We start from the raw sequence: 57,671 nt of genomic DNA, 5'->3' as shown, positions 1-57,671 counted from the left end.
TTCATGGGGGATTGAAACCTCCCTGTGCTTCTTATGAAGGACGATGAAGCGGGTATGGTTATAGGTCACATCATGGATATGATCGTGCAGGATCGCGAGGCCATAGTGCTCGGCGGCGAGCTCATTCCCGATCGCTGCCAGGAAGGATTCAGGGTGCTCACTGACAAACTTTGCACCGGCTGAAGTCGATGTGGACTGCTCAAGGGGCACTCCCTTATAGGTTCCGCGCAGGAACTTGTGACACTGTGCAAGGGCATGGGGATGGGACAAGATCTTCTCGGGTTGCCCGTGCTGATCCTTCCAATCAGGATGGACCATGAGATGCTGCTGAATCGCCGATGTCAGCTCCGCAACGATGGCCAAGTCGGCCTCATGGAACAGGTAATCGACGGTAATATGTACGGATCCTTCCAATGCATTTTCCAATGGGACGACTGCATAATCCACTTCCCCATCCATGACCGCTTCAATGCAGTCGGGGATCGTGGTGAACGGGATGGTTTCTTCTTCTGGGAATGCCTTCTTCACAGCAAGATCTGTGAATGATGACTGAGGGCCTAAATATGCGATTTTCACTGAACTCTTCCTCTCACCGGTAGATGGCCCATGTATGAGCCTTAAATTTATTGAACATTCTATCATGTTCCTGCAGAAAGAGAAAGGGGGCCGATCGATCGAAACATGACTGAAATCGCTTTCTTTCCAATCTCTTTGGTACTCAAGCTCTTTTCCCATTCTTTTATGGTCGGTAAGATAGAAATCGTTACACCATCGTTTTTTATGGTGGGATAAAAAAAGAAGTGTCAGGCTCCTGAGCCCAACACTTCTACTTTTTCGACAAATTCAAGCCGGCGCAGCTTTCCGAGGAAATCCTCGAGGCCGATGGACAGATCCGTCACATTCAGGGAAAGGGTCACATTGGCCCTGCCCTGAAGCGGAATCGTCTGGTGGATCGTCAGGATGTTACAGCCATGCTTGGCCGTTTCACCGAGAAGATGCGAAAGCGTCCCTGAACGATCCTCCAGCTGAAAGAATAAGGTGATGATCCGTTCCTTCACGATCGTGTGGAACGGGAAAACCGTGTCCCTGTACTTATAAAAGGCACTTCTGCTCAGGTCCACACGCTGGACGGCCTCCCAGACCGATTCAGCTTTTCCCCGTTCGATCAGTTCCTTGGCATCGAGCGTTTTCTTCATCGCTTCAGGAAGGACATCCTCCCTGACCAGATAAAATTTGCCTTCTTGAAATTTTTTCCCCAATGACAATTCCTCCTGTTATCCGGCTGAAGGGAAGCCCGAGGTCCAGCCGTCCCCTACAGGGACATCTGCTGGATCAGTCAACGAATTCAAATTCATATTTCATCAGTCGGATCGTATCACCGTTCTCTGCACCGCGCTCACGAAGGGCCTCATCCACACCGTATGAACGGAGCTGACGGGCGAAACGTCTTGTCGAGTCTTCCCTTGTGAAGTCGGTCATCTTGAAGAGACGTTCGATCTTCGCACCGCTCACGACGAATACACCATCCGGGTCGCGTGTGATCTCGAACTCTTTCTCTTCTTCTTCGTGCTTGTACATCACGCGGTGGATGCCTGTTTCCTCTTCTTCGACCTGAAGCGGGAACTCTGCTGTCGTCTCGAGCTTATCCGCAACGGCGAATAGAAGTTCCTTTAGCCCCTGTTGAGTGAAGGCGGAAATCGGGAAGACCGGATATTCATCGTCCAAACGTTCCTTGAACGCCTTCAGATTCTCTTCGGCTTCCGGCATATCCATTTTATTGGCTACGATGATCTGAGGGCGCTCAGTCAATCTGAGATTGTACTGCTTCAACTCTTCATTGATCGTCACGTAATCGTCGTATGGATCTCTTCCTTCCATCCCGCTCATGTCGATGACGTGAACGATGACACGCGTCCGCTCGATATGGCGGAGGAACTGATGTCCGAGTCCCACGCCTTCATGGGCGCCTTCGATCAGTCCCGGAAGGTCGGCCATGACGAACGTCCTTCCATCGCCTGTTTCAACCATACCGAGGTTCGGTACGATCGTCGTGAAATGATAGGAAGCAATCTTCGGTTTCGCTGCCGATACAACGGAAAGCAACGTCGATTTTCCGACGCTCGGGAATCCGACGAGGCCCACATCGGCGAGGAGTTTGAGCTCCATGACGATATAGCGCTCCTGACCGGGTTCCCCTTTCTCAGACAGCTCCGGAGCCGGGTTGGCAGGAGTCGCGAATCGCGTATTCCCTCTGCCACCGCGGCCGCCTTTTGTGATCACGGCGCGCTGACCGTGTTCCAGCAGGTCGGCGATCGTTTCACCGGTGTCATCATCCTTGACGACGGTACCAGGCGGAACCTTTACTATCATATCCTCTGCGTTCCGGCCATGCTGGTTCTTGCTCATGCCGTGCTCGCCCCTCGGTGCCTTGAAGTGGCGTTGGTAGCGGAAGTCCATCAACGTGCGCAGACCTTCATCCACTTCGAACACGACGTTCGCACCGTGTCCTCCGTCTCCACCAGCCGGTCCACCTTTTGGTACATATTTCTCACGGCGGAAAGCAACCATTCCGTTACCTCCATCTCCGCCTTTTGTGTATATCTTGACCTGATCGACAAACATTTTTTCTTCACTCCTTACGCTCTCATGCCCTTATAATGCAACATGAAAAACGAGAACTTCTTCTTCGATTTGTTCAATGCTGATGTTCGTGCCATTTCGGCGCTCATTCTCCAGCCATTCCTTCATGGCGCCTGCATGACTTAGTATACCTGTGAAATCGAATATAAAACGGGGGGCATCCTTGGTGATGTGCAGCAGGATTGACAATTGGTTTTCACCATTGCCGCTGACACACTGTACCAGCTCGTCCACAAAGCGAGTGCACCAGGAAACCAATCCTTGATCGTCAAGTCCATGATCAGCGGTGCAATCGAGTATTTCGAAATCCAGCTTGATCATCGACCCGGACCAATTATATGTTAAGATCCATTCTGTCAGTAATGGAAGTTTCAAATTCGATAGCTTAGATTCGTTTTGTGCTGCGAGGACCATTTCTTCGATGACTTGTTTTGCCCGGTCGATCCGATCGAGATCGAGATTCCCCTTGATCAGTTGCAAATCATTCATCCAGTCGTGGCGTGCATGCCGCAGTACCTCGACGACATCCCATTTTCGGCTCATAATCTAACTCCTATACTAAGTGCTTATCTGTTAGTATAACAAAGATAAGACCCCTCCGTATATCGTTTATGAAATTCGCACATAAATAAAACTCTAACCGAAAGTCGGTTAGAGTTTTCGTTAAAGATATGCGATTAAGCTTCATTCGCAACAGGGTATACGCTCACTTTTTTCTTGTCACGTCCCATGCGTTCGAAACGAACAATACCGTCAGTTTTAGCGAAAAGTGTATCGTCACCACCACGGCCTACGTTTAGTCCTGGATAAATCTTAGTACCGCGTTGACGGTATAGGATTGATCCACCACTTACCATTTGACCGTCTGCACGCTTAGCACCAAGACGCTTTGAGATAGAGTCACGACCGTTTTTAGTCGAACCTACCCCTTTCTTAGACGCGAAAAATTGAAGATCTAATCTTAACATCTGTTCCACCTCCTACTTTTTGAAGGTTATTTTAATAAAATCACTGTAAGTAGTTTCAATCGTCTGCAGGCTTACCACCATGCCATCTAATAGCAGCTGGACGTTCCTGTCAGTCTCTTCCGGCAGGTCATCAGGGATGACACAGACGAAATGTCCCCCATCGTTTTGCTCGATGTGAGGTTCAATCCCCGTCAACGCCATGATGGCATTGACGCTTCCGAATGAAACGGCAGAAGCTCCGGCACAAACAATATCCTGACCATACTCATCGAAATTCGCATGACCATCCATGGAGAAAGAACGAATCCTTCCCTTGGTTTTTTCTACCCGAATGTTGATCATAGGATCACGCCTTACGCGTTAATTGTGTCGATGACAACTTTAGTGTAAGGTTGACGGTGACCTTGCTTACGACGGTAGTTCTTTTTCGCTTTGTATTTGAATACTACAAGCTTCTTCGCGCGGCCTTGTTTTTCAACCTTCGCTGTTACAGTAGCACCAGCCACCAATGGGCTTCCTACTTTCACATCGTCGCCACCAACGAAAAGAACTTTGTCAAACGTAACCGTATCACCTTGCTCAGCGCTTAGCTTTTCGATGAAGATCTCTTGACCTTCCGTTACACGGATTTGCTTACCACCTGTTTCGATAATTGCGTACATAATCGCACCTCCTTAATAGACTCAGACTCGCCAATCACAGGTGACGGTCGCCCGTACTTCAAGACCTGTTATGAGCGGTTGTAGCACGGGTGCTACAATCAATAACAGTAGAATCCTATCACATTTCTGCGATGGATGTCAACACAATGAGAGAAAATCACTGGATCTTTGTGATTCGATAGAATGGATTCACTGCCTGGGTCTCAAGCCAGTCCACCTTCACCCCGAGACGGGCCTCGAGCTTGTCGATATGTCGCCCGCCGGGTCCGGAAAACGCCGCTCGTACATCAGGGGTCCCTTCGACGGAAACGCGGGCCGGGTGGTCCAGATCCCAGATTTCCCGTTCAAGGCTGAAGGCGAGGCTCTCGGGACTTTCGGTGCGTCCGGTTCCCCCGCAGGCATGACACGGCTCGGTCAGATACTCCTCGAGGGCCTGACGCGCCCGCTTCCTCGTCACCTCCAGGATGCCGAGCTTCGTGAAGCCCTCCACCTTCGTCCGCTGGCGATCAGAGCCGAGGGCCGCCCGGAATGCCTCTTCCACTTGCTCTCGGTCGCCGTCCCCCTTCATGCCGATGAAGTCGATGAGGATCATCCCTCCGATATTCCTCAACGCGAGCTGATGGGCCGTTTCTTCCGCTGCAAGGATATTGGTTTCAAGAGTTGTCTGTTCAAGGGTGGCACGCCCCGTGAATTTCCCTGAATTCACGTCCACCACCGTCATCGCCTCTGTCGTCTCGATCACGAGATAGGCGCCGTTCTTCAGCCAGACTACTTTCTTCAAAGCCCTGTCCCAGGCGCTGTCGACGCCGTGCCTGCTAAAGATATCGTCATGTCCCTGATCGAACTGTATGTCCCAGCCTTCATAGCGGGTAGCGAGGCTTTGAAGCTCATTGGAGAAGGCGTAATCATCCACGAGGATCCGTCCCTCTCCTCTTTTCATATGTTCCACAAGGTCGTCCTTCAGGGCATCCTGATTCTCAAGAAGCAGCGGGGCCTTTCCTTTAAGCGCACGCTTCCCGAGTTCCTCTGCCTTTTGCCTTAAGCGCACGATTTCTTCCTTGATCGCCTCTTCGGGTATTCCCGCACTGCTTGTCCTGAGCACGATCCCTTCCTCAGGGAGCTTCCAGCGGTGAGCCACGGCTTTGAGGTGATGGCGCTCTTTTTCATCGAGCTTCTTGGAGGCCGCCACGTAGACCCCTCTCGGCATATAGACGAGTAATTCCCCCTTCATCTCGATCACGGCGCTGAGCTTGGCTCCTTTTGACCCCGTGGGATCTTTCGTCACCTGCACGAGTAGTTTCTCCCCTTCATGCACGGCTTGATTGATGGGCAGGGCGTCGTCACCTCCATGAAAGGCTTTGATATTGGCAGGACAGTCCTTTGCATGCAGGTAACCGTTCTTGCCCTCACCGATATCGACAAACGCGGCATCAAGCCCTTTATGGATCCGGACGACCCTGCCGACATAGATATTCCCGGTAAGCGTGTCACCGACGGGCCGGTACACGCGCAGCCCCCTGACGGCTCCATCTGTTTTGGATACCCAGCGCTTTTCTCTCGTTTTTGCCTGGATGATGATTTCGTCCACTGCTGATCCCCCCTTATCATAAAGAATCGGGAAGGGGCAGCCCCTTCCCGGCATATGTCTTTACTTTACCCTTCTCCACCTTTAACAGTCAATAAAGATAGAGAAGATCCTTTGTTTTGGCCGAAGTCATTTTTTCAGCGAAGAACGCGTGGAGGAGCTCATTCTCATCCAGCTTCCCCACTTCCTGGCCATCCTTCATGACAACAAGGGGATGCTTGACCCCCCTGTGGAAGCGCTCCACGACCTCGAGGACAGAAGACTCGCTGTCGACAGGAAGTGGCTTCAGCTCTAAAAACTGACGATGATCGCCGTAGTACCGTTCCATCAGGAATTTCATGAAAACGTACCGCCTCTGCTTCCAGTCCTTCCATAAGGAGAAGTAGAGGAAGGTGAGGATCACCCAGAGGTTCAGATTCGCCGGTGATGCCAGGAGGACGAAGGCATGAAAGCACAGAAGGAGCCCGAACGACAGAAGGAGCGTGTATTCGTACGCCTTCAGATAGTTCCACTTCATGGCCAGGAGAAGGGATATGAGCTTCCCTCCGTCGAGTGGCCAGATCGGCAGGAGATTGAACAGGAGGACGGCCAGATTCAGATGCAGGAATAACAGGAATGTTCCGGGAGCGATAATGCCGAGTTGGGCGAGCCCCCACCCTGCACCGATCAGCCACACATGCTGGAGGGGACCCGCTGCCACGACCCAGAACTCCTCATCGAGTGACCGGTTCCCATGTTCATCCACTTCAGCGACGCCCCCAAAGGGCAAAAGGGCGATCCTCCTGACCCTCCATGAAAAATAGTGGGCCATGCAGGCGTGCCCGAGCTCATGGATGATGATGATGCCCAGGAGCATGATCAGCTCCGTGAAATGGGCCGTCATGACGGCCACAGCGATGACGACCCAAAGGAGGGGATGGATATAAAATTTTCGGAGCATGGCCAAAAGATTAGTCAAAGGAAATCACCTGGACCGGATCGACGAATTCCTCCCCCATCTTGATGGCGAAATAAAATTCCCCCGATGCCTCATCTTCTGCTGCCGATACCTTCCCGACGGCTCCCCCTTTTTCCACCTTTTCATATTGCTTCACGTCGATGGCTTCAAGATGCCCGTACCATGACTCTGATTGATCCGCATGCTGGATGACGACCGTATTGCCGAGGTCATCCTTTTTCCCTGCGAAGATGACGAGTCCCCCCTTCATGGCCCCGACCTCTTCTCCGAGACCTGTTTCAAGCATGATCCCCTGTCCGTTCGTCTTGAAATTCTCCACCACCTTACCCGTGGCGGGCATGGATAACGCTGTCTCTTCCTTCGCCTCCTGTTTCCCCGAATCAGGAAGCAGGGCCAGGGGTTTGCCGAACTGGTCCTCGTACCACGTCGAGACCGCGGCGAATTGGAAGTCGTTCTCCATCGTCTTATGCACCACCGCCCTCGCCTCTTCCAAGGCAGGGCTCGGACTCTTGAACATGATCGCCGTCAGGAGGACCATGACCCCGGAAGCGAGGACCTTCAACAAAAAGGTTTCTTTCTTAAAGAGGGGATGGCCTTCGGATGGCGGTCCCCCTTCGAAAGAGGATTGACCGACCCCATATTTCTCTTCATCCCCAACCAGTGGGACAACCGGGTACTCCCGGGACGCCCCGTCATTCATTTTTTTTCGCCTGGCGATCCGCTTCCTGATTTCATCGGCTCGATTGCCCATCATCATCCATCCTTTTCTTTGGCTGCATGGGGATTCCCCTGCACCTTGTCTTGCTTTCAATGTATGACTTGTCCGAAATGATTATGACCGGGGAGCACAAAAGCGCATAAGAAAAACCCGTGCATCCAGGCACGGGTTTCGTCAGGCTTTTACGCCGAATAAACGTTTGATTTTTGTAAAGACGCCCGGTTTGTCCTCTTCAAGGGATTGAAGGGGGACGGACTCACCAAGGATCCTTCTTGCAATATTGCGATACGAAATGGATGCCTTGCTCGTCGAATCGAGGGCGATCGGCTCTCCTTTATTCGAAGACCGGATCACATTCTCATCATCCGCTACGATTCCGATCAAATCGATGGAAAGATGGGTCGTGATCTCATTGACGTCGAGCATTTCCCCGCTTTTCATCATATGATTCCGGATCCGGTTGATCACAAGCTTCGGAGGCTCGATTTCTTCCTGTTCAAGAAGGCCGATGATGCGGTCGGCATCCCGGACCGCGGAAATCTCCGGCGTCGTGACGACGATGGCACGGTCGGCACCGGCCACGGCGTTTTTATATCCCTGCTCGATTCCGGCAGGGCAGTCGATGATGATATAATCATAGTCCTGCTTCAGATCCTGGATCAGTTTCTTCATCTGATCCGGATTGACAGCCGATTTATCGCTTGTCTGCGCAGCAGGTAAAAGATACAGTTTATCTTCGAAGCGTTTATCCTTCACAAGTGCCTGATGGACTTTGCAGCGGCCTTCCACCACATCCACCAGATCATAGATGATCCGATTTTCAAGGCCCATGACCACATCAAGATTCCTGAGGCCGATATCGGTATCGATCAAACACACTTTTTTGCCTTGTAGAGCTAATGCTGTACCAACATTGGCAGAAGTAGTCGTCTTGCCCACTCCGCCTTTTCCTGAAGTAACAACTATGGCTTCACCCACATTAGCGTCCTCCTTTGAAACTCGTAATATTTGGTCGCAGATGCCTCAATACCTGGAGGCGATCGACGACGATCTGCCCCTCGGCATCCACGAATGCACACTCCATATCATGCTCTTCGTCTTCCTCCATCCGGTCCGGCGCCCGGTTCAGGGCATCTGCGATCCGGAGCTGCGAAGGGAGCATCCTCGATGCGACGATCACGGCATCCTTCCTGCCATTGATGCCGGCATGGGCAATCCCTTTAAGTGTGCCCAATATGTATATATTCCCGCCGGCGTGGATCTTCCCGCCAGGATTGACATCACCGACGACAAGAATATCCCCGGATACTTCAATCACCTGACCCGATCGCACAACACCGGTCATGGTCTCGATATTCCGTTCATCCACGAGTCTCTCCGCTTCATCCTTGGTCACGACATTGCTCGAGAGCCCGTTGACCACAAGATTCCGCTTTTGTCTGACGATGTCCTTGAGCTCCTCGGACTGCTCATCGGTCACGTAGCGGTTCCCCGTCTGGATATGCACGGCCAGGGTATGGCCTTCGGTTTCACGGTGATGGGCTGACAGCTTTTCGGCAAGCTCCGCCTTCAGCTCGTGAAACGAGCATTGATCGTTCAAATGGAGGGTAAGCCCCTCTTTCGTTCCTTTAATCACAACATTCGGCCTTTTATTCATGTTCATGGCGTCATTTTTCACCTCAGTCGTCATATAATTCGACATAAGCAGTGCTGATTCCTTTTTGGAAGGTACAGATTTGAAACAATTTCGCCCCTGCCGCCTATAACGGAGGGGCAGGAGGAACAGGGAAGAACGGACCTCTAGGGAAGAGAAAGCCTGGCAGACTTTATTCGCCCAACCAAGCTTTTCTTCTGGATACTAAATAATGTTTGAATGGAATCGATACGATCAGATAGAAGACCACGTTCAGAACAAGCGTCGGCCATAATCTCCAGTCGACAAATTCCATGAACGTCAGATTCGTCCGCTTGAGGATTACATAAATATAATAGACGATCACTTCGAGGATCGATAGATTTACCAAAGCGATGATCCCAAGGACGATGATATTGTTGTGCAGCACCTTCATCATCTGCTGGGTCAGGACGACCATGAACGGGAACAAAATCAAATAGATTCCGTTGATCTCCGTGTAATAGATATCAAAAAAGAATCCGAAGATGAACGCGAACAACAGGGCCGTACGGTACCGGTAGAAGGCACAGATCAAAATCAGGGTGATGACGAGGAAATGGGGGACAATGACCTTGTCCCCGAACCACGATTCCGTCTGGAAGAGGTGGACGAAAAGGCTCTCACCATAAAACACCAAAAGGGTGATGAGAGGAAGGATGAAACGCCCGATCATTGTCCGTCACCCTCGTCTTCGCCGTCATCTTCAGGAGGCGGCATATCGCGGTCGATGACCATGACGTGCTCGAGGTGATAGAAGTCTGCCGACGGCTTCACATACGCCGTCTGGGTCAGTCCATACTGATCCGGCTGCACGTCTGTCACCTCGCCGACGACGAGGCCTTTCGGGAACACGCCTCCGAGTCCGGATGTAATGACCTTGGACCCTTTCTCAACCTTCACATCGTTGACGATCTTCTTGATGAGGATCTGCTTTTTCTCCGCATCGTACCCTTCGATCCATCCGTTCACGTCTTGCTTTTCTCCTTGCACGATGGTGGAGATGCGGTTTTTCGTGTTATTGGTGGAGATCAACTCAATCGTGGATGAAAATTTGTTTACGCTTTTCACTTTACCGATGAGTCCCTTGGAAGAAATGACGGCCATATCGGATTTGATGCCGTTCACTTCTCCTTTGTCGATGGTCAGGAGTTCCTGCCAGCGATCGGGGTTCCGGGCGATGACTGTCGCCTGGATCGGATTGTAATCTGTCAGACTCTCTTTCTTATCGAGGACGTCCCTAAGCTCATCATTATCCTGCTTGAGGTCCCTCACCTGCGTTTCAAGCTTCACGAGCTCGTCCAAACGAGTTTTCAGTTTTTCGTTTTCTTTGTATGTATTTTGAAGATCCTTCAGGTTATCAAATACTCCGCCGACATAGTTCACGGGTTTTGAAACCAGTGACTGTCCGAATCCTACCATATCTTTACCAAACTGCTCCGGCCAGCTGATGTTGTCCCGCTCACGGAGGGAAAACCCGATCAGCCCGACTAAAACGATGACGCTCACCAATAGGATGATCAATCGTTTATTCAGGAAGAATTGTGGCATGACGTACACCTCAATCATTATCAAATTCTATTTAACTATACCAAATTTCGCTAGGGATTGATATTATTCAGCAAAATATTCGCTGTTATGGATAAAAAAGATGGGGCCGGTCCAATGGCAGCAACCCATTGGAGAACGTCCCCTCTTCAAGACAAACTTATTTATTGTTTCCTTTGAATAAATGGATATGATCAAGGGCTTTACCCGTCCCGATGGCCACGCAGTCAAGGGGCTCTTCGGCGATCAATACAGGCATCTTCGTTTCTTCGCTGATGACCTTGTCCAGGTTGCGGAGAAGCGCTCCCCCACCGGTAAGGACGATTCCGCGGTCCATGATATCGGCCGCAAGCTCAGGAGGCGTTTTTTCCAATGTGCTCTTCACGGCATCGACGATCGTATAGACCGTATCACGCAGGGCCGCCCCGATTTCTTCAGCAGAGATCTCAAGCGTTTTCGGCAGTCCGGTCAATAGGTCGCGACCGCGGATTTCCATGGTTTCGACACCGTCCGTTGCTCCGGCTGATCCCACTTCCACTTTGATCGTTTCAGCTGTACGATCCCCGATCATGAGGTTGTACGTTTTGCGGATATAGTTGATGATCGCATCATCCATTTCATCCCCGGCTACGCGGATCGACTGGCTCGTCACGATACCGCCGAGGGAAATGATGGCCACTTCCGTCGTACCTCCACCAATATCGACGACCATGCTTCCTGTCGGTTCCCATACAGGCAGGTTGGCACCGATGGCGGCTGCGAACGGTTCTTCAATCGTGTAAGCATCCCTTGCTCCAGCTTGGCGCGTCGCATCGATGACCGCACGTTCTTCCACACCTGTGATGCCTGAAGGGACACACACCATCACATAAGGCTTACGAGAGAACGCACTCTTATTCTTGTTCGCTTGTTTGATGTAATATTTCATCATGGTGGCAGTCGTTTCGTAATCCGCGATGACACCGTCCTTCATCGGGCGGAGCGCCACGACGTTACCAGGTGTACGTCCGATCATATTCTTGGCGTCATTCCCGACTGCGACGATCTGTTTTGAGTCCGTTTGAAGGGCCACTACTGACGGCTCCCTCACGACAATTCCTTTTCCTTTTACATAGACGAGTGTGTTGGCGGTTCCTAAATCGATTCCTAAATCCTTTGATCCAAACATTTCCGGTATCTCCCTTTCTACTGCTGATTCCAATTGGCATGTATGTGTTTTTATAAAGAGAGCTGTCCGACTCTCTACACGTTGAATTTTCACAAGGTTCATTCGTTCATGCATAACGAAAAGACTCATTCTGGTGTGAATGACTCTTGATTCCTCATCCGTTACGTTTAAAAAGCATGCTTACATTGTTTGCAAAAATCATAAGCTTTATTATACCGCAACTGGAGAAAAAATCCTAGTGTCATAAATACCCTTTTTCCTTTAAACTGATGAATTTTTTCTCACCGATGATGAGGTGGTCGAGGACGTCTATTCCGATGATGCGACCGCATTCCACCAGCCGTTTAGTGACCTCGATATCCTCCCTGCTGGGGGTGGGATCTCCTGAAGGATGATTGTGGATGCATATGATGGAAGCGGCGGAGCGGCGAAAGGCTTCTTTGAAGACTTCCCGCGGGTGTACGATGGAGGCATTCAGGCTGCCGATGAAGATGGTCTGCTTGTGGAGGACCTGATTCTTGGTGTTAAGGTAGAGGCAAACGAAGTGTTCCTGAGAGAGGAACCGCATATCATTCATCACATAATTCGCCCCGTCTTCCGGGGACCGGATGCTGTAGCGATCATCGAATCCAAGGTTGCTGATGCGCCGGCCGAGTTCGACGGCGGCCATGATCTGGACGGCTTTGGCGAGGCCGATGCCGTTGATGGAAGTGATTTCTTCAAGGGAGGCATCCTTCAATAGATTGAGGCCCTCGAATGAGGCAAGAAGGCGGTTCGATACCTGAAGGACGGATTCGGATTTCGTCCCCGTCCTAAGGAGGATCGCGATGATTTCCTGATTGGACAGGCTTGCAGGTCCGCTCTGGATGAGTCGCTCCCTCGGGCGCTCATCCTGCGGGTAGTCACGGATCATGAGGGATGGGGTGGATTCAACTTTGACCATGTTTTCCTCCTTTTAATAAGGAGACGGCCTCAAGCTCGATAGCCCATATCCATGAGGGTCCTGTTCACCCTCGAGACGGGGAGGCCGACGACGGCATAATAATCCCCTTCGATCCCTTTGACAAACTTGGCGCCGATCCCCTGGATCCCGTAGGCCCCGGCTTTGTCGAAGGGCTCACCGGAAGCAATGTATCCGTCGATCTCACTTGGGGACAGCTCCCAGAATGTGACGGTGGTTCTTTCATAAAAACGGTTGACTTCACGGCCGTGGTGGATGGATACGCCCGTATAGACATCATGCACGGAGCCGGACAGCTCCGTCAGCATGGCACGGGCATCGTCTTGGTCCTTCGGTTTCCCCAGGATCTTCCCGTCTTTGGTCACGACGGTATCAGAGCCGATCACATAGGAATCCGGGTGCTCACCCGATACGGCTGCCGCCTTTTTATCAGCGAGATACATGACCACATCACCAGGCATCATGCCTTCTTCAAACGTTTCTTCTACTTGTGGACTTTGGGTGGTGAAGGAGAGTTGGATCTGTTTGAGGAGTTCTTTTCGGCGGGGAGATTGAGAAGCGAGAATGAGGCTTGACACACATACCAATTCCTTTCAGTGACAGTTTGGGAGATACAAGATTATACTACCAAAACCCCTCACCGTTCACAAGCACGAATAAAGGCATTCCCCGAGGGAAATGCCCGATTATTTCCTAGAAAATAGTCTCAACGCGTCGAACGGTCAGAGACCACCGTACTGTTCAACATATTTCAGCAGTTCCCCCTGGACCTCCCGGGCATCTTCCGCCGAAGAAATCGCGGCTGCTTTGGCAGAAGCATCCTTCAGTGCCTTCTTCATACTAGCAAAGCCCTCCTGCTCCACCTTGATCCCGTCCACTTCCTTGGCAGCAGACTCGATCGCCTTCAATGACTCGGCATCCATCTTACCCGAAACGACAGCAGCGCTGCTTGCCTTGGTAAGCTCTTGGAACAGGCTCCCTCCTTTTTCAAGGAAGGACTGCTCACCTTTTGTTGCATTGATGCCTTTTGCCGACAGTTCAAAATCCTTTGCATACACATCGACTCCGAGCTTTTTTACTTCTTTACCGAGGGCACGTGCACTCGTAAGATCATCCGAAACCCCGAGGATGAGGATCCACTGTCCGTCTTTCTCGATCTGAGCACCCGGGATCCCCTTTGTTGCAAGCGTCTCCTTCATGGAGACCAGCGCTTCCTCCTTGGAAAATACACCACCTTGCAGGATGGCCGTTTTGAGTCCGTCCACTTCGACTGCAGCGACTTTGGAGGAGGTGGTTTCCTCCTGGACGACCGGTTTTTCCTGAAGAGCGGCCGGGGCCGCATCGCTTTCCGTTGCCGTGATCACCTTCAGCGTCCCGAAGCCCAAAACGGCTCCGACGACGATTGCCCCTACAAGGGACATGAGGAGATTGATCGAATCCTGGAAAGGATTGCGGAAGGATTTCCGTTTTTTATTCTTGCCAGACACATAATTGATCTTTTTATACTCTTTCGGCGGCTGGAAGTCGCCATCCGGAAGCATCCATTCAAAATCCTTCTCGTCCACTTTTTCATCAGCGGAGGCGATTTCCTCTTCAGCCCCCTTCCAGTCATGCACGGGAAGATCTTCGTCGAACGTCTTTTTTTCACCATTGATCTTAATCGAAACCTTGGACTTTTTCGCCATCATCACCGCCCTCCCTCATCTAGTTTTTTCCATGCTATCATATCCAAATAAAAAAAGAACAAGACTTTTGTCGTCTTGTTCTAAGAGGTTTTCGCCAATTTACGGTGGGTTTCCCCCGTTTCTGCCATCTTACTCTCCTACAGTCGAATTCGGGAACTGCTGGAATGGATCATTCTTATGGGCGGAAGGCGGGGACCCTGACACTTTCGCATCATCTTCTGCCGTTCCCGCCTCAGGGAGGAAAAATGTCGAGAAGGTGACGCCGTATTCGATTTTCTGCACCTCATCTTCTACATTTTTCAATTCCGCTGGACCTTCCAGGGAGATTTCCTCGATTTCCACGATCCGCTGGGACCGTTCCAATTCTTTGATGAAGCCCTCGATCATGAAGTAATCATCGGCCTCTAGGGTGAGAACTGCGGTGAGCTTCTGAAGTCCGGCCGGTGTTTCGACAGCCTCCCCTTCCCCTGCAGCCTCCATGGGGGATTCAGTGAAGTCCATCTTGGTGATCAAGCCCCCAGATACGACTTCGGCTTTCTCGAGATCGATGAGGAGCTGATCCGTCATCGGTTTGACCGGGACCACCCGCTGAAGGGCTGCGGTCGTCTCCAAAGAACCGCCCTCCATGGCTGCCAGCCTTTCATCCAGGACCGAAGTAAGCTTTTCTTCATTGGAGATCTCGGTGGTGAGCCTCTCTTTTTCCTCGCGAACGGGAAGATAGAAGAACCAATAAACCACCCAGACGAGGAGGGCGAAAAATACAAATGCAAGGGTGATGATGCCCCAATCCTTCCGTGTCAGCTTCATTCTCCCTCCTCCTCTTCATCTGCTGTGCCTTTGACAGCTTCCCGGTCAAGGGTCAGGGCGTAGCGCGCCAAATAACGGGGCAGCACTCCGTCAGAAGCGTCCTCCCCGTCTTCCAGTGCCTCCGTCTCGACTCCAAGGAGCTTCACATCGCTCACAAGTTTGGTGGAAGAGATCCGTTCAAGATAATAGGCTGACTCCCGGCTCGAGTCGAACTGGATGCCAAGCTCTAGCGCCCCTGCACCTGTATAGGTGAATTCCTCGAGAAATCCCCTTTCCGGAAGGGCATCGACCACTTCACCAAGGACCGGCAGCATGGGCATGGGGTATCCCTCAGCCCACTTGACGGCCGCATCGAGATTGGCCCATGTATCCATTGATTCCAACTCTGCAATCTTTTCTTCCTTCTGTGCGCGGAGCTTCTGTTCCTGGGACAGCTGGGACGCCAGGGTATCCACAGCCTTTCCCTGGTAGTATCCAAGAATCACGAAGGCGAGGATAAGCACCAGCCCCAGGGCAGCGATGGCGATGACCGCCTTCAGCCAGGAACTCTGTTTTCGTTCATCATGGGGTAATAGATTGATATCTACAAGCATCATCACACCTCTTTCAGGCCCAAACCGACAGGGAGCAGGAACCGCGCCGGTACGGGCTCACCCGTATGGGCAGATTTCGCTTCACTCCCGATGTACAGGGAAGGGACCTCCAACCGGTCGGCCAGCATGGTGTGATAGGATTCCGAGAGCATATGCTCCCCGCCCACGAACAGCTTCGTGATCATCGTCCCGTCATCGTGCAGGGTGTAGCGGTAAAAGCTGATCACCTTTTCCACTTCCTTCAAGATTTCATCCGACTGGATGGGATCCATCACGTCACTGTCCCCGCTTAGGGAAATGTTCCGGAAAAAGACGGGCTGATGCCGATGGAACACGGAAACAGCGATGGCCCCTTCATGGAAGAAAAGGAGCATCTCATGATCGTTTCCATCGGTCAGCTTCAGTAAATGGAGATAGCGGTATAGGGCAAGGGGAGAAATATCCGCTGCCACCGGCTTAAGGGTAGAGAGCTCGAGAAGATCCTGATAGTCGAGGACGGTCTTTTCTTCGGCGGCAATGAGGATCACTTCCTTCTTCCCGTCCTTCATCCCCGCGACCACGGCATCATAAAGAGGATGCTCGAACGGGAGATGGATACTGGTCCCGAGCTCCATGAACAAATGGCTTTCCACCTCATCGTCCTGCACATCGGCCGGTATCAGCACACGCCTGACGATCATCTGGGTGTTCGGAACGAGGAACTGGACATGCTGCCTGGCAATGCCCCACTCCTCCACGCACTGCTCCATGAAGGAGCGGAGGACTCCGGGCTCAAGGATCTTGCCGTTTGAAATGGTTCCCTCGGGAAGGCGCTTCTCCCCGTGCCGTTGGATATAGAGGGGGGATGTGCTTTTAACCTCTGCATAGCGCACCCAGTCGTCGCTGATGACAAGGGAGATACGATTTTTCTTCTTCACGAACAAATTGGATAGCATGGCGATGACCCCTTTTAGATGAATAAAGACGAATACCAGAGCAGGACCTGACGGCCATAAAACACGCTCACCAGGGTGCCGACTACGATGTATGGACCGAATGCGATGGGCTTACCCTTCTTATAGAAGCCTGCGGCTAGGCCGATGATCCCGAATACCGCCCCGAACAAGGTGGCCAGGAAAAAGGCGAGGAGCATCCCCTTGGCGCCGATGACAAATCCGATGACGGCAAAGAGCTTGATATCTCCTCCGCCCATCCCTCCCCTGCTGACGACGGCGATGAACAGCAGGAGGGCAAAGCCGGCAGCCGCCCCAAGAAGGCTGTCCCACCAAGAGTTCAGGGGGATGAACAGACGTTCCAATATGAACATGAGAGCAAAAAATCCGAGGATTTTATCGGGGATGAGCATATACGCAAGATCGCTGACCGTAATGATCATGAATAGGGAAACAAGGGTGAGGGTGACAAGCAGCTCCGGCTGCCAGCCGTACAGATAATAAGCGAAGGCAAAGAGCGCACCCGTCGCAAATTCCATCAACGGATAAAGCGGAGAAATGCCCTCTTTGCACTGAGAGCACTTCCCCCTTTGAATGAGATACGATAGAACGGGGATCAATTCCCTGGCCGTCAGTCGGTGGCCGCAGGAGGGGCATGATGACCCTGGAGTGACGATGGACGTTTTCAACGGCACCCTGAGACCGACCACGTTGTAGAAGGATCCTAGGATGAGGCCGTATAGGAATAGTAGGTTAATCATGGTTGGTTAATTATCAAACGCTTTACGATTTAATTGATCTTGAGTTTTTGCGGTAAATCCTCTTTTACTACCTTTGAGGGTTACTGTATAAGAAAATTTATCAGTACCTACTGCAGTAATCGTTACTAATGAACTTGAACGTTTGTATCCTTTACCATTCTCAGAATCTCCGTCAGAACTGTCACCATCTGGATCCTTCAACGTATCAATATACCCATCATCTTCTAATTTTTGTAGTGTTACAGTTTTTGGTGTCCCTGCTACCGGTCTTAAGGTCTCATCCGCAGCCAAAGCCAACTTCGCCGAACTGATCATCTGCTTCGCATTTGCCACATGGGCATCTTTCTTCGAGTTGTCGATGAGGCCGCCGATGCTCGGGATCGCGATGGCTGCGATGATGCCGAGGATGACGACGACGGCGAGAAGCTCGATAAGGGTTAGGCCGCGCTCATTTTTCAAACGTTGACGCAATTTCTTTAACATGGGAATTCCTCCTGATATTTTCTGGATTGCCAGTCGGACAATCTAGGACTATTATACAACATTAATTGTCATAAAATTATATATTTTTACATTTTAATAGGTATTTTTTAATAGTTTTGCACACTGTTGAAGATTTCAAACATCGGAACCATAATCGCTATGACAATAGTCCCTACCACTCCGGCCAGTACGACGATCATGAGGGGTTCAATCAAGGATTTCAGGCGGTCCGTGGCACTTTCGACTTCTTTTTCATAAAAGTCGGCGACCTTATCAAGCATCGTATCGAGGGCCCCGGTCTCTTCGCCGATGGCAATCATCTGCGTGACGAGGGGAGGGAATGCCCAGTGGGCCTTCATGGGCTCTGTAAGGGATGACCCTTCTTCCAATGCCCTCCTCGATTGCGAGATGACCTTTGCCACCACTTCATTCTCGACGACCCGCTCAACGATCGATAGCGCCTGGAGTATGGGGACAGAGCTTGAGAATAGGGAGCTCAAGGTCCGTGTCATCCTGGCAAGGACGGCTTTTTGGAGCATCTTCCCGAATATGGGCAGCCTGAGGATCACGTAGTCGAGATGGTACTTCGTTTCCTTATTATTCTTCAAAAGGGCAAACCCCAGGATAAGAAGGAATATGAGACCGATCAGGATGTACCAGAACCGCTGCATGAACTCGCTGGCGGAGATGACAAATTTCGTGATGGCCGGCAGCTCTCCCCCGAAGTCGATGAACATGTCGACGAAGGTCGGGACGACGGATGTCAGGAGATAGATGACGACGCCCAGGGCAAGGACGGCGACGACGGCCGGATAGGTAAGCGCCGATACGATCTTCTGTCTCGTGGCATGCTGCTTCTCGTAGTGCGTGGCCAGTCCGTCCAGGGTTTCATCGAGGCTTCCCGACGCCTCCCCCGCCCTCACCATGTTGATGAGAAGGGGCTCAAAGATCCTCCCGTGCTTCCCGAGGGCTTCCGAGAGGGGATGCCCACCCCTGAGGTTCTCTTCCACCTCGCTTAAAGCCCTTGACAGGGGCTTGCTCTCCGTCTGGCGCGAAAGGATATGGGTGGCATCCACCACGGTCACTCCCGCCTGGAGCAAGGTCGCGAACTGCCTCAGGAAGATGAGGAGGTGGCGGAGCTTCACGGGATTTCCGATGGCCAGATCCTTCGTCAACAGGGTCTCCGGAAGCTCATCGATTCCGATCACCCTCACCTCGAGCTTTTTCAGCTGCAGGAGGGCCTCCCGCTTGTTCGACGCCGTGACGACGCCGTTCTTCGGACCCGAGCGGTCGCGGCCCGTATATTTGAACCTCGCCATCTACGCTCCCTCCCGGATATAGGGGAGGGCCATTTCCTTGGAGACGATCCCGGCCTCATACAGTCCCTGGACGCTGTCGCTCATGAGATGCATGCCCGAAGCCCGCGACGTCTGCATGACGTTTTGGATCTGATGCACTTTCTCCGAACGGATGAGGTTGGCCACTGCCGCATTATTCAATAGAAGCTCTGTGGCCGCACGGCGGCCTGTCCGGTCCACCGTCGGGAACAGGCGCTGCGAGAGGATGCCCGTCAGGACGGATGCCAGCTGGACGCGTATCTGGGCCTGTTGCTCTGGGGGGAATACATCCACGATACGTTCGATCGTCGCCGGCGCACTGGAGGTATGAAGGGTCGCCAGGACGAGGTGACCCGTCTCCGCGGCCGTGATGGCCGTATGGATCGTTTCGAGATCCCTCATCTCCCCCACCAGGATGATATCGGGATCCTGCCTCAGGGCGCTCCTCAGTCCCCTGGAAAATGAACCTGTATCGAATCCGACCTCCCGTTGATCGATGATGGAACTGCCGTGCCGATGGAGATACTCGATCGGGTCCTCCAGGGTGATGATGTGCTTCCTCATCGTCCGGTTCATATGATCGATGATGGACGCAAGGGTCGTCGATTTCCCGCTCCCCGTCGGTCCCGTCACGAGGAACAGACCCTGTGGCCGTCCGGCGATGCCTTTCAGCGCATGGGGAAGGAACAGATCCTCCATTGTCGGGATCGACGTCGGGATCACACGGATGGCCAGGGACACGCAGGAGCGCTGTCGGAAGGCATTGATCCTGAACCGGGATACCCCGGGGATGCCATAGGAAAAGTCAAGCTCGCCTGCGTCTTCAAAACCCGTGTACATGCTCGGGGCGATCAGCGCTTTGGCCATCCCTTCGGTGGTCTCAGGGGTCAGGGATTCTTTCCCGTATCGTTTCAGGTCCCCGTGGATCCGGAAGACCGGCGGCGCCCCAACGGTCAAATGGATGTCTGAGGCCCCGAGTTCGTACGCGCTTCTCAGGAGCGCATCTATTTTCTCTTTCATGTTTTCACCTACTCTGCTATGGAAACTCGTAACACTTCTTCCGTTGTTGTCAATCCCTGTTTCACCTTCAGGAGTCCGTCATCCACAAGGAATATGGTCTTGTTGCGGACGGCAAGCTCCCGGAGTTTGGAAATCGGTTCGTCGTTCAGGATGACTTTCTTCATGTCTTCATTCATCACGAGGATCTCATGGATCGCGATCCGTCCTTTGTACCCCGTCATATTGCAGGAGGAACAGCCTGTTCCACGGGTGATGGTCTCGATCTTCATGCCCCTTTTGGCAAAGATCCCGATTTCACGGGCAGTGGCCGGAACGACCTGCTTGCAGTCGCGGCACACCCTGCGGATCAGCCGCTGTGCAACGACCCCGCTCAGGGAAGAGGCGACAAGGAACGGCTCCACCCCCATGTCGAGAAGTCGGGTGATCGTGGAGATTGCATCATTCGTATGGAGGGTGCTCAGGACGAGATGCCCCGTCAGGGATGCACGGATCGATACTTCGACCGTTTCCTTGTCTCGGATCTCCCCCACCATGATCACATTGGGATCCTGGCGGAGGATGGCCCTGAGTCCCTTCGCAAACGTCAGGCCGACCTGTTGGTTCACAGAAATCTGATTGATGCCTTCAAGCTGGTACTCGACGGGATCTTCGACGGTGATGATATTCACTTCTTCACTGTTGAGATGATTCAGTGCGGCATAGAGCGTCGATGATTTCCCCGACCCCGTCGGTCCCGTGATGAGGACGATGCCTGTCGGCTGCTTGATCATATTCATGAACCGCTGGTGATTCACCTTATTGAAACCGAGCTTTTGAAGGTCATTGAGCTGCGAGCCGAGATCAAGGAGTCGGAGGACGATTTTTTCCCCGTACACGGTAGGGAGGGTGGAAACCCTGAGATCGATGGGATGAACATCGATATTTGCCTTCATCCTGCCGTCCTGAGGCACCCTGAACTCCGTGATATCGAGGTTTGCCATGATCTTCAGGCGGGCAAGGAGCATGCTCTGCATATGCTTGGGAAGATTCCGCTCTGTCCGGAGGATGCCGTCTACCCTGAAGCGGATCGCCACTTTCGTCTCCTGCGGGTCGATATGGATATCACTCGCCTTTTGGGTCACCGCATTCGAGAGGATCTGATTGACCAGGCGCACGATGGGCGATTCCGCATCCGTCACGGACGGCTCATCGACCTGGACCTGCTCCTCGCGGAAAAGCTCTTCGAATCCTTCTTCAAGATCATAATATTTATTGATGACCTTCAAGATATCATCCTTCGTTGCGATCGCCGGCTCGATCTTGAACCCCGTCGCAAGGCGCAGGTCTTCAATGGCATAGAAATCAAGGGGATCATTCATGGCCACAAACAGGCGGTCCCCCTCGGTCTTCAGCGGGATCATCAGCGTCCTTTTGGCCGTATCCTTCGGGATCAGGTGAAACAGGTTCGTCTCGAACGGGTAGCGATACAGGCTGACGTGCGGGATTCCGAGCTGAAACTCCAGCACTTCGATAAGCTGCTGCTCCGTGATGAAGCCCTTCTGAAGGAGGGCATCTCCCGTCTTTTGTCCCTTCACTTTGTCGGCAAGCGTTTCCTGAAGCTGCTCTTCGGAGATGATCCCCGCTTCCACAAGAAGATCTCCGAGCCTTTTCCGGGTTGTCGTCATGGATGACCCTCCTTCACTTTTCTGCCTCTTTCTTTTTTTGGACGGTTTTCACATCGGGTGAATCCTTCTTATCCGTTGTTACCCTTTTGTTGCCATCGTCTTCTTGCTTCCCATCCGTTGTGCCTTCTTCATCCACAGCGGGCGCGGTATCCCCTTCGATCTCGGGGGAATCTTCCCGGATGCCTTCCGTGCTGCTCTCCCCGTCCGATTCACCTGATGCATCTTCACCGGCTTCCTCAGAATTCTCGTCAGACAGGGTTACATCGGCTTCGCCGGCATTGAGCGGCCAGATTTCGACCCTGTTCGCCGGTGCATAAAAATCTTCACTGATCCGCTCTTCGTCAATGACGTCTCCTTCGGAAGAATGCTTATCCCTATAAACGGAGATCAGCTGTCCCTTCTTTCCTTCCTGTGTGGTCGCCAGGACTCCCTGGGGGATGAAGGCGCTGAACTGCTTCACAACGCGCGGAGGATATTCCTTCTTCCCGGTCATCCTCACCTTGTATTCATACGGCATCGCCATGCCGGAAATCTGTCCTTTAAGCGTATTGTCGTGGAGCGAAAAGGTCACGGTATACGCTGTATCGCGTGCGTTCATGAACACAAGATCTTGCCCTGTCACGGGATTCACCCTCGCTTCAAGGCCGAGCGTTGCATACGGCGGCAGCTCGGTGGAGATATTGCGCTCTGCCACCGCCAGATCCGTATGCAGAATCAGTTCATATAGTAAGGAAACAACCGGTCCGAGATCATCGGGAGAACTCACCGAGGAACCGCTTGCATCAAGGAACTCCAAGAACGAAAATCGTGCATTCGCAGGGATGTCGATCACAGGATTGCCTTGAATGAGCGCTGCTAGGCCGGGACTCACTTCGATCTCATCTAACTCCCCTGCGTAGAAGACGTTCTCTTCCCCCTCATAGAAATCATCCAGGTCAATCGTCTCGTCCACATTCAGCATGGACGTGGCATCCTTAATCTTTTTTTGAAGTCCCGGGAATTGATCCAGGTGGTAACCAGGGAATCGTTCCTCGATGTATCCGTTCAAAGCGGCTTCATCGACCGAAACGGCCAATGGGGAATTCCCCTGTTCCTTCAGGGCACTGATAGATTCCTTGAAATGGAATGCGATGATACCTGAATCCAGTAGGACGTCCCGGCCATCGAACGAGAGCATGATTTCCTGCTCTCCCTTCCACGACTCGACCTTCGTTTCAAGAAGCTTCATGGCCTGCTTCTTTGTTTTCCCCGACAGGTCGACCGATGCCGCTTCTGCGTTTTGTATGAACGAAACCGACGTGATTCTCTCATAGAGGAAAACACCAAGCTGCGATACACCGACGTATAACATGGTCATGATGAACATGGGTGCAAGCAATTGGATCAGGCGCCGATTTTTCATCTGATGCGCCCCCTTATCGGATATTCATGGTCAATTCAACAAAGACGGATGGACCCGCTTCCTTGACCGATTGGATATCCGCCCGGGTCAGCTCCGAACCCTTAGGTACGAGCAATTCACCTTCAAGACTGAATATATCTTCTGCCGTCTGTCTTCCGACCAGGAGTTCCATTTGTCTGGATTCGATGTCCTTCAGGCCGTCAGCCTGCGTGGCAGCTGCTTCCTGCATGACAACGGCTTCCTGTGGCGTCGGAACGTCATCCATTTCTACTTCCACGAGCGTTTCCCGGAAATACTCGGCGGCATCTTCCTTTACGATGACGATATCCTTTCCCCACGTCAGCACATGAGGGGAGTCGAGATAGTATGAGTCACTCTTGCTTTTCACTTCAAGCGTCCGGATCGCTCCGCTCTCATCGTCCACGTGGAACTCGACGATTTCACCGATCATCTGTCCTTTCCTCGTCATGAGGCGGGCATCGGCCACCCGGATCTTTTTGTTCACAAGGGAATTGGCAATGGGGATTTCATTCAGATCGATGACGGCATTCTCATGTTCCACGGTGACAGCGTATTCCCCGATCCCCACGACCTTCTTGAACGGGATGGCCCTCACACTGATCTGCCAGTCTTCATGCTCCACTGTAAGGAAGTCGACGGAGCCTTTTTCAGGGTTTACAACAAGGGAGCGGACCTTCCCGATTTCACTACCATCCGAAATGTTGATGATGGGAAGGGATTGGATTTCAGTACTCTTTTTCATTGGTATTCTCCTATTCTAGTTCATTTGATTTTGGGCATATTGCTTGATATGGGTAAGTTCTTCAGACAGGTATCCATAGGGACGGAACCGGTCTTCCATTTCTGTGATAAAGGTTGAGCATGCCTCATACTGAGCGTGCAAGAGATGATGATCGATCAAGATCTTGGCGAACGTGTAATAATCCCGGTCATGAAGGGCCGGATGCAGATAAGAATTCACCAGCTCCTGAAACTCTTCTTTTGGTAGGGACGTTTCTGAAAAGGCTATGATCTCAAGCATCGTCTTCATGATGGGCCCGTCAATGCGTGGACGCGATACCGTCTCCTCCAGAGAATCGCCCTTTCCTTCTTGAGAGGCCATGTGTTCGAGTGTTTCTTCGTCAAGGAGGAAATCCTCCTCATCCAGACCGCCTTCAAGAACATCGGCCGCCTTTTCCTCTTCTACACGGGACCCTTCTTCGGTCACCACGCTTGAGAGATCCTCGAGCTCGTGGAGCAATCCCGGCAGATGCCCCTCTGTTTCTCCCTCTTCACTGTTTCCTTCTTCTTCAAAGAGCTCGTCCATATAGGGAGTGAGTGCTTCGTCTTCCTGAATGGCTTGAAGGGGAGTCTCCTGATCCAGCGGCTGGATGAACATCCGTTCCAGGTCTTCTTCCAGACCCTCTTCCGGTTCAACCGTTTCAAACCATGAACCAAGCATGATCTCCTCTTCTTCCAATTCCAGTTCATCACTTACGGGGGAAGTAACTGGATCACTCCCTTCATGACCTGACTCGACGAACCATTCGCTTTCGTCATCTTCCGCTTCTGCAGGCTGTTCGGGTTCAACAGCTGGTGCAGTCCCGGCATCCGTTACCGTTTCCACAAACGTTTCTTCCTTCACGCTATGTATGACAGGCGCCGTCTTATCCGGTGCTTCCACATCGTTCAATATCCCCGCCATGGCCCCGTCTCCTGCCGGCACGACAGCACTAGCACTGAACAGGCCGGCGACCCGCTGGTCCATGAGATAGGCCATCAGACACAGGGTCATCACCAGCATAAGCAGGATCATCCATAGGGGATAGGTGGCAGACGCCGCCGCACCGACCATGGCAAGAAGAAAGGTACTTGAAGCGACAAGATGCTTCCCCTTCAACGATAACCCCACGGGAACCACATACAGGATGGGGATCAGTATGATGGCGGTGATCCCGATTAATAGATAAGCCACTTTCCTCACAACTCCTCTAAAAGTAAGTAAAAAGATTCATCCGATTCCAATATAATCCTAGTCTATCTCATCTATAGGTATTTTGGAATATGATAATAGGCTTATATGAAAAAAATATCAAAAAAACTCTTTTCTTGTAAAAAAAAGAAACGCGGCCGGTCAGCCGCGTTTCTTTTCACTTCACATATTGTGCCACCCGGTTCCTTCCGAGCTGCTTAGCCCCTGTGTACAGCGCCCGGTCTGCGTGCCGGATCAGTGCGAGGGGATCGTCCGCATCAACCGGCGCCGTCGCCACCCCGATGCTTGCTGTGATCCTGACCATCTTCCTCCTGTCCTGGCCATTCAGGGAATCATGCAGGAGGAATGGCGTGTCTGCTATCCGCTGACGGACTTTTTCCGCTACTTGGAGCGCCTGCCTATTCTCGATATCAGGCAGGAGGATCACGAATTCCTCACCACCGTAACGGGCGACGGTCCCGGCGGCACCGATCATGTCAACAAGACGGGTCGAAAGTCCCTTCAGGATTTCATTCCCTCCCTGATGTCCATACGTATCATTGATGGCCTTGAAGTGGTCCAGGTCCAGCATGATCAGGGACAGGCATCGGCGCTGTCCGCTCTCCAGATAATTGAACTCAAGAGCGAGGAGATCTTCGAAATAGCGATAATTGTAAAGGTCTGTCAGGGCACATCTTTCACTATTGTGCTTGGTCATTTCATGGTGACGCGCATTTTCCATGGCCACGCCGAAATAGGAGCAGAGAATGTCCACGATCATGAGCTGCATCTTTTCGTATGCCTTCTTCTTCGATGTGGCAAGGAGCAGGACCCCCCTCACTTTCTGATTCCTTACGATGGGGACGCACAGGACGCTTTCCACGTCGTCCGGCATGTAGCCCTCGGCGATATCCTCCCACTCTTTCTTGGACGTGAAGAGCATGGATTCTCCGCTTTCCCACACCCTGCCGCTGATGCCTTCCCCTTTCTTCAAGGGAGGCAGATCATTCGGCATGCGCCTTCCCTTCTCCACTCTTCTGAGGAGAACAAGATCCGGGTCGTAGCAATCTAGGATGTAGGCATACTCAACAGGGAGCGTAGTGGTGATTTTCTCGATGAAGATATCCAATACTTCGCTCACCTTCAACCTCTCTGTGAGCTGGTGTCCGATTTCTCCTGCTTTTTGCAGGTAAAGGTTGATCTTCTCAGATGAATTATATAGTTTCATGATGATCGACAAGCTGATGAACGGGACCCCGATCAGGATCGACGCAAAAACTCCCAGCTGGAAGGTGAGGTAGTAAAGAGAGAGGGCCAGCGGGAGCATGATCATGTTATAGATAAGGTCCCAGATGAAATCCTTACTGAAAAACCCAATCGGTTCTCCTACCATGAATCGCAAATAGGCATACAACAGGATCTGATTGATGAGGACCGATGCCACCTGATAAAACAGAATCGGCAGGATAAGGGTCCCGATTCCCTTCGATCCCACGATCCCGCCGAGTCCGAAGAATAGCAGTCCGCTGAAGAGGGAGACAAGGAAGAACATCATGGAATTGAGGGGAACGCGATGCCAATCCTGCTTTGCCACCCTCAATCTGAATACGAATGGAATGATGCTCAGCTGCATGAGTACGATCTCAACAAACAGGCCGTACTTGATGAAGGCTGCCAGGGTCACCCACTGAATGAGGAAGATGGCCGTCCCGTTGATGACAATGGGCATGAACAGGATGATGGCTGCGAACAAGATGAGGCTGATCAGCGTCCCTCCATTGCCGCTCACATTTTCAGGAGGATAATGAAGATATGTAAAATAGAGGCCTGCCGGTACAATAGCAAGCCACGCAAAAAGAATCGACAGTTTTTTACTCAACGAAAGCGGCATGGCCATCCCTCACAATATTCTGATCTCTTGCCCATCTAGTTAAATAGTCACGAGTTTACGAATATTTTATCAGAGTACCCTGTTAAAGTCACTTGTTAATTCTATTATTTTCTAATTTTTTTGATAAATATGGTTTTACTTCCGATAAGAAGTAGAGTGATCCGGTTATGAGGAGGACTTCCCCTTCCCTCATGGATGCTACATACTCATCCACATACGTCTTCCAATCGTCTGCTACTATCCCTCTCCCTGCAAGCTCGAGAAGTTCATTGCCCGATGCGGCCCTTGGGAAATCAAATTGGGTGAGGACAAGGGTATCGACAGCTCGACTCAGAGGCTCGATCATCGGTTTCAGATCCTTATCCTTGAGGGCAGCGAATACGCTGTTCACATGCCTTCCTTCGAATCGCTCTTGAATGGTTTTGACGAGTGCCGCCACACCTTCAGGATTATGGGCGCCATCGAGGAAGATCAATGGGGTATCCGACACCTTTTCCATCCTACCGGGCCAGTACGCCTTCATGAGTCCCCTTTTCACGTGCCCTGAATCAATCCGGAATCCATGATCTCCGAGTAGTACCGCTACTTTTATGGATACAGCGGCATTCCTCACCTGATGCATCCCGATCATGGTCACATCGAACGATTCTGAAGCACCATCTTCTTCGTAGCGGAAACGTTCTCCGTCAGGTAAATGGTCCGTGGCGACGGCTGTGAATCCTTCACCCAATACGTGGAGATGGCTCTGTTTCTGCCGTGCTTGGTCCGAAATGACCGCAGCGGCTTCAGGCTGTGAGACCCCCGATACGACCGGCACACCGGGTTTGATGATCCCCGCTTTTTCAAAGGCGATCTCCTCGAGTGAGTTCCCCAGGAACTGCATATGGTCCATCCCGATGCTCGTGATGACGGAAACGAGGGGGGTGATGACGTTGGTGGAATCAAGCCTTCCTCCAAGTCCGACTTCCTCGAGTACGATGTCGGGTGTTTCGTATTCGGCAAAATACAAGAAATTCATTGCCGTGATCACTTCGAACTCAGACGGTCCTCCCCATTCGGAATCTTCCATTTCCTCCGCGATCGGTTTGACACGTTCAACAAGCTTCGTTAAGGACTCGTCGGATATCGGCACCCCGTTCATGCTGATCCGCTCATTGAATCTCTCGAAATACGGTGAAGTGAACGTCCCCACGGTATAGCCTGCTTCCTCGAGTATATTCCGGAGGAAGGTGACCGTGGAGCCTTTCCCATTCGTCCCTCCGATATGGACGGTCCTGATGGATTGATGGGGGTTTCCAAGCTTCTCGAGCAGCTCCTCCATTCGCTGCAAGCCGGGTTTGATCCCCAGCCTCAAGCGGGAATGAATCCAATTTACCGCATCTTCATAATGCATCATACTGGTTGTCCTCCTTGATTTCGTAAAGAAAAAGAGGGCTGATCGGTCATCAGCCCTCTGATCTTTGCGGTGTGATTATACCGTCTTCAACTCTTCGATCCGGGCCTTAACCGTGGCCTGTTTCTCCAAGTAGTCCTGTTCTTTTGCTTTTTCTTCATCCACGACTTTCTGAGGTGCCTTGCTTACGAATCGTTCGTTGCTCAGCTTCCCTTGTACGCGTGACACTTCCTTCGTCCATTTATCCAGCTCTTTCTCCAGGCGGGCGATCTCTTCATCGATGTTGATGAGACCGGCAAGCGGAAGGAATAACTCAACTCCCGTCACGACCGCTGTCATCGCTTTTTCAGGTGCCGATGCATCGGTGGACAGTTCAAGTGATTCCGGATTACAGAAGCGCTCGATGTAGGCCGCGTTCTTCTGAAGAACCGCTAGCGTTTCTTCATCTTTCGCCTTCAGCATGAGTTTGATCTGCTTGCTCATCGGCGTGTTCACTTCGGCACGGATATTCCGAACCGCACGGATGATGTCCACGAGAAGCTTCATTTCTTCAGCAGCGGCATCATCCGTAAGGGATGAATCGACTTCCGGCCAGGCAGCCACGGTGATGGATTCGCCTTCATGCGGCAGGTTCTGCCATATTTCCTCGGTAATAAACGGCATGAACGGGTGAAGAAGTCTCATCGTGTTGTCGAGAACATAAGCGAGGATCGAACGCGTCGTCTTCTTCGCAGCTTCGTCTTCTCCGTATAGAGGCAGCTTCGCCATTTCAATATACCAGTCACAGAAATCATCCCAGATGAAGTTATAAAGGATGCGTCCCACTTCACCGAACTCATATTTGTCTGCTAGGCGTGTAACGGTTTCGATCGTCTCATTGAGGCGGGTGAGGATCCATTTGTCTGCAACCGACTTCTCACCTGAAAGATCGATTTCGTCATAGGTCATGCCGTCCATATTCATCAAGGCGAATCGAGATGCGTTCCAGATCTTGTTGGCAAAGTTCCAAACGGATTCCACCTTTTCGAATGAGAATCTCAGATCCTGACCAGGGGAGCTTCCTGTTGAGAGGAAGTAGCGCAGGGCATCAGCTCCGTATTTCTCGATGACATCCATGGGATCTACGCCGTTTCCAAGGGACTTACTCATCTTGCGGCCATCGGCATCGCGTACGAGACCGTGGATCAACACGTCTTTGAATGGGCGTTCATTCGTGAATTCCAGTCCCTGGAAGATCATGCGGGATACCCAGAATCCGATGATGTCATAGCCTGTCACGAGGGTATTGGTCGGGTAGTAGCGTTTGAAGTCTTCCGCTTCAAGATCAGGCCAGCCCATTGTGGAGAACGGCCATAGTGCCGAACTGAACCATGTATCCAGAACGTCCTCATCCTGCACCCAGTTTTCGCTATCTTCAGGTGCCTCATGGGCAACGTGGATCTCACCCGTTTCCTTGTGGTACCAAGCCGGGATGCGGTGACCCCACCATAGCTGACGGGAAATACACCAATCACGCGTATTCTCCATCCAGCGGAGGTAGCTCGTTTCGAAGCGATCCGGAACGAAATTCACTTTTTCTTCTCCGTCTTGAAGCGTCACGGCTTTCTGGGCAAGGGGATCCATTTTTACGAACCATTGAGTGGAAAGGTACGGTTCGACAACGGCACCGCTTCGTTCAGAATGGCCGACAGAGTGTAGATGCTCTTCGATTTTGAAGAGGACACCGTCTTCCTGAAGATCCTTCACGATCTGCTTGCGGCAGTCGAAGCGGTCCATACCGGAGTACTTGCCGGCTCTTTCGTTCATGGATCCGTCTTCATGCATCACGAGGATACGCTGCAAGTCATGACGATTGCCGATCTCGAAGTCATTCGGGTCATGGGCAGGCGTGATTTTCACCGCACCTGAACCGAATTCCATGTCCACATAGTCGTCACCGACGATCGGGATCTCACGGCCGGTGATCGGCAGGATCACGGTTTTCCCGATGAGATGCTTGTAGCGGTCGTCTTCCGGGTGAACGGCAACAGCCGTGTCACCGAGCATCGTCTCAGGACGCGTGGTGGCGATTTCGATATGACCGGAGCCGTCGCTCAATGGGTAGCGCATGTGGTAAAAGGCGCCTTGAACGTCCTGGTGGATAACCTCGATATCTGACAGGGCCGTTTTCGTTGCCGGGTCCCAGTTGATGATGTACTCACCGCGGTAAATGAGCCCTTTGTTGTAAAGGTCGACGAATACTTTGCGTACGGCATCGGATAATCCTTCATCAAGGGTGAAACGCTCACGGCTGTAATCGAGTCCGAGGCCGACCTTCGCCCACTGCTCACGGATGTGGGAAGCATATTCTTCCTTCCACTTCCATGTTTCTTCCACGAACTTTTCGCGGCCGAGGTCATAGCGTGAGATGCCCTGATTGCGCAGCTTCTCATCTACTTTTGCCTGCGTCGCGATCCCGGCGTGGTCCATGCCCGGAAGCCAGAGGACGTCGTAGCCCTGCATGCGCTTCATGCGCGTAAGGATGTCTTGAAGGGTCGTATCCCACGCGTGACCGAGGTGAAGCTTTCCGGTTACGTTCGGAGGCGGGATGACGATGCTGTATGGTTCCTTCCCTTCATCGGGTGTCGCTTCGAAGAACTTCCCATCGATCCACCACTTGTAGCGGCCATCCTCGATCGCCTTGGGATCATATTTTGTCGGCATTGATAACTCTTGATTTTCCATTGGTTTTCCTCCATTTCGTGCATGCATGTGGGCCCTGGGTACACATAAAAAGATCCCCCGTCCTATAAAAAGGACGAAGGATCTCTCATTCGCGGTACCACCTTAATTCCCGGGTTTCCCCAGGCTCTCAAAGACCCATAACGGCTTTTAACCGGTTCCCACTACTAAAAGTTCACGGGAACTGCTCTCAGGCGACATTCCATTGTCTTGGCATGGAAGACTCTCAGCATATGCCTCCCTCTCTGAATGCCAGGTTCAACGTACTCTTCCTGTTCATTGCATTTACATGTTATATAGTTATTTATTATAGTATAAGATTTGATTCAGGTTCGTCAATCATTATCGCCCATTTCCCCGCAAAATATTCACCGGAAAGCCCGTCTGACACCATTTCCCTCACCCTTCATAGGATACAGTAGTGAAATCACCCAGGAAAGAGAGTGACCGGTATGAAGAAATTCAGCTCCCATACCCAGCCCCCCTGGCTGAGGAACACCCGCGCCATATGCAAGCAATTCATCGTCCCCTTCACCATATTCCAAGGGATACGCACGATCCTGATCCCCTCCACGTTCGACGTCCTTTTGCTGACCCTCTTCCTTGCGATAGCCGCTGCCATCTATTTCGACTGGATATAAAAAAACAAAGCCCCGGATCCTGTCCGGGGCGCTTCTTATGAAGAGGATGCTTCTTCCGCTTCTTTTTTCTGCCGCTCCATTTCATCCAGCCGCATGACCACGTACTCCGTATTTTTCAGGAGCCAATAGTGACGCTGAAGCTTCTTCAGTGATTTTCGCTCATTGCGTTTATGCTTCGGGGTGTGGAAATATTTCTCCACCACGGCGATCACGGAGCTCGGATAGGCAAGATAGCTCATGAACAGCTGCCTCTCCTCATTCCGGACAGCAAAATGATGAAAATAGGTGTTGAGCCATTCCACGCATTCTTCATAGTACTTCGGATACGTCTTCAACGTCCTGGACAGGAACGGGAGGAGGTCATGGAAGGGGGAGGCGACCTTGGATTGCTCGAAGTTGTGAAAATACCCCATTCCCCTATCATCATACAGGAAGTGCTCGGAAGAAACCTTCCCGTGGGTGATGACCGTCCGTACTTTCTCGAGCTCCTTCGTTTCCTCATACCATTCATCGAGCATCTTCCTGGAAAACTTCAGCGCCTGCGACGCATCTTTATAATACATACAGTAATGGTACTGAAACGGCGACATATACGTGACCCGCTCACATGTATCAATATACTCATCGAGGAACTGCTGTTCTTTCTCCCATCGTGTGGTGAGCAATTCGTAATGGGATTCCCGCTCTTCTTTATCAATCTTCACTTCCTGGGAGGAGAGGGTATGAAGGCGTGCAAGCTCCCTGAACAGCTTCTGGTGCTTCTCGAAGCGATCTTCCCTATCCTGATTGATGAGCCAGGGCATCACGTAGTAAAGGCTTCCCTCATTCCATACCGCATAGCGGCCGTCCAGCGTGGGATAAATCGGCACGATGCGGTTATACCCCCTTTGGAAAAGGGTCTGGATGTTGCGGACAAAATCCACCCCGATTTGAGGAGAGAGCTTTTTGACGGCAAGGGTCCCCTTATTCGAAAACACCTTGTAGATCTTGCCGAAGCTCTCGACGAAATAAGGTTCGACGCCATACGGCTGAAGTACGGGCCTCAATGCTTCCAGGGGTTGTTCCATGTTTATCACCTTCTGCCTGTATACTCTAAAAAAGCCGGACCAACCCTAACGCGTCAGTCCGGCTTCCATTGCACCCTTACCGAAAAGCTGGCTCTTCAGGCGGGATATACAGCACTTGACCGCCGTACACGTCCTGATTGGCCTCAAGCTGATTCACCCTCAGCAGCTGCGGGATCGTCAGTTCATATTTCTCTGCGATGGAATCAAGGGTATCACCGTCCTGGACGATGCACACCCGGAGCGTGGCACCCCGCTCCTCTTCCTTCCGGGCGAAGAAATCCGTTAGGGATATCGAATCATATTTCTTCTTCTTGCCTTTGGATTTTTTCGCCGCTTCGACCTCGGAGCTTGAAGAGGATTCTTCCTCTTCCTCCTCCTCTGCCTCCATGACCTCTTGGACCGGGAGTTGAACAGGCGGCTGGACAGGCTCCTGCGCCTGATGCTGATAGGACTGATCCTCGGATGATTCACTCAGCTCGTGTTCCGGGAGCTCAAACATCTTCTCGCTTCTCATCGCTTCTGGTTCAGGGAATGATTCATACTGGATCTGGACCGGGATCTCTTCCTCTTCAGGCGTCACCCTTCCTTCAAGCACGAAAGGTTCCGTTTCCTCCGGCTCCTCCTCTTCTTCCACTTCCTCATAGGCAGGAGAAAGGGTGAAGACATCATATTCTTCCTCCCTCGGCGGCTGCTCAACGTAATCAGGTACGACCGTCTCCAGCGTCACTTCCACTTCTTCCGCTTCTTCAGCCCCCACTTCTTCCATCGTGTCGACGGCACGGTACATCGGTTCATACAGCTCTTCTTCTACAGGCGTCTGCACCTGCTGCTCACCAAAGATCCCTGTGATGGTCAAGTCGGCATTCAGCCTGATGCAGGCATTTTCAGGGACGGCATAATCGAATGCCTCCACATACACATCGATATCTTCCAGATTCTCGATCCGGTTCTTCGGGATCGTCACATCCACCGGGAAGCAATGAATGAACTCCAGCTCCCCTTTCTCGCGGCTCTCCACCATCTGGACGTACTTGCCGCTTGCCTCCAGGATCTCATCCACCTCATAAGCTTCATCATCATCCCTCACCGAGGACGGAAGGTATTCACCGGACAGATCCAGGCTGCCTCTTATGAGGATATACTGCTCTTGTTCTTGTATCGTTATATGTGGATCTAAGGAGATGGATAATAACTCTTCAACTTCCTGTCCTTTTTTAAACCAAATCGATTCTTCCAGGGAAAATCGTAGACTCGATTGCTGCGACAAAGAAATTCCTCCTTTCATTAAGCAAAGAAATAACAAACAATGCCATTATCACTATATGGGCTCGCATGAAAGAATATGATACTGTTTGTGAACTTCCGGAAATCCCGAAGGCTCCTCCTCCTAAACACTGCCTGCACGATAGAGGGTTCAAGGGGAAATGGCGTATGTGCTTTTCTTTGAGATGACGCCAAGTGTGTCATTCGTCCCTATTCTCACGGCGAGATACTCCATGCTGATAGCTCCGTGAGATCCATGCAGAAAAAAGCAGATTGCATCTCCCATCAACGGATGGTAAATTTAAACAAAAAGAATGAAAGTTGGAGCGGAGGATCTTTTTGAATAAACCATTCACATTTTTTCAGTTGATACTGTCTTTGGGGATTTTTTCATACACCTTTTTCACCTTCGGCTGGATAGCGAGTTACTTGATGCTAGAGGACAATTGGAGTGAAATGCTCATATTCAGCAAAGACGCCATGACCCCACGCGATATTTCTGATCTTGATAAGCTGATCTATGGGTTTCAGCATGCCCCACTCGCAGTCACTATTCTGATGATTGTCAGTTTCCTGTATGCACTCTGCCTGATCGTCTTGATCCTCAGGCGAATCCTTTTCACTAAATATCAACCCACAAATTAAACATCCATGACGGCCACCCATCCAATGTGACTCACCATCGTATATCCCATGTAACCGAACCGTTCAAGGTTTGCCGGGACGCTCGAGCTTTCCATTCAAGTGTGGCATGAGGAATGAATTTCCCATAAAAAATAACCGTCCGCGCCATGCGGACGGTTATTATTACTACAGCGTCTTTTTGGAAATATACCAGTCTATATACTCGATCCCCTCTTCATTTGCACGTTCTGCAGCCTCTTCCTGTGTTTCCGGTGGAGAGACTACGACTTTGTCACCCGGCTCCCAGTCGGCAGGTGTGGATACACCGTGCTCATCCGTTGCCTGCAGGGCATGGACGAGACGCACGATTTCCTTCATGTTGCGACCCGTTGTGAGCGGGTAATAGATGATGGAGCGGATCATTTGACGGCTGTCGATCACAAAGACAGCCCGGCTCGTCTCGACCTGGCTCTCCCCAGGCATGATCATGCCATATTTCATGGCCACTTCTTTGTCCAGATCGGCAATGATGGGAAATTCGATGGTGGTATCAAAGTTCTCTTCGATGCTCCTGATCCAAGCGATGTGGGACGAAACACTATCCACACTCAGTCCCAACAGATCGGTATCCAGCTTTTGCAGTTCGGGGTAAATCTCCTGAAATGCGACGAATTCGGTCGTGCACACCGGGGTAAAGTCCGACGGATGAGAAAATAATACCACCCACCTGCCCTTGTAATCAGACAAGCTGACGTTCCCCCTGCTCGTGGCGGCCGTGAATCCCGGTGCATCGTCACCGATGCGCGGCATGGTAAATTCCTGTGTTTCTGTCGAGCTCCCTTCCATTCTATCTGCCTCCCAATCATTTGATTACAGGTACTGTACCACTCCATACTTGGCGTCAATCGCCATCACCAGAAAATGGAACGAAAGTAGGATAAGGCCGGATTCAATCGAAAAAGAGGTTGGCCAAAATGAAAAAGGGACCATTTCATGGCGAACACGATCCGTATAGATTCTTTATACCTCTCATGAGTTCCGTGCAAGACTTTGCTTTCTGCGGGTAGCCCTTGAGCCTCCTCAAGGCTTGCCTGCGGGATGCCGCAGAAGGCTTCGTCTTGCACTCCAATCGACCGCTGGAAACCATTTAAATGGTCATGAAACAAATTAAAACCCGAACCATTTTGCCAGATCGCAGGCAAATGAATTCGGGTTTTACTATGACTAAAACACGTTTGTCCAGTCTCTTTACTGACTTATTTTTGTTGAATCTTCATGAATGCCGCTTCAGCCGCATCGAGGGTCTTGTCGATATCTTCATCCGTATGGGCGGTCGACAGGAAAAGTCCCTCGAACTGAGAAGGCGGGAGGAAGACACCGTTATGGGCCATCTCACGATAATAGTTCGAGAACATCTCAAGATCGGATGACTTGGCTCCTTCATAATTGGACACTTCTTCATCGGTGAAGAACAATCCGATCATGGAGCCGGCGCGATTGATCGTATGAGGGATCCCATATTTCTCGGCAAGCGTGCTCAAGCCATCTTGGAGGCGATCGGCGATGCGTCCGAATTCTTCATAGCTCTCCGGTGTGAGCTGCTTCAATGTCTCGAGTCCGGCCGTCATGGCAAGGGGGTTCCCGGAAAGCGTACCCGCCTGATAGATCGGGCCGCTCGGAGCGATCTGCTCCATGATTTCCGCTTTCCCGCCGTACGCACCGACTGGAAGACCACCACCGATGACTTTACCAAGGCAGGTCAGGTCAGGTGTGACGCCAAAATACCCTTGTGCACAGTTGTATCCGACACGGAAACCGGTCATGACCTCATCAAAGATCAAGAGGGAGCCGTACTGCTCTGTTACTTCCCTGAGTCCTTCTAGGAAACCGGGTTTCGGCGGGACAACCCCCATATTCCCGGCAACAGGCTCCACGATCACGCCTGCGATGTCATCACCGAACTGTTCGAACGCATAGCGGATGCTGTCAAGGTCGTTATACGGAACGGTGATGGTATTCTTCGCGATCCCTTCCGGAACTCCGGGACTGTCCGGTAGGCCGAGTGTGGCGACACCGGATCCCGCTTTGATAAGGAGGGAATCGCCATGGCCGTGATAGCAGCCTTCAAACTTCAGGATCTTGTTGCGTCCAGTATACCCGCGCGCAAGACGGAGGGCGCTCATGGTCGCTTCCGTACCGGAAGATACCATCCGCACAACTTCGATACTCGGCACGCGCTCGATGACGAGGCTCGCCAGTTCGTTTTCGATCTCGGTCGGCGCACCGAAGCTTGTTCCATTTTCGGCTACCTTCTTGATTGCTTCCACCACGCGGTCGTTGGCGTGTCCAAGGATCAGTGGTCCCCAGGAAAGGACATAATCGATGTAGTCATTGCCATCGATATCATAGATTTTGGAGCCCTTACCACGTTCCATGAAAATGGGATCCATATCAACGGATTTAAATGCACGTACCGGACTGTTCACTCCGCCCGGCATCAATTTTAATGCCTCCTGAAAGGCTTGCTTTGATTTTTCATACGATCGCATCGTTCCATTCCTCCCGTTCCAATTAAGATTCAGATAACCATCTTGCTGCGTCTTTGGCATGATAGGTGACGATCAAGTCGGCTCCTGCACGTTTCATGCTTACCAATTTCTCCATGACGATGCCTTTCTCGTCGATCCAGCCGTTTTGTGCGGCCGCTTTGACCATGCTGTATTCACCGCTCACGTTATAGGCGACAACAGGAGCATTGAAGCGATCCTTCACATCACGCATGATATCAAGATACGATAGGGCCGGTTTGACGATTAGGAAGTCGGCACCTTCCTCTATATCCGACTGCGCTTCCCGTAATGCTTCCAGGCGGTTCGCAGGGTCCATCTGGTACGTCCTGCGGTCTCCGAATTGAGGAGTGGAATGGGCCGCATCACGGAAAGGACCATAGAAGCTGGATGAATATTTCACGGCATAAGACATGATGGGAACATCGGTGTAGCCGGCTTCATCGAGACCGTGACGGATCGCCGCTACGAATCCGTCCATCATATTGGACGGTGCGATGATGTCGGCACCCGCTTCTGCCTGGCTGACAGCGGTTTTCGCAAGCAGGTCAAGGGTCGGATCATTCAGGATCTTACCACCTTCGACGATGCCGCAGTGACCGTGGCTCGTGTATTGGCACAGGCACGTATCCGCAACCACCACCATTTCCGGGTAGCGCTCCTTCACGAACCGGGTCGCCTGCTGGACGATGCCGTGATCATGATAGGCCTGTGAGCCCATTTCATCTTTTTCGGCAGGGACGCCGAACAGGATGATGGATTTGATGCCAAGGGACACGATCTCGTCCATTTCTGCTTGGAGATTGTCCATGGATATATGATAGACATCCGGCATGGAAGGGACAGGACGTCGGATATTCTCCCCTTCCACAACGAATAGTGGATAGATCAGATCTTCTTTTCGCAAATGTGTTTCCCTCACAAGCGCACGCATGTTCTCGGTTTGACGCAGGCGGCGGTGACGGTTGAATTGTAATTCAGACATAGTGTAACCCTCCTAAAGGAAATCAGTCGTGCTGTTGGATATAGGTTTTAATGGATTCTACCATTTCATTTACAGTATAAACCTTTGGGCTGATTTTTACATGTAATCCGTACTGTTCGGCCGTTTCTTTTGTGATCGGACCGATACAGGCCATGGGGATCCCCTCGATGAAACGCCCGAGGGAATGGGCTTTGACCACCTTCATGAAGTGATGGACAGTGGACGAACTTGTGAACGTGATGATATCCGCTTCCTTCCGTTCAAGGACATTCTTGAGCCTATCACCGCTTTCCACGGGAAGCACCGTCTCATAGACGATCCATTCGTGACACATCATGCCGGACCGGTTCAGCTCCTCACTGATCACGTTCCGGGCGAGGTTGCCTTTTGGCACAAGGACCTTGGCATTCCCCTCCACCGCATGAATGAACTCACTGGCAAAGGCATCACCCGTAAATTCCGTTGGAATGAAATCAATGGGTATCCCCCGTTTTTCACAGTAACAGGCCGTCTTATCTCCGACGGCTGCGCATCTCACTCCTAAAGATGACAGGGAGATGCCCATGCGGTCCATGGCCTCCAGGAAGAAATGAACCCCGTTCTTACTCGTGAACAGAATCCAATCATATGTATGTAGGGAGCCCCCCCATTCTTTCTCCGAGGGATCGATCCGGGCTTCGAACTTCAAGAGGGGCACCACAACCGGGATGCCCCCTTCCGCTTGAATCCTTGAAGCCGTTTCACTGGCCCCTGATTGACCGCGGGTGATGAGGACCTTTACACCATCTAAAGGCTTACCCCCGCTCATTACTGGTCAAGCTCCTCTTTCACCTGATCGATCAGGGCCTTTGCACCCTGATTCGTCAAACTTTCCGCCACGGCCCTCCCAAGCTCCTCGGGATCGTGTCCGACTACGTACTCCTTGTAGATGGTCTGTCCATCGGGAGAAGCTACCAGACCGGTGAGGGCGATGGATCCGTCAGGCTTTTCTTCCGCAAATCCTGCGATCGGAACCTGGCATCCACCTTCCATCTTATGAAGGAAAGCACGTTCTGCCGTGACCGTCCTGGTCGTTTCCCCGCACGCAAACTGATCGAGGAGCGCCAAGAGCTCTGAATCGCTCTCACGGCACTCGATGGACAATGCCCCTTGGCCGACAGCCGGAAGGCAAAGATCGGGATCGAGGAACTCCGTTACCACGTCCCTTGTCCAGCCCATGCGCGAAAGTCCTGCTGCCGCCAGGATGATGGCATCATATCCATCTGTCTCAAGCTTCGAGAGGCGTGTATCGATATTCCCGCGGATCCATTTGATCTCAAGGTCCGGTCTCACGGAAAGAAGCTGTGCACCGCGTCGAAGGCTGCTCGTTCCGATGATGGATCCGGCTGGCATATCCTTCAGGCGCACATGGTTTCTGCTGATGAAGGCATCACGGAAATCCTCACGCTCCGGGATACACCCGATGGTCAGTCCTTCCGGGAGGACAGCAGGCATATCTTTCATGCTGTGAACGGCCATGTCGATCTCACCGTCAAGCATCGCCTGCTCGATCTCTTTGACGAAAAGGCCTTTCCCTCCCACTTTTGAAAGGGTCACATCAAGGATGCGGTCTCCCTTTGTGACGATTTCCTTCAGCTCGAAGTCGAATGAAGGATCGAGTGCCTTCAGCTGATCGATCACCCAGTTAGATTGGGTGAGTGCTAGTTTACTGCGTCTAGAGCCTACAATGATTTTTCTCATAATGACCTCCCAAAAACTTATGAATACCAGAAATGGAATGATGACAGCCTGCTTCCGAGGAAGAAGTTGATCAGGATGATCAGGAACGCTGCCACATTCAGGAGTGCAAGGTTCTTGCCGAATACATTTTTCTTCAATCGCAGATAGAGGAAGATCCCGTATAGAATGAGCAGGATGAATGAACCGATGATCTTCGGATCATACCAGACAAAGTCCGGAAGCCGTATATATGCCCACTGCAGCCCCAAGATGAGACTGAGGAGGAGCATGGCCACCCCGATGGCATTCAGTATGTACGAAAACATCTCAAGCCGCGACAGATCCGTGATCCTCCAAAGCCGCTGCCCCCACTTCTTCTCCTTCAGCAGTTTGAACTGCAGAAGGTAAAGGAGGGAAAAGACGAATGACAGGGAAAACGCCCCATAAGAAAGGATCGCCATCGTGATATGGATGAGGAGCAGTTCCGATACAAGCTGCTCCGCCATGGCCTGGGATTCGATCTGAACCGGTGCGAACGTATGGATCGCCATGATGATGAAACCCAGGATATTGGTGAAGAATACGATGAAATCGACGCGGAGGAACCGGTTGATCACCAGCGACAGGGTGATGAGGATCCACGCGTAGAAATACAACCCTTCAAATATAGTGAGGACGGGGAATCTTCCCGTGTCCATCATATAGAGAAATAAAAAAATTGTTTGAAGGACCCAAACAATCGCAAGGAGCCAGAAGGCCACTGTATTGGCCTTCCGGTTTTTGTTTAAAAAATCGATGAAGTAAAAAAGAATACTAATGGCATAAAGGACGATCATCAGTTCATGCAGTCTGGTCATCGTTTGTTCAAACATAGACTCCAACCCTCCTTAAAATTGAAAAGAAGGTTGCGGCGATAGCGAGTGACTGCTCTCATTCTTTTCTTCCGACTCTTTGGCCTGTTTCTGTTGGAGCACCTGCTCTTCGATGTTGAAGATATCGATGAACAGATCCAGTTTTTCTGATGCGTCAGGCTTTCCGGCAAATTCCTTCGCCTGCAGGATCGGATCCTTCAGCAGCTGGTTGATGATGCTCTTCGTATGCTTATTGAGCACCTTGCGCTCACGGTCGGTAAGATTCGGCATCTTGCGCTCGATGCTGACCATCGTTTCAGCCTGGATCGACAGGGCTTTCTGACGAAGAGCGGAAATGACCGGAACGACGCCCAGCATATTGAGCCACTCTTTGAAGGCGAGGATCTCCCCTTCGATCATGATTTCAATCTGCTCGGCGGCTTTTTGACGCTCGGCTAGATTGGCTTCCACGATGTCTTCCAGGTCATCGATATCATAGAGGAAGACGCTCTCGAGTTCCGCGATGGAAGGATCGAGGTCACGCGGCACGGCGATGTCCACCATGAAAAGGGGACGGCCTTTCCGCATGCGCTCCACATGGGCCATCGTTTCCTTCGAGAGGACAAAATCCTTGGAGCCAGTGGAACTGATCAGGATATCAGCTTCGACAAGGGAGCATTGGAGCTCCTGTAGCGTCTTCGCCTGTCCATCGATCTTACCGGCAAGGGCCTCTGCTTTTTCGAACGTGCGGTTGATGATGGTGATCTGTGTTGCACCGCTTCCCTGAAGGTTCTTGATGGCCAGTTCCCCCATCTTTCCTGCCCCGAGGACGAGGACGTTCTTTTTGCTGAGGCTGCCGAATACTTTCTTGGCAAGCTCGACGGCCGCATAGCTGACGGATACGGCGTTGGACCCGATCTCGGTTTCGGCATGGCCTTTTTTCCCGAGTGTGACGGCCTGCTTGAATAGATGATTGAAGACCGTACCGGTTGCTCCTGCCTCTTGTGCAAGAAGGAAGCTTGAGCGGACCTGCCCAAGAATCTGGGTTTCCCCGAGAACCATGGAGTTGAGGCCGGTAGCCACCTTGAAGAGATGTTCCACCGCTCCCTCCTGTTCATAAATGAACAAGTAAGGGGAGAATTCCTCTTTATCTATATCAAACCATTGAGATAAGAAATCTTTAATATAATAGCGGCCTGTATGAAGCTGATCGACCACCGCATACACTTCCGTGCGGTTGCATGTGGAAACAATCACATTTTCCAGGATGCTTTTTTTCTCCTTCAGCGCCTTCATGGCCGAAGCAAGATCAGTTTCATTAAAAGATAGACGTTCACGAATCTCTACAGGGGCCGTTTTATAATTTAAACCAACTACAATTGTATGCATAAGTGCGTGACACCCCCAAATTAAAATCATTCTTATTATAACATGTCCTACTGCATCACTCAGGATAAAATGTGAACAGAAAATGAAACCTATGTTTGCCATGGAAAGCGGAATGCTTGAAACTTACCCATGGTTTGATTTACTGTATAATTGGGTTCTTCCTTCAATCTGAAAGCATTTACATTCCGTTGCAAAAAAGACGGACTTTCGACAAGTCCCACCTATGTAGATTATCAAATCAAGCTATAAGAATCAAGTGAGTGAAACACGAAAAGCAGTCATTCCATAAGACGGAGGAACCATATGAAGCAACAGCGGATTTTCCCCGGAGTCATCCTCCTGGGATTCGGTGCTTACTTTTATCTTCAACAGGCACATATCATCTTATTCAGCGAGTTTTTCACCTGGCCGACCCTGCTCATGATCGTCGGCATCGCCTTCCTGGCTCAAGGATATGTCGGGAAGGACTATGAAGCGATCCTTCCCGGGACGATCCTCGTTGGATTCGGCCTGCACTTCCACCTTGTCAACCGGATGCCCGTCTGGCCGGATCATATGGGCGTATTCGTCCTGATCCTCGCCCTCGGCTTCCTTCTGCGCTATCAGAAGACGGGAACAGGGATGTTCCAGGGAGGGCTGTTCCTTGTCCTGTCGATCCTCATGTTATTCTCAGATCGAACGGCAGGCTGGTTGGGCTTCCTCGGAGGACAGGTCGGTTCCATCGTCAGCCTCTGGCCTTTCGTCCTCATCCTCATCGGGGCATTCCTTCTCTTCTTCAAGAGAAAATAGGCGTACATAAACACGATCCGTGTAGATTCTTTATGCCGCTCATGATTTCCGTGCAAGACTACGCTTTCCGCGGTTAGCCCGTGAGCTTCCTCTGCACGCTGCGGGGAGCTCCTCTTCCCGCAGGAGTCTTCGTCTTGCACTCCAATCAACCGCTGGAAACTTGGTCATGAAACCAATGAAAAACCCGAAGTCATTTGCTTTAGGCAGCTGACTTCGGGTTTTACTATGACTGCCGTTTTTCTCCCAGCCTTCTTCTCTTATAATACCGCATCAAGGAACGCCTTGGTCCTCTCCTCTTTAGGCGAACCGAACATTTCCCCGGGATGCCCGACTTCGACGATCCGCCCGTCGTGCATGTAGACGACCCAGTCGGCCACTTCCCTCGCAAACCCCATCTCATGAGTGACGACGATCATCGTCATCCCCTCGTGTGCGAGCTGCTTCATCGTGGCCAGCACTTCCCCGACCAGTTCGGGATCGAGGGCAGAGGTCGGTTCATCGAACAGCATGATATCGGGCTTCATGGCAAGGGCCCTGGCGATGGCGACCCGCTGCTTCTGCCCGCCGGAGAGCTTCGATGGATAGACCCCTTCCTTGTCGGCCAGGCCGACTTTTTTCAGAAGCTCCTTCGCTGTTTTCCTTGCTGTTTCACGGTCCATCCTTTTTACATGGACCGGCGCTTCCATGACGTTCTCTAGGACCGTTTTATGGGGGAAGAGATGGAAGTGCTGAAACACCATCCCCACTTTCTCACGGATCTTGTTGAGGTCATGCGTCTTTTGATCGATGTCATCACCTTCGATGACCACTCTCCCTCCGTCCTTCAGTTCAAGGAAATTGAGACAGCGAAGCAGCGTACTCTTCCCCGAACCGCTTGCTCCGATGAGGCAGACAACGTCGCTTTCGTTCACGCTCATATCAATATCCTTCAGGACATGGAGATCACCGAAGGATTTATTCAATTTTTCCACCTTGATCATCTCTTTACTCATAAGTCTTCCCCCTTAATCACTTACCGCTAATCGTTTCTCGATGATGTTGACGATGATTGTAAACACGAATACGAGTACGAGGTAGTAAATTGCGACAACAAGCAGGTACGTCATATAATCGAAATTATTGGAGCCGAGCGTCGTCGCTACGCTGAATAGCTCGTACATGCCGATGAATGAGGCTAGGGACGAGTCCTTCACGGCGATGATGAACTGATTCCCGAGTGGCGGGAGGGCCCGCTTGAACGCCTGCGGGAGGATGATCCTCCTCATGGTCAGGCTCATGGACATTCCGAGGGATCGCCCTGCCTCCATTTGGCCGCGATCCACAGACTGGATCGAGCCCCTGAAGATCTCTGCGATATACGCTCCGTTGTGGAACGCCAGCCCCAGTGCAACTGCCCAGAAGCTCGGAAGGTTGATCGAGGTGAGGCCATAGTAGAAGATGAAGATCTGGACGATCAACGGTGTCCCCCTGACGACGAAAATATATAAGTCCGCGATATACTGGAGGATCTTCACCGGTGAAATCTTTAAAAAGGCGAAGAACAATCCGATGACGATGGCAATGAGAACCGCGATGGCGGTTAGCTGAAATGTGAGCAGCATCCCCTTCAGGAAGATGGGGTATGTGTCGATTACGATCTTCAAAAAATCCATATGCTTTCCTCCCGGCTGTTTCATTTAAAAGACGGATGCGCATGACTGCGCATCCGTCCCACGCTTACGCTTTACTCACTTGGATCCGTCGTAATATCTGAGTCGAAATATTTTTCACTGATTTTCTTCAATGTCCCATCGTCCCTCAGTTTTTCAAGGGCAGCATTGATCTCTTTCAAGAGTTTGGGATTATCCTTGCTCACGGCGATGGCCTGCTCACTCCGTCCGAGGAGCTCCTTCGCATCCAGCTTCATCCCCGACGAGATTGCCTCCTTACCGGTTACAAAGTCCGTTATGACGGCATCATGCTTCCCCTTGCTCAATGCTTCCAGGGCCACGACATCGCTATCGTACTGCGGGATATTATCAGTGACGGCTTCTGCTTCCTTGGCATAGGATGAGCCTTTGGAAACCGCGATTTCTTTTCCTTTCAAATCGTCGAGCGTTTCGACGTCGCTATCCGGTCTGACGAAGATCTGGGGTCCGGAATAATAATACGGTGTCGAGAAGTCGACTTCTTTGGCACGATCCTCCGTGATGGTGTGTGAAGCGACTGCTGCATCGAATCGTCCGGATTTCACGCCTTCCACGATCCCGGCGAATTTAAATTTCTTCTGATCAGGTTTAAGACCCAGCTCCTTGGCGACGGCTTCCGCCACGTCGATGTCGAATCCTTCCATCTTCCCTTCGCTATTGGTATAGCTGAAAGGCTTGAATTCACCAGATGCAGAGAAGGTGAAGGTATCCGCTTTTACGAGGTCAGCCCCGCCTTCGGTTGTTGCCTTTGACCCACATGCCGTGAGCATCACGGCGAGTGCGACGAAAAGCGTCAGTCTTGTCCAAATTTTCACGTGTATACGTCCCCCTCTTTTTTTCACTACTCTGAACAATTGTATCAACAATAAATAATATTCACAAAATTCAAATATCATGATATCATTCCATTATTTACCCTATGCCAACTTGAGATAAACCCATCTCCTGTAAAGACAAGTATCCGCCCGGATCCTTGAGGATGCTTTATATCCCTCGCTTCTATTAGTGCTTATTGCCTCTCTCAGTCATCATTTTGGAGCTATCATACTAGGACATTTAGATGGCTGAATCCGAGCATGGGATTGGAACGGACAGTCATGGTTTAAAAAAAGGTTCTGTTAGCGTTTATCGTTTATCTAAAAGAAAACGGAACTTCCACAAGATTGGAAGTTCCGTTTTTCTATTGTCTTATGAAACTAACGCCCCTGTTTGTTTAAGCGTATTCATTCACAAACAAAGACAATTACAATCATAACTTTTCGTAATCACTTTTAAGTATTGCCATAATAATTTCATCTGAATATTGTTCATTGTAGTATAAGGACTGACGTAATACACCTTCTTTTACAAATCCAACTTTTTCATACGCCCTGATTCCACGTGTATTATGACTAAATACTTCCAACTGTAAACGAGTTAATTCGAGTTGATTAAAAACAAAACTTAGAACTATATTGATTGCCTCAGTTCCATAACCTTTTCCTGTTAATGAAATAGAAGCCATTGATATTCTGAATCCTGCCTTTCTATTCTCCTCATCAAGATCAAATATCGATAATTCTCCAATCATTTCATCACTGCTTTTTAAACAAATAGCAAAATCATACCGACTAGAATCATTATTGATATTATTTATATGTGTCTTTATTTGTTCCAATGAAAAATCAGAAGTAGTCCCAGTCATATAACGTAATTCTTCATCTAATGTATTTCCTAACATAATAGGGGCATCTAACTCGCAAAGCGGTCTTAAATAAATTCTCTCGCTCTCTAATCTCATTTTAATATTCTCCTTTATTCTCTTGTTCCAAATTGTTTAGAGTATATGTAAATATGATCTAAGCTTCTATTTCCAATATAACACCTAATTAGAAGTGATTGTCGAGCTGAAATTGTGCTCCCTGCGGAGGATGAGACTATTACAAATTCTCGCAAACGATGTTTTTCCGCTGGATGAAGCTTTTGGATAGCTTTAAGGAGATCGGTTTCTCTCACAGTCATCACCAACTCATATGTGATAACTCCGCCTCAAGGAAAAAGCAAAAGAAAAAAGCGGTCCGGAATCAATCCGGACCGCTTCCCATTCACTTATAACGTGCTCTGATGGCATCCCATGCCGTATCTTTTCCGAGGCCTGTTTCAGAAGAGAAGAGGACGCATTCGTCGCTTTCTTCCATCTTCAACGTATCACGGGTGATTTTGAGATGCTTCTGCCATTTGCCCTTGGGGATCTTATCGGCCTTGGTGGCGACGATGATGCAGGGGATTTCATAGTGCTTGAGGAATCCGTACATCATGACGTCATCATTGGTCGGCGGATGCCTGAGGTCGACGATGAGGAGGACGGCCTTCAGCTGTTCACGGGACGTGATATACGTTTCGATCATCTTGCCCCAGGCTTCCCTCTCCTTCTTCGATACCTTGGCGAATCCATACCCGGGAACATCCACATAGTAGAGGGTCTCTTCGATTTTATAGAAATTCAACGTTTGGGTTTTACCCGGTTTCGATGAGATCCTCGCCATGCTCTTGCGGCCGATCATCTTATTGATGAAAGAGGACTTCCCGACGTTGGAACGCCCGGCCAGGGCAAACTCCGGAAGATCACCTTCCGGATATTGCTCCGGCCTGACGGCACTGATCACTAGCTCAACTTGATTTACTTTCACTTCTTTTCACCTACTAATGCTTTCTCTAACACTTGATCGATATGGGAAACGAGGATGAAGGTCAATTCTTCACGGACGCTCTCCGGTATATCGTCGATATCTTTTTCATTGTCCTTCGGCAAGATCACGGTCTTGATTCCGGCACGGTGGGCGCTGAGGGTCTTTTCCTTGAGCCCTCCGATCGGAAGAACCCTTCCCCTCAGGGTCATTTCCCCGGTCATGCCGACTTCGCGGTCCACATACTTACCGGTGAGGGCCGATACCAATGCCGTCGTGATCGTGATGCCGGCAGACGGTCCATCCTTCGGCACGGCGCCTTCAGGAACGTGGATATGAATGTCGTATTTCTCATGGAATTTTTCATCGATCCCAAGGGATTTCGTGTTCGAACGGACGAAGCTGAAGGCCGTCTGGGCCGACTCTTTCATCACATCTCCCAGCTTCCCTGTGAGGACAAGCTTGCCTTTACCTGGTGCGAGGGAGACTTCGATCTGAAGCGTGTCTCCTCCCACAGAGGTGTACGCAAGTCCGGTGGATACACCGACCTGATTCTCAAGCTCTGCCTGACCGTAGCGGAATTTTTTCTTGCCGAGGAATTCCTCGATGTTTTTGGACGTGATCGTCACGCGCTTCTTGCTGCCTGAAACAATGATCTTCGCCGCTTTACGGCAGATGGCCGCGAGCTGGCGTTCAAGGCTCCTGACACCCGCTTCTCGCGTGTAGTAACGCACGATATCCACGAACGCCTCATCCTTCAGCTGCAGCTTGGATTTCGTCAATCCGTGATCACTGAGCTGTTTAGGCAAGAGATGATGTTTGGCGATATTCACTTTCTCTATCTCAGTATAACCTGCAATCGTGATGATTTCCATACGATCGCGAAGCGGTCCCGGAATCGTGGAAAGATCATTGGCGGTTGCAATGAACATGACCTTGGAAAGATCATACGTTTCTTCTATATAATGATCGCTGAAATTGGAATTCTGTTCAGGGTCCAGCACCTCAAGCATGGCACTGGATGGATCCCCGCGGAAATCACTGCTCATCTTGTCGATTTCATCGAGAAGGAAGACGGGATTCACCGTTCCGGCTTTCTTCATGCCGCGGATGATCCGGCCCGGCATCGCACCGACATACGTACGGCGATGACCGCGGATCTCTGATTCATCACGCACGCCGCCAAGGGATACCCGGACGAAATTGCGCCCGAGGGATTCGGCCACAGACCTGGCGAGACTGGTCTTTCCGACACCAGGAGGACCCGCGAGACAAAGGATCGGTCCTTTCAGGGAGCGTGTGAGCTGCTGGACGGCAAGGTATTCAAGGACACGCTCCTTTACTTTTTCAAGTCCGTAATGATCCCGGTCGAGGATCATTTCAGAACGGTTGATATCAAGCTGGTCTTCTGTTTCCTTCGTCCATGGAAGGGAGACGAGCCATTCGATGTAGTTGCGGATGACGGAGCTTTCGGCAGAGCTTGAAGGCACCTTTTCATAGCGCGCAAGCTCCTTCAAAGCAGTCGCTTCGATGTCTTCCGGCATGCCTGCTTCTTCGATCTTCATCGTAAGGTCTTCCACTTCGCCGGTCTTGCCTTCCTTATCGCCGAGCTCCTTCTGGATGGCCTTCATCTGTTCGCGCAGATAGTATTCCTTCTGGGTCCGCTCCATGGAGCGCTTGACGCGCTGGCCGATCTTTTTCTCAAGAGAAAGGACTTCCTTCTCGTTGTTGATGATCTCGATCACCATCTGCAGGCGCTCTTTGATATCCTGTGTTTCGAGGATATGCTGCTTTTCTTTGATCTTCAAAGGCAGATGGGATGCGATGATATCCGCAAGCCTGCCCGGCTCCTCGATATCCGCCACTGTGGAATACGTTTCGGCGGATACTTTTTTGGAAAGCTTTATGTATTGTTCGAAATAGTTCAACAGTGTCCTCATCAGGGCATCGAGCTCAGAATCCTTCTTCTCGGAATCACTGTGCTCATCCACTTCCACTTCATAGAAGCCCTGATCATTGGAATAGGAAGAGATCGTCCCACGGTTGAGTCCTTCCACAAGTACGCGGATGGTTCCGTTCGGAAGCTTCAGCATCTGCTTCACCTTCGTAAGGGTCCCCATCTCATAAAAATCATCTTGGGTCGGTTCGTCTATATCAGAATCCTTTTGAGTGGTCAAAAAGATCATATGATCATCCATCATGGCTTTTTCCAAAGCCTGCACCGAGCGCTCACGCCCGACATCCAAATGCAGGACCATCGTCGGGTAAACCAACAGGCCTCTTAATGGGAGGAGGGGAACTGTTCGTTTTGTTTGATTTGCCATATCTTACACCTCCGGATTTATGCTCTAAGCCTTTGTACAATTCTATCTTATTTACTAGGTAGTGTCTATTAAATTGGACTTGCCGGATGTACTGAGGAAAAGCCGATCGGGAATCACCCGAGTCGGCCATGATTACATGCTTTTCTTGTTTTTTGCATCGTCCATGACGTCTTTGACAAGGGCCAGCTCCATCACTTCTTTGAACTCTTTGACGGGAATCACTTCTATCCCGCCCACTTCATGGAGGAGGGACTGCTCATTCTCGTGCGGAATGATGACGAGATCCGCCCCTGCCGCCTTGGCTCCTTTGATCTTTGGATAGACTCCTCCGACCGGTTTCACTTTCCCATGAATGCTGATTTCACCCGTAAGAGCGATGTTGTGCCTGACGGGGAGCCTGTAGATCGCCGAGTAGATGCCGAGTGCCATGGCGATACCCGCCGAAGGTCCGTCCACAGGCACTCCTCCAGGGAAATTCACGTGGATATCGTATTGATCTGCCGGGACCCCCATGGAGCGGAGGACGGTGATGACGTTCTCGATCGATCCTTTGGCCATGCTTTTCCGGCGGATCGATTTGCCTTTATCACCGATGCTCTCTTCTTCCACAATCCCGGTTACATTGACCCCACCCTTATCCGCTGCCGGGATGACGGTGACTTCGATTTCAAGCAGGGATCCGGAATTCGGTCCTGTCACGGCGAGGCCGTTGACGAGGCCGACCGTTGCTTCCCGGTTGATTTTCTTTTCGTGCCTCGGGGACATCTGGGTCGATTGAATGATCCATTCCAATTCATGATCGGCAATGTGATCGCGATTTTCCGTGATGGCTAGACCTGCCGCGATCTGGACCAGATTTACCGCTTCACGGCCATTCCTCGCGTAGGACGCAAGAATCTCCAGACCTTCCTTGCTCACGGAAATGTTCACCTTTTTGGCTGCCCTTGCACAGATTTCTTTCACTTCTTCCCTCTCAAGCTCACGGAAGAACACTTCCATGCAGCGGGAACGGATCGCAGGCGGTATTTCATTCGGCGTCCTCGTCGTGGCGCCGACCAAACGAAAATCTGCAGGGAGGCCGTTTTTGAAAATATCATGGATATGACTCGGAATTTGATGATTTTCTTCATTATAATAAGCACTCTCAAGATAGACCCTGCGGTCTTCCAGTACTTTTAATAATTTATTCATTTGAATCGGGTGTAATTCCCCGATTTCATCAATGAACAGCACGCCTCCGTGGGCGTTGGTCACAGCCCCCTGCTTCGGCTGCGGGATGCCGGCCTGTCCCATGGCTCCCGCCCCCTGATAGATGGGATCATGAACCGATCCAATAAGGGGGTCCGCAATGCCCCGCTCATCGAATCGGGCAGTCGTTGCATCAAGCTCCACAAATACAGCCGATGTCATGAACGGGGATTTCATGTTCTTCTTCGCTTCCTCCAATACAAGTCGCGCAGCTGCCGTCTTCCCCACCCCTGGAGGACCATAGATGATGACATGCTGTGGATTGGGACTGCACAGCGCTGCCTTCAGGGACTTGATTCCATCCTCCTGTCCCACAATATCGTCAAAGCTTGCCGGGCGCACCCTTTCAGAAAGGGGTTCAGAAAGGGAGATCGAGCGCATCTTCCTCAGTTCCTCCATCTCCTTCTTTGATTCCCGGTCGATGGATACTTTTTGTGTCCGTTGGTTCTTCAGCAGATTCCAGAAATACAGGCCGATGATGATGCCGAAAAAAAGCTGGATAAACAGCGCAATACTTGTAAAGCTCATATAAGTCATCCTCCAGTTGGTTCAAGTTGTTACGGGTTAGTATCTCCCCGTCCGTTTGGGAATAACCATAAAATTTGGAGCCGACAGCCTTGCAGGATAACGAAAAAAAGCCGGTAATCCCCTGGGGGATTACCGGCTTTAATTTATAATCATGCGGAAGTTTTTTCTTCATTCGGATCGATGATCGTGCCATCTTCAAGCATCAGATGAGGAGCTGCATCCTCAAGGATGGTTTCCTTCGTGATGATGCATTTTTTGATGTCATCACGGGACGGAAGTTCGAACATGACGTCGAGCATCATCGTTTCAATGATGGAACGAAGTCCACGGGCACCCGTTTTGCGTTCGATCGCTTTTTTCGCAATTTCGAATAGGGCCTCTTCAGTGAAATCAAGCTCTACATCGTCAAGCTCAAGCATTTTTTGGTACTGCTTCACAAGAGCATTCTTCGGCTTGGTCAAGATCTCAACCAACGCTTCCTCATCAAGAGGAGTGAGGCTTGAGATAACAGGTAGACGGCCGATGAACTCTGGGATCAGACCAAAACGGAGAAGATCTTCCGGAACGACTTTGGCAAGGAGGGATTTATCCTCTTTCACTTCAGCGTTCTTCGGATCAGAGCCGAACCCGATGACTTTTTGTCCAAGACGGCGTTTGATGATCTGCTCGATTCCATCGAATGCCCCACCACAGATGAATAGGACGTTCGACGTATCGATCTGGATGAATTCCTGATGAGGATGCTTACGGCCACCTTGTGGCGGAACGCTCGCAACGGTACCTTCAAGGATCTTCAAGAGAGCCTGCTGCACACCTTCACCTGATACATCACGCGTGATGGACGGGTTTTCGGATTTACGGGCCACTTTATCGATTTCATCGATGTAGATGATGCCTTTTTCCGCTTTTTCCACGTCGTAATCCGCAGCCTGGATTAGCTTCAACAGGATATTTTCAACGTCTTCCCCTACATAACCGGCTTCGGTGAGGGACGTTGCATCCGCGATGGCGAATGGCACGTTCAAGATGCGTGCAAGTGTCTGAGCAAGAAGCGTCTTACCGCTACCTGTCGGACCGATCATGGCAATATTACTTTTGGAAAGTTCCACGTCATCCACTTTACTGTTTGAATTGATCCGTTTGTAGTGATTATATACGGCTACAGCAAGGGATTTCTTCGCTTGATCCTGTCCGATGACGTATTCGTCAAGGATTTCACGGATCTCACGCGGTTTCGGAACATCTTTGAATTCCACTTCTTCTTCTGTACCGAGCTCTTCTTCCACGATTTCCGTGCAAAGCTCGATGCATTCGTCACAAATATATACGCCCGGTCCAGCTACCAGCTTACGGACCTGGTCTTGTGTTTTACCGCAAAAAGAACATTTCAACTGCCCTTTTTCATCGTTAAATTTAAACAATGACGTTCACCCCTTCGTTTGAGCTTAGTAAAAATCGTAATGTTTCATCACACGAACGATTTCCTGCTTTCCAATTACCATGAGTTATGTATTGCATTCTATCACATTATATGTCCGTAACGAAATTGATACGATTCTTATCAATCATCTTATTATGTATTGAGGATTTTAGCAAATTATTTACATAGCCGGAAGCGGGAAGATCGAATCGGGATGCCGGATTTTTTTAACCCCTGCTTCATAAGGTTTATCCAAAACCGGGGGTTCTTATTCTTCATCGGGAGATTTCCCGGAAGCGCCGCTCGTCCAAACTTCCTAAAAGAGGGTAGAAAACAAGGCGCACTGAGCGCCTTGTTCCTACAATCATATAATGATTATGCTACTGTTTTGCTGTTATCTACAAGGAATTCCAATGCTTTGCGCACTTTAAGGTCTGCTTTCAACGTATCAAGTCCGCCAAGGGCCTGCTTGATGTTGTCAGCTGACATGTTGTACTGCTCAGCCATTTTCGTAACTTCTTCTTCCGCTTCTTCGTCTGTCACTTCAAGATTTTCTGCTGCTGCGATCGCTTCAAGCGTAAGGTTTGTGCGTACGCGTTTGCCAGCATCTTCTTTCATTTGACCGCGAAGATCTTCTTCTGATTGACCAGAGAATTGGAAGTAAAGCTCAAGCGTCATACCTTGCATTTGAAGGCGTTGACCGAATTCTTGCATCATGCGGTCCACTTCAGCGTCAACCATAACTTCAGGAATTTCCACTTCAGCATTTTCAGAAGCTTTTTCCACTAGTGCTTCACGTACTGCTGTTTCCGCTTCAGTCTTTTTAGACTCTTTCAGGCGGTTTTCGATTTTTTCTTTCAGTTCAGCAAGTGTTTCCACTTCTTCGTCTGCATCTTTCGCGAACTCATCATCAAGAGCCGGAAGTTCTTTCGCTTTGATTTCGTGGATTTTCACTTTGAATGTTGCTGCTTTACCAGCAAGCTCTGCCGCATGGTATTCTTCTGGGAAGCTTACCTCAACGTCTTTTTCTTCGCCGGCTGCTACGCCTACAAGCTGCTCTTCGAAACCAGGGATGAACTGACCTGAACCAAGTTCAAGTGAGTAGTTATCCGCTTGGCCGCCTTCGAATGCTTCACCGTCAACGAATCCTTCGAAATCCATTGTCACTGTGTCGCCTTCTTCAGCTTTGCCTTCTTCTTTGACAACAAGCTCAGCTTGTTTTTCTTGAAGGGAAGTAAGTTCAGCTTCTACATCTTCAGCTGTTACTTCATCGTCCATTTTTTCTACTTCAAGACCTTTGTATTCGCCAAGCTTCACTTCAGGTTTCACTTGAACTTTCGCTGTGAAGACAAGATCTTTTCCTTTTTCCATTTGCTCTACGTCGATTTCCGGACGGTCGATTGGCTCGATTCCAGTTTCTTCGATCGCTTTAGCATATGCTTCAGGAAGGATGAAATCCAATGCATCCTGATAAAGAGATTCTACGCCGAAACGTTTTTCGAACATGCCACGTGGCATTTTACCTTTACGGAATCCTGGTACGTTAACTTGCTTCACAACTTTTTTGAACGCAGCGTCCAAACCTTCGTTCACTTTAGCTGCTTCTACTTCGATTGTAAGAACACCTTGGTTCCCTTCTTGCTTTTCCCATTTTGCAGACATACAGTTCCCTCCAACAATCTATAATTGATTTTTATTTTACGCATAGTAGTAGATAGTCCCGATTGAATCTAGCACTATCATCGTAATTATATGAAAGACTTTTACATTACAACCACTACATTATAACATACAGCTTCTGTCTTTCAAGAAGTAGCACTTAAATATTCGGTGAAGAAATTTCTTCAAGTTCATGAATGAAAGCAAGGACCGTTTTGCTCTCTCCTTCATCCATCTTTTCCTGCAGATCCTTCTCCAATTCTTCGTCCCCGAGGATGCCTGCTGCATAGTGACCATAGGCCAAGGCGATGTCATCGGGATCCCATTCCATATCAAAGGGATAAAGAAGGAAAGCATGGCGCTTCAGCACTTCTTCTGCATGACGGATCAGGGTCGGGCTGTCCTGAAGGAGGAGCTCCTCCAGGGAAAGGACCGCTTCACGGAATGCGTCAGACGTGAAAACCTCCGGAAGGTTCTCCGGCTGCACGACTCCTTCCCTTCCAAGCTTTTTCACGAGGATCTCACTTGCTACCCCATGTTCCCTCAAGACATTCACGATCATGGTCTGGACGAAAGGATGCATCCCTTCATCCTGCAGGCCCTGTTCAAGTTCCTTCCTTAACGGTCTGATATTGCGCTGAACCAATCCAGCTGTGATGATGATCTGCTCTTCAAGGCTTTTCCCTTCGAGAAGGGGAGGTCCGTCGGCTTCTTCCTCCGTTTCTTCTGCCGGTGCATTCAGCATCTTCTCGCTGAATTGAAGGAGCTTCCTGAAATGCTCTTCCTTCTCAAAAGGGACCTCCTTCTCATCGAAGAGGGCATGAAGTGTATCCACCACATCCTGATGCTCATGTAGCTGGATAAGGATCATGAGGTACATGTCGACCGTTTCGAAGTAATCACCGACCCCCTCAAGGAGCATTTCCCTGCAGATTGCCTGCGCCTCCTCGTACTCCTTGCACTCATACAAGGCAAGGACGAGGGCCGTGCTGATTTCGGGATTCAACGATTCAAGCTCGTATGCCTGTGAAAGAAGATCGCATGCTGTATGCGCATCCCCCTCCTCCAGGGCTTCCACCCCTTTTTCGAACAATCGGTCCTTCAGACCGGGAAAGGCAATCACCTTCCCGAACTCATCTTGATTTGTCATAATTCGTACCTGCCTAACACTAGAATTGCTTTAAGTGTAGCATGATTGCTGATGGAGCACAAAATGGCGGCTGAATCTCCCTTTGATGCAAAAAAAATACCCCGTCGATCGGCGGGGTACGTAACGAATGCAGTCATCCGACTGCAGTATGTATGATAGATGGCGTCCCAGGCGAGATTCGAACTCACGACCTACAGCTTAGGAGGCTGTCGCTCTATCCTGCTGAGCTACTGGGACAGCTTTCGTTTCAAGCAGTGCAAGTAATAGAATACCCCAGAATCGAGTGGAATTCAAGGATTTTTTCTTCTTTCAATCTATTTTTTTGTGAGTCAGTCAAAATAGGTCATAAAAAAACCCCCATCAGCATGAGGGTTCACTCGACCGGCGTCAGGACCGTGGGCATGGTCGATTCAATGATGTCACCTTCATCGGCAAAGAAGATATGCTCGGAAACCCCGTAGTCCGATCCGAGGATCTGATTGACCTTGAGATCACCAAAGCTACTGTATACAACGAAGTTACCGCTTTGACCGGCTGAACTGGCGGAATACCTCAAAGCCTTTATATCCTTGCCGACGATGAAGGTACCGGAAGGCAGGCTGACAGGAGCGGCATCGAGCTTCTTGATGTCGCCCTTCCTAGACTTGATGTCTTCATCCAGGTCGGCGATTTTGGTTTTCTTTTCTTTGATCTTGTCATCAAGGACCTGGACTTCCTCCTTCAGTGCATCGATCTCTCCCGCTTTTGCATTCGCTTCATCGATCATGGAGGCGGCCTCCGCTGCCTCTTCCTTCTTTTCACTCAGAGACGACATCACGCGTTCAAGCTCATCCGTTTTAGAGGACAGCTCTCCCTCTACCCCTTCCAATTCCCCCGATTTCCCTTCAAGGGAAGAAAGGATCTCATCATACGATTTCTTCACGCCGTCCACTTCCGTTCGTGCGCTGCTGTATCCTATCCACGCACAAAGCGACATAAGCACAAGGACGCTCACGACCCCCACCCAGACCTGCCACTTCTTGATCCACCCGAAACCCTTCACCCTCGATTCCCCTTCCATTCCGGCCATATGAAACGGTACGAATGGCACGGCTGATGAAACTAGTATATTGGGAGGGCCCTGACCATATTCACATATTCTTCTAAGGGGGGACGGCAGAGCGAACCAGCTCTTCCTGTTAAAGATGTCTTGCCTGCATCCACAGAAAACCGGATAGACAACAAAAAAACATCCTGTGTTGAAAGATTCAACACAGGATGTTTGTCGTACGTCCCAGGAGAGATTCGAACTCCCGACCGACGCCTTAGAAGGGCGTTGCTAAAGAGTTCCGCTATGCCAAACGCACTGCCAACCGGTGATTCAGTCCGTTTAGGGTTCCGACGGTCAGCCGTGAGGTCCTACGACCTGACCCGAGTTTGTCTTACGGACCTATTTTGCCACAGGTTGGGCGATTTAGTCAATCGGAATCTCTGCGTCTATACTATAGAAGAAACTAGCCGTCGGACACTTGGCGGAAATATTTATTAAGCGACTTCCTCCAACGCCACAGCA

Annotated in this window: 56 protein-coding genes, 1 tRNA gene, 2 pseudogenes and 2 other annotated features (2 of these 61 running past the window's edge); of the genes and pseudogenes, 3 read left to right on the top strand and 56 right to left on the bottom strand. The window is 50.7% G+C overall.

Annotation, left to right across the window (positions count from 1 at the left end; translation table 11 throughout):
• The 33 genes and pseudogenes from pheA to ACNA6I_RS01705 all read right to left on the bottom strand — a co-directional run.
• Positions 1–576: the 5' portion of a prephenate dehydratase gene (gene pheA / locus ACNA6I_RS01865; RefSeq protein ID WP_048012640.1), read on the bottom strand. 273 nt of this gene lie to the left of the window's left edge; the window shows 576 of its 849 coding nt (coding positions 1–576); the start codon lies at positions 574–576; the stop codon falls past the left edge of the window.
• 227 nt (positions 577–803) lie between these two features.
• Complete coding sequence (locus ACNA6I_RS01860; RefSeq protein ID WP_048006227.1) at positions 804–1,259, bottom strand: ACT domain-containing protein; 456 nt, start codon at positions 1,257–1,259, stop codon at positions 804–806.
• 73 nt (positions 1,260–1,332) lie between these two features.
• Positions 1,333–2,622, bottom strand: coding sequence for a GTPase ObgE (gene obgE / locus ACNA6I_RS01855; RefSeq protein ID WP_048014804.1), 1,290 nt, complete (start codon positions 2,620–2,622; stop codon positions 1,333–1,335).
• A 30-nt stretch (positions 2,623–2,652) separates the two neighbouring features.
• Positions 2,653–3,183, bottom strand: coding sequence for a Spo0B C-terminal domain-containing protein (locus tag ACNA6I_RS01850; protein WP_048006229.1), 531 nt, complete (start codon positions 3,181–3,183; stop codon positions 2,653–2,655).
• Between the two features lie 134 nt (positions 3,184–3,317).
• Complete coding sequence (gene rpmA, locus ACNA6I_RS01845; protein ID WP_416312890.1) at positions 3,318–3,608, bottom strand: 50S ribosomal protein L27; 291 nt, start codon at positions 3,606–3,608, stop codon at positions 3,318–3,320.
• A gap of 12 nt (positions 3,609–3,620) precedes the next feature.
• Positions 3,621–3,950 (bottom strand): ribosomal-processing cysteine protease Prp, encoded by a 330-nt coding sequence (locus tag ACNA6I_RS01840; RefSeq protein ID WP_416312889.1) that lies wholly within the window; start codon positions 3,948–3,950, stop codon positions 3,621–3,623.
• An 11-nt stretch (positions 3,951–3,961) separates the two neighbouring features.
• Positions 3,962–4,270 carry a 50S ribosomal protein L21 gene (rplU, locus tag ACNA6I_RS01835; RefSeq protein ID WP_048006231.1) on the bottom strand — a complete coding sequence of 103 codons (309 nt, stop codon included), beginning with the start codon at positions 4,268–4,270 and terminating at the stop codon, positions 3,962–3,964.
• A 13-nt stretch (positions 4,271–4,283) separates the two neighbouring features.
• Positions 4,284–4,360, bottom strand: a sequence feature (ribosomal protein L21 leader region).
• A 67-nt stretch (positions 4,361–4,427) separates the two neighbouring features.
• Positions 4,428–5,858, bottom strand: a complete 1,431-nt coding sequence (locus ACNA6I_RS01830; RefSeq protein ID WP_048012641.1) for an Rne/Rng family ribonuclease — start codon at positions 5,856–5,858, stop codon at positions 4,428–4,430.
• Positions 5,859–5,946: 88 nt separating this feature from the next.
• Complete coding sequence (locus ACNA6I_RS01825; RefSeq protein ID WP_187427081.1) at positions 5,947–6,813, bottom strand: M50 family metallopeptidase; 867 nt, start codon at positions 6,811–6,813, stop codon at positions 5,947–5,949.
• Positions 6,806–7,564, bottom strand: a complete 759-nt coding sequence (locus ACNA6I_RS01820) for a M23 family metallopeptidase (protein ID WP_048006233.1) — start codon at positions 7,562–7,564, stop codon at positions 6,806–6,808. The genes ACNA6I_RS01825 and ACNA6I_RS01820 overlap by 8 nt, the downstream gene beginning before the upstream one ends.
• Positions 7,565–7,705: 141 nt before the next feature.
• A complete protein-coding gene (gene minD / locus ACNA6I_RS01815; RefSeq protein ID WP_048006234.1) occupies positions 7,706–8,509 on the bottom strand; it encodes a septum site-determining protein MinD in 804 nt (267 codons plus the stop codon).
• Position 8,510: 1 nt separating this feature from the next.
• Positions 8,511–9,188: a septum site-determining protein MinC gene (gene minC / locus ACNA6I_RS01810; RefSeq protein WP_048006437.1), complete on the bottom strand. Its 678-nt coding sequence runs from the start codon at positions 9,186–9,188 to the stop codon at positions 8,511–8,513.
• A gap of 169 nt (positions 9,189–9,357) precedes the next feature.
• Positions 9,358–9,879 carry a rod shape-determining protein MreD gene (mreD, locus tag ACNA6I_RS01805; RefSeq protein ID WP_048006235.1) on the bottom strand — a complete coding sequence of 174 codons (522 nt, stop codon included), beginning with the start codon at positions 9,877–9,879 and terminating at the stop codon, positions 9,358–9,360.
• Positions 9,876–10,754 carry a rod shape-determining protein MreC gene (gene mreC / locus ACNA6I_RS01800; protein WP_048006236.1) on the bottom strand — a complete coding sequence of 293 codons (879 nt, stop codon included), beginning with the start codon at positions 10,752–10,754 and terminating at the stop codon, positions 9,876–9,878. The genes mreD and mreC overlap by 4 nt, the downstream gene beginning before the upstream one ends.
• A gap of 157 nt (positions 10,755–10,911) precedes the next feature.
• Positions 10,912–11,919, bottom strand: a complete 1,008-nt coding sequence (locus ACNA6I_RS01795) for a rod shape-determining protein (protein ID WP_048006237.1) — start codon at positions 11,917–11,919, stop codon at positions 10,912–10,914.
• Positions 11,920–12,160: 241 nt separating this feature from the next.
• Positions 12,161–12,862: a RadC family protein gene (gene radC, locus ACNA6I_RS01790; protein ID WP_048006238.1), complete on the bottom strand. Its 702-nt coding sequence runs from the start codon at positions 12,860–12,862 to the stop codon at positions 12,161–12,163.
• Positions 12,863–12,891: 29 nt separating this feature from the next.
• Positions 12,892–13,458, bottom strand: a complete 567-nt coding sequence (locus ACNA6I_RS01785; protein ID WP_416312888.1) for a Maf family protein — start codon at positions 13,456–13,458, stop codon at positions 12,892–12,894.
• Between the two features lie 144 nt (positions 13,459–13,602).
• Positions 13,603–14,568 (bottom strand): hypothetical protein, encoded by a 966-nt coding sequence (locus tag ACNA6I_RS01780; protein WP_048006240.1) that lies wholly within the window; start codon positions 14,566–14,568, stop codon positions 13,603–13,605.
• Positions 14,569–14,694: 126 nt separating this feature from the next.
• Positions 14,695–15,372: a hypothetical protein gene (locus ACNA6I_RS01775; protein ID WP_252264926.1), complete on the bottom strand. Its 678-nt coding sequence runs from the start codon at positions 15,370–15,372 to the stop codon at positions 14,695–14,697.
• On the bottom strand, positions 15,369–15,968 hold the full coding sequence (locus ACNA6I_RS01770; protein ID WP_156183306.1) for a PilN domain-containing protein: 600 nt from the start codon (positions 15,966–15,968) through the stop codon (positions 15,369–15,371). Before ACNA6I_RS01770 ends, ACNA6I_RS01775 begins: the two co-directional genes overlap by 4 nt.
• Positions 15,968–16,882: a type IV pilus biogenesis protein PilM gene (pilM, locus tag ACNA6I_RS01765; RefSeq protein ID WP_416312887.1), complete on the bottom strand. Its 915-nt coding sequence runs from the start codon at positions 16,880–16,882 to the stop codon at positions 15,968–15,970. The genes ACNA6I_RS01770 and pilM overlap by 1 nt, the downstream gene beginning before the upstream one ends.
• A gap of 32 nt (positions 16,883–16,914) precedes the next feature.
• Positions 16,915–17,436 carry a prepilin peptidase gene (locus ACNA6I_RS01760; RefSeq protein WP_416313206.1) on the bottom strand — a complete coding sequence of 174 codons (522 nt, stop codon included), beginning with the start codon at positions 17,434–17,436 and terminating at the stop codon, positions 16,915–16,917.
• 18 nt (positions 17,437–17,454) lie between these two features.
• A pseudogene (locus ACNA6I_RS01755) lies at positions 17,455–17,658 on the bottom strand (prepilin peptidase); the annotation flags it as partial.
• A 6-nt stretch (positions 17,659–17,664) separates the two neighbouring features.
• Positions 17,665–18,141, bottom strand: coding sequence for a prepilin-type N-terminal cleavage/methylation domain-containing protein (locus tag ACNA6I_RS01750; protein WP_416312886.1), 477 nt, complete (start codon positions 18,139–18,141; stop codon positions 17,665–17,667).
• Between the two features lie 107 nt (positions 18,142–18,248).
• A complete protein-coding gene (locus ACNA6I_RS01745; RefSeq protein WP_416312885.1) occupies positions 18,249–19,460 on the bottom strand; it encodes a type II secretion system F family protein in 1,212 nt (403 codons plus the stop codon).
• Complete coding sequence (locus tag ACNA6I_RS01740) at positions 19,461–20,498, bottom strand: type IV pilus twitching motility protein PilT (RefSeq protein ID WP_048006247.1); 1,038 nt, start codon at positions 20,496–20,498, stop codon at positions 19,461–19,463. It abuts the gene before it with no gap.
• 8 nt (positions 20,499–20,506) lie between these two features.
• Complete coding sequence (locus ACNA6I_RS01735; protein ID WP_048006248.1) at positions 20,507–22,162, bottom strand: GspE/PulE family protein; 1,656 nt, start codon at positions 22,160–22,162, stop codon at positions 20,507–20,509.
• Between the two features lie 13 nt (positions 22,163–22,175).
• Positions 22,176–23,564 carry a hypothetical protein gene (locus tag ACNA6I_RS01730; RefSeq protein ID WP_416312884.1) on the bottom strand — a complete coding sequence of 463 codons (1,389 nt, stop codon included), beginning with the start codon at positions 23,562–23,564 and terminating at the stop codon, positions 22,176–22,178.
• Between the two features lie 13 nt (positions 23,565–23,577).
• The gene (locus tag ACNA6I_RS01725) at positions 23,578–24,327 is read right to left on the bottom strand and encodes a PRC-barrel domain-containing protein (RefSeq protein ID WP_416312883.1); all 750 of its coding nucleotides are present in this window, start codon (positions 24,325–24,327) and stop codon (positions 23,578–23,580) included.
• A 15-nt stretch (positions 24,328–24,342) separates the two neighbouring features.
• On the bottom strand, positions 24,343–25,539 hold the full coding sequence (locus tag ACNA6I_RS01720) for a hypothetical protein (protein WP_416312882.1): 1,197 nt from the start codon (positions 25,537–25,539) through the stop codon (positions 24,343–24,345).
• A gap of 175 nt (positions 25,540–25,714) precedes the next feature.
• Positions 25,715–27,415: a diguanylate cyclase gene (locus ACNA6I_RS01715; protein ID WP_416312881.1), complete on the bottom strand. Its 1,701-nt coding sequence runs from the start codon at positions 27,413–27,415 to the stop codon at positions 25,715–25,717.
• A 100-nt stretch (positions 27,416–27,515) separates the two neighbouring features.
• Positions 27,516–28,823, bottom strand: coding sequence for a bifunctional folylpolyglutamate synthase/dihydrofolate synthase (locus ACNA6I_RS01710; protein ID WP_416312880.1), 1,308 nt, complete (start codon positions 28,821–28,823; stop codon positions 27,516–27,518).
• A gap of 75 nt (positions 28,824–28,898) precedes the next feature.
• Positions 28,899–31,544: a valine--tRNA ligase gene (locus ACNA6I_RS01705; RefSeq protein WP_063192016.1), complete on the bottom strand. Its 2,646-nt coding sequence runs from the start codon at positions 31,542–31,544 to the stop codon at positions 28,899–28,901.
• Positions 31,545–31,610: 66 nt separating this feature from the next.
• Positions 31,611–31,830: a binding site (T-box leader), on the bottom strand.
• Between the two features lie 163 nt (positions 31,831–31,993).
• On the opposite strand from ACNA6I_RS01705, the gene ACNA6I_RS01700 reads away from it, so the two are divergent.
• Positions 31,994–32,182, top strand: a complete 189-nt coding sequence (locus ACNA6I_RS01700) for a hypothetical protein (RefSeq protein ID WP_048006254.1) — start codon at positions 31,994–31,996, stop codon at positions 32,180–32,182.
• A gap of 35 nt (positions 32,183–32,217) precedes the next feature.
• Here the strand turns inward: ACNA6I_RS01700 and ysxE are convergent, their stop codons facing one another.
• Positions 32,218–33,249 carry a spore coat protein YsxE gene (ysxE, locus tag ACNA6I_RS01695; protein ID WP_048012649.1) on the bottom strand — a complete coding sequence of 344 codons (1,032 nt, stop codon included), beginning with the start codon at positions 33,247–33,249 and terminating at the stop codon, positions 32,218–32,220.
• A 76-nt stretch (positions 33,250–33,325) separates the two neighbouring features.
• Complete coding sequence (gene spoVID / locus ACNA6I_RS01690; protein WP_416312879.1) at positions 33,326–34,516, bottom strand: stage VI sporulation protein D; 1,191 nt, start codon at positions 34,514–34,516, stop codon at positions 33,326–33,328.
• Positions 34,517–34,851: 335 nt separating this feature from the next.
• On the opposite strand from spoVID, the gene ACNA6I_RS01685 reads away from it, so the two are divergent.
• Positions 34,852–35,157: a DUF4306 domain-containing protein gene (locus tag ACNA6I_RS01685; protein ID WP_416312878.1), complete on the top strand. Its 306-nt coding sequence runs from the start codon at positions 34,852–34,854 to the stop codon at positions 35,155–35,157.
• A gap of 165 nt (positions 35,158–35,322) precedes the next feature.
• Here the strand turns inward: ACNA6I_RS01685 and ACNA6I_RS01680 are convergent, their stop codons facing one another.
• The 7 genes from ACNA6I_RS01680 to hemA form a co-directional block, all read right to left on the bottom strand.
• Positions 35,323–35,982: a peroxiredoxin gene (locus ACNA6I_RS01680; RefSeq protein ID WP_416312877.1), complete on the bottom strand. Its 660-nt coding sequence runs from the start codon at positions 35,980–35,982 to the stop codon at positions 35,323–35,325.
• A gap of 410 nt (positions 35,983–36,392) precedes the next feature.
• Entirely contained in the window at positions 36,393–37,685 is a 1,293-nt protein-coding gene (gene hemL / locus ACNA6I_RS01675) for a glutamate-1-semialdehyde 2,1-aminomutase (RefSeq protein ID WP_416312876.1), read from the bottom strand.
• 22 nt (positions 37,686–37,707) lie between these two features.
• On the bottom strand, positions 37,708–38,688 hold the full coding sequence (gene hemB / locus ACNA6I_RS01670) for a porphobilinogen synthase (RefSeq protein ID WP_048006260.1): 981 nt from the start codon (positions 38,686–38,688) through the stop codon (positions 37,708–37,710).
• Between the two features lie 22 nt (positions 38,689–38,710).
• Complete coding sequence (locus ACNA6I_RS01665) at positions 38,711–39,496, bottom strand: uroporphyrinogen-III synthase (protein ID WP_048006261.1); 786 nt, start codon at positions 39,494–39,496, stop codon at positions 38,711–38,713.
• Entirely contained in the window at positions 39,496–40,428 is a 933-nt protein-coding gene (hemC, locus tag ACNA6I_RS01660) for a hydroxymethylbilane synthase (RefSeq protein ID WP_048006262.1), read from the bottom strand. Before hemC ends, ACNA6I_RS01665 begins: the two co-directional genes overlap by 1 nt.
• Before the next feature lie 17 nt (positions 40,429–40,445).
• On the bottom strand, positions 40,446–41,279 hold the full coding sequence (ccsA, locus tag ACNA6I_RS01655; RefSeq protein ID WP_048006263.1) for a cytochrome c biogenesis protein CcsA: 834 nt from the start codon (positions 41,277–41,279) through the stop codon (positions 40,446–40,448).
• Positions 41,280–41,294: 15 nt separating this feature from the next.
• Positions 41,295–42,647 carry a glutamyl-tRNA reductase gene (gene hemA / locus ACNA6I_RS01650; RefSeq protein WP_048006264.1) on the bottom strand — a complete coding sequence of 451 codons (1,353 nt, stop codon included), beginning with the start codon at positions 42,645–42,647 and terminating at the stop codon, positions 41,295–41,297.
• Between the two features lie 303 nt (positions 42,648–42,950).
• Here hemA and ACNA6I_RS01645 point away from each other — a divergent pair, with 303 nt between their 5' ends.
• Complete coding sequence (locus tag ACNA6I_RS01645; RefSeq protein WP_048006265.1) at positions 42,951–43,436, top strand: LiaI-LiaF-like domain-containing protein; 486 nt, start codon at positions 42,951–42,953, stop codon at positions 43,434–43,436.
• Positions 43,437–43,693: 257 nt separating this feature from the next.
• Here ACNA6I_RS01645 and ACNA6I_RS01640 read toward each other — a convergent pair whose 3' ends face one another.
• From ACNA6I_RS01640 to ACNA6I_RS01575, 14 genes and pseudogenes are all read right to left on the bottom strand, one after another.
• A complete protein-coding gene (locus ACNA6I_RS01640; protein ID WP_048012655.1) occupies positions 43,694–44,428 on the bottom strand; it encodes an amino acid ABC transporter ATP-binding protein in 735 nt (244 codons plus the stop codon).
• 12 nt (positions 44,429–44,440) lie between these two features.
• On the bottom strand, positions 44,441–45,088 hold the full coding sequence (locus ACNA6I_RS01635; protein ID WP_416312875.1) for an amino acid ABC transporter permease: 648 nt from the start codon (positions 45,086–45,088) through the stop codon (positions 44,441–44,443).
• A 71-nt stretch (positions 45,089–45,159) separates the two neighbouring features.
• A complete protein-coding gene (locus ACNA6I_RS01630) occupies positions 45,160–45,894 on the bottom strand; it encodes a transporter substrate-binding domain-containing protein (RefSeq protein WP_200843187.1) in 735 nt (244 codons plus the stop codon).
• 479 nt (positions 45,895–46,373) lie between these two features.
• Positions 46,374–46,904: a GNAT family N-acetyltransferase gene (locus tag ACNA6I_RS01625; RefSeq protein WP_416312874.1), complete on the bottom strand. Its 531-nt coding sequence runs from the start codon at positions 46,902–46,904 to the stop codon at positions 46,374–46,376.
• A 110-nt stretch (positions 46,905–47,014) separates the two neighbouring features.
• A pseudogene (locus ACNA6I_RS01620) lies at positions 47,015–47,119 on the bottom strand (IS1595 family transposase); the annotation flags it as partial.
• A gap of 89 nt (positions 47,120–47,208) precedes the next feature.
• Positions 47,209–47,793: a ribosome biogenesis GTP-binding protein YihA/YsxC gene (gene yihA, locus ACNA6I_RS01615; RefSeq protein WP_416312873.1), complete on the bottom strand. Its 585-nt coding sequence runs from the start codon at positions 47,791–47,793 to the stop codon at positions 47,209–47,211.
• Positions 47,790–50,114, bottom strand: a complete 2,325-nt coding sequence (gene lon, locus ACNA6I_RS01610) for an endopeptidase La (RefSeq protein WP_048012656.1) — start codon at positions 50,112–50,114, stop codon at positions 47,790–47,792. Before lon ends, yihA begins: the two co-directional genes overlap by 4 nt.
• A 132-nt stretch (positions 50,115–50,246) precedes the next feature.
• Positions 50,247–51,890 carry an ATP-dependent protease LonB gene (gene lonB, locus ACNA6I_RS01605; RefSeq protein WP_048006272.1) on the bottom strand — a complete coding sequence of 548 codons (1,644 nt, stop codon included), beginning with the start codon at positions 51,888–51,890 and terminating at the stop codon, positions 50,247–50,249.
• Between the two features lie 149 nt (positions 51,891–52,039).
• On the bottom strand, positions 52,040–53,311 hold the full coding sequence (gene clpX / locus ACNA6I_RS01600) for an ATP-dependent protease ATP-binding subunit ClpX (protein WP_048006273.1): 1,272 nt from the start codon (positions 53,309–53,311) through the stop codon (positions 52,040–52,042).
• Positions 53,312–53,685: 374 nt separating this feature from the next.
• Positions 53,686–54,972 carry a trigger factor gene (tig, locus tag ACNA6I_RS01595; RefSeq protein WP_048006274.1) on the bottom strand — a complete coding sequence of 429 codons (1,287 nt, stop codon included), beginning with the start codon at positions 54,970–54,972 and terminating at the stop codon, positions 53,686–53,688.
• A gap of 157 nt (positions 54,973–55,129) precedes the next feature.
• On the bottom strand, positions 55,130–56,119 hold the full coding sequence (locus tag ACNA6I_RS01590; RefSeq protein WP_416312872.1) for a tetratricopeptide repeat protein: 990 nt from the start codon (positions 56,117–56,119) through the stop codon (positions 55,130–55,132).
• A gap of 160 nt (positions 56,120–56,279) precedes the next feature.
• A tRNA-Arg gene (locus ACNA6I_RS01585) sits at positions 56,280–56,356 on the bottom strand.
• 136 nt (positions 56,357–56,492) lie between these two features.
• Positions 56,493–57,161, bottom strand: a complete 669-nt coding sequence (locus tag ACNA6I_RS01580; protein ID WP_416312871.1) for a hypothetical protein — start codon at positions 57,159–57,161, stop codon at positions 56,493–56,495.
• A 451-nt stretch (positions 57,162–57,612) separates the two neighbouring features.
• Positions 57,613–57,671, bottom strand: partial view of a hypothetical protein gene (locus tag ACNA6I_RS01575; RefSeq protein WP_416312870.1) — the end only. The gene runs 235 nt beyond the window's last position; the window shows 59 of its 294 coding nt (coding positions 236–294); its start codon lies beyond the right edge, outside the window; the stop codon is at positions 57,613–57,615.

This window comes from Rossellomorea sp. FS2 (assembly GCF_047915635.1).
Classification (GTDB): Bacteria; Bacillota; Bacilli; order Bacillales; family Bacillaceae_B; genus Rossellomorea; species Rossellomorea marisflavi_A.
This window is presented reverse-complemented; position numbering and strand designations above follow the sequence as displayed.

Coding starts and splice junctions, on each gene's coding strand:
- hemB (WP_048006260.1), bottom strand. CDS start 38,688: ATGTCTGAATTACAATTCAACCGTCACCGCCGCCTGCGTCAAACCGAG.
- ACNA6I_RS01625 (WP_416312874.1), bottom strand. CDS start 46,904: ATGAGATTAGAGAGCGAGAGAATTTATTTAAGACCGCTTTGCGAGTTA.
- ccsA (WP_048006263.1), bottom strand. CDS start 41,279: ATGTTTGAACAAACGATGACCAGACTGCATGAACTGATGATCGTCCTT.
- hemC (WP_048006262.1), bottom strand. CDS start 40,428: ATGAGAAAAATCATTGTAGGCTCTAGACGCAGTAAACTAGCACTCACC.
- ACNA6I_RS01750 (WP_416312886.1), bottom strand. CDS start 18,141: ATGTTAAAGAAATTGCGTCAACGTTTGAAAAATGAGCGCGGCCTAACC.
- ACNA6I_RS01740 (WP_048006247.1), bottom strand. CDS start 20,498: ATGAAAGAGAAAATAGATGCGCTCCTGAGAAGCGCGTACGAACTCGGG.
- ACNA6I_RS01590 (WP_416312872.1), bottom strand. CDS start 56,119: ATGACAAATCAAGATGAGTTCGGGAAGGTGATTGCCTTTCCCGGTCTG.
- ACNA6I_RS01735 (WP_048006248.1), bottom strand. CDS start 22,162: ATGACGACAACCCGGAAAAGGCTCGGAGATCTTCTTGTGGAAGCGGGG.
- mreC (WP_048006236.1), bottom strand. CDS start 10,754: ATGCCACAATTCTTCCTGAATAAACGATTGATCATCCTATTGGTGAGC.
- rplU (WP_048006231.1), bottom strand. CDS start 4,270: ATGTACGCAATTATCGAAACAGGTGGTAAGCAAATCCGTGTAACGGAA.
- ACNA6I_RS01680 (WP_416312877.1), bottom strand. CDS start 35,982: ATGGAAGGGAGCTCGACAGAAACACAGGAATTTACCATGCCGCGCATC.
- ACNA6I_RS01795 (WP_048006237.1), bottom strand. CDS start 11,919: ATGTTTGGATCAAAGGATTTAGGAATCGATTTAGGAACCGCCAACACA.
- ACNA6I_RS01730 (WP_416312884.1), bottom strand. CDS start 23,564: ATGAAAAATCGGCGCCTGATCCAATTGCTTGCACCCATGTTCATCATG.
- hemL (WP_416312876.1), bottom strand. CDS start 37,685: ATGCGATCGTATGAAAAATCAAAGCAAGCCTTTCAGGAGGCATTAAAA.
- ACNA6I_RS01630 (WP_200843187.1), bottom strand. CDS start 45,894: ATGCTCACGGCATGTGGGTCAAAGGCAACAACCGAAGGCGGGGCTGAC.
- ACNA6I_RS01725 (WP_416312883.1), bottom strand. CDS start 24,327: ATGAAAAAGAGTACTGAAATCCAATCCCTTCCCATCATCAACATTTCG.
- ACNA6I_RS01770 (WP_156183306.1), bottom strand. CDS start 15,968: ATGATGCTTGTAGATATCAATCTATTACCCCATGATGAACGAAAACAG.
- ACNA6I_RS01705 (WP_063192016.1), bottom strand. CDS start 31,544: ATGGAAAATCAAGAGTTATCAATGCCGACAAAATATGATCCCAAGGCG.
- ACNA6I_RS01820 (WP_048006233.1), bottom strand. CDS start 7,564: ATGGGCAATCGAGCCGATGAAATCAGGAAGCGGATCGCCAGGCGAAAA.
- tig (WP_048006274.1), bottom strand. CDS start 54,972: ATGTCTGCAAAATGGGAAAAGCAAGAAGGGAACCAAGGTGTTCTTACA.
- hemA (WP_048006264.1), bottom strand. CDS start 42,647: ATGCATACAATTGTAGTTGGTTTAAATTATAAAACGGCCCCTGTAGAG.
- ACNA6I_RS01780 (WP_048006240.1), bottom strand. CDS start 14,568: ATGATGGCGAAAAAGTCCAAGGTTTCGATTAAGATCAATGGTGAAAAA.
- rpmA (WP_416312890.1), bottom strand. CDS start 3,608: ATGTTAAGATTAGATCTTCAATTTTTCGCGTCTAAGAAAGGGGTAGGT.
- ACNA6I_RS01710 (WP_416312880.1), bottom strand. CDS start 28,823: ATGATGCATTATGAAGATGCGGTAAATTGGATTCATTCCCGCTTGAGG.
- obgE (WP_048014804.1), bottom strand. CDS start 2,622: ATGTTTGTCGATCAGGTCAAGATATACACAAAAGGCGGAGATGGAGGT.
- ACNA6I_RS01665 (WP_048006261.1), bottom strand. CDS start 39,496: ATGAGCGGGGGTAAGCCTTTAGATGGTGTAAAGGTCCTCATCACCCGC.
- ACNA6I_RS01840 (WP_416312889.1), bottom strand. CDS start 3,950: ATGATCAACATTCGGGTAGAAAAAACCAAGGGAAGGATTCGTTCTTTC.
- ACNA6I_RS01760 (WP_416313206.1), bottom strand. CDS start 17,436: ATGGAATTTGCGACGGGTGCGCTCTTTGCCTTCGCTTATTATCTGTAC.
- ACNA6I_RS01635 (WP_416312875.1), bottom strand. CDS start 45,088: ATGGATTTTTTGAAGATCGTAATCGACACATACCCCATCTTCCTGAAG.
- ACNA6I_RS01700 (WP_048006254.1), top strand. CDS start 31,994: ATGAAGAAATTCAGCTCCCATACCCAGCCCCCCTGGCTGAGGAACACC.
- ACNA6I_RS01850 (WP_048006229.1), bottom strand. CDS start 3,183: ATGAGCCGAAAATGGGATGTCGTCGAGGTACTGCGGCATGCACGCCAC.
- ACNA6I_RS01645 (WP_048006265.1), top strand. CDS start 42,951: ATGAAGCAACAGCGGATTTTCCCCGGAGTCATCCTCCTGGGATTCGGT.
- ACNA6I_RS01745 (WP_416312885.1), bottom strand. CDS start 19,460: ATGGCGAGGTTCAAATATACGGGCCGCGACCGCTCGGGTCCGAAGAAC.
- ACNA6I_RS01775 (WP_252264926.1), bottom strand. CDS start 15,372: ATGAAGCTGACACGGAAGGATTGGGGCATCATCACCCTTGCATTTGTA.
- mreD (WP_048006235.1), bottom strand. CDS start 9,879: ATGATCGGGCGTTTCATCCTTCCTCTCATCACCCTTTTGGTGTTTTAT.
- lon (WP_048012656.1), bottom strand. CDS start 50,114: ATGGCAAATCAAACAAAACGAACAGTTCCCCTCCTCCCATTAAGAGGC.
- ACNA6I_RS01640 (WP_048012655.1), bottom strand. CDS start 44,428: ATGAGTAAAGAGATGATCAAGGTGGAAAAATTGAATAAATCCTTCGGT.
- ysxE (WP_048012649.1), bottom strand. CDS start 33,249: ATGGAACAACCCCTGGAAGCATTGAGGCCCGTACTTCAGCCGTATGGC.
- lonB (WP_048006272.1), bottom strand. CDS start 51,890: ATGAGCTTTACAAGTATTGCGCTGTTTATCCAGCTTTTTTTCGGCATC.
- minC (WP_048006437.1), bottom strand. CDS start 9,188: ATGAATAAAAGGCCGAATGTTGTGATTAAAGGAACGAAAGAGGGGCTT.
- radC (WP_048006238.1), bottom strand. CDS start 12,862: ATGGTCAAAGTTGAATCCACCCCATCCCTCATGATCCGTGACTACCCG.